A 56642-nucleotide genomic window follows, 5' to 3' on the forward strand; every position below is an offset into this window, starting at 1 on the left:
GAGACGATCAACAGGATCTGCAGGAACAGGATCATTTCTTCCTCGCTGTCAGGCAGCCGACGCCATAGAGTACCTGTTCGACTGCCGAACGTGTGCAACCAGTGGGATTAGACGTTTATCCAGATCAACTTAGGGTAGAGGCCCGCCGGCAGCCAGAGCGCACAACTTGGTGAACTCGTCCGCCTGGAGGCTCGCACCGCCGACGAGAGCGCCGTCGATGTCCTTCTGCTGGATCAGCTCGCCGATGTTCGAGGACTTCACCGAACCGCCGTAGAGCACGCGCACGACGGCCGCGGTCTCCTCGCCGTACTTCTCCGCGACGAACGAGCGGACCAGCGAGCACACCTCCTGCGCGTCGGCGGAGGACGCCGTGCGGCCCGTGCCGATGGCCCAGACCGGCTCGTACGCGAAGACGATCTTGGCGACCTGCTCGGCGGTGAAGCCCTTGAGGCCGTCCTCCAGCTGCTGGCGCACCAGCTCGAGGTGGCCCTTCGCCTCGCGGACGTCGAGCTTCTCGCCGAAGCAGAAGATCGGGGTGACCTCGTGCTTCAGCGCGGCCTTGACCTTCTTGTTGACGATCGCGTCCGTCTCGCCGTGGTACTCGCGGCGCTCGGAGTGCCCGACCACCACGTAGTGGCAGGAGAGCTTCTTCAGCATCGGGCCGGACACCTCACCGGTGTAGGCGCCCGAGTCGTGCTGCGAGATGTCCTGCGCGCCGTACTTGATCAGCAGCTTGTCGCCGTCGACCAGCGTCTGGATGCTGCGGATGTCGACGAACGGCGGGAGAACGGCCACCTCGACCTTGGCGAAGTACTTCTCCGGCAGGGAGAAGGCGATCTTCTGCACGAGACCGATCGCCTCGAGGTGGTTGAGGTTCATCTTCCAGTTGCCCGCGATGAGCGGGAGCCGGGCTGCCATCAGCGATCACCCTCGTTCTCGGCGAGCACGCTGATGCCGGGGAGTTCCTTGCCTTCCAGGAACTCGAGCGACGCGCCGCCACCGGTGGAGATGTGCGAGAAGCCGTCCTCGGGCAGCCCCAGCGCACGCACCGCGGCGGCCGAGTCACCGCCGCCGACGACGGTGAACGCGTCGGAGGAGACCAGGGCCTCCGCGACGGCACGGGTGCCGCCGGCGTAGGTCTCGATCTCGAAGACGCCCATCGGGCCGTTCCAGAACACGGTCTTGGCGTCGGCCAGCTTCGACGCGAACAGCTCGCGGCTCTCGGGGCCGATGTCGAGGCCCATCTTGTCCGCGGGGATCGCGGAGGTCGCGACGACCTCGTGCTCGGTGTCGCCGAACTCGGCCGTGACCAGCACGTCGACCGGCAGCACGAGCTCGACGCCGCGCTTCTCGGCCTCCGCGAGGAAGCCGCGCACCTGGTCGAGCTGGTCGGACTGCAGCAGCGACGTGCCGACCTCGTGGCCCTGGGCCTTGAGGAACGTGTACGCCATGCCGCCGCCGACGAGCAGCTTGTCGACCTTGCCGAGCAGGTTCGCGATGACGCCGAGCTTGTCGGACACCTTCGCGCCGCCGAGCACCACGACGTACGGGCGCTCCAGGTCGTCGGTGAGCTTCTTGAGGACCTCGAGCTCGGTCTCGACGAGACCGCCGACGTACGCGGGCAGCTTCTGCGCCACGTCGTAGACGGAGGCCTGCTTGCGGTGCACGACGCCGAAGCCGTCGGACACGAACGCGTCCGCGAACGCGGCCAGCTCGTCGGCCAGCTCGGCGCGTTCCGCGTCGACCTTGGAGGTCTCGCGGGCGTCGAAGCGGACGTTCTCGAGCATCACGACGCCGCCGTCGGTCAGCGCGCCGACCGCGGACGTGGCGGACGGGCCGACGAGGTCCTTCGCGAGCGCGACCTCGGCGCCGAGCAGCTCACCGAGGCGAGCGGCGGCGGGCGCGAGGGAGAACTTCGGGTCCGGCTCGCCCTTGGGGCGGCCGAGGTGAGCGGTGACGATCACGCGGGCACCCGCGTCGGCGAGGGCCTTGATCGTCGGCACCGACGCGCGCACGCGGCCGTCGTCGGTGATCTTGTCGCCATCGAGGGGGACGTTCAGGTCGGCGCGCACCAGGACGCGCCGACCCGCGACACCCTCGGCGAGCAGGTCGCTGAGAGTCTTCACTGACTGTCCGCCCCTGCTCAGATCTTGGAGGCGACGAGCTTGACCAGGTCCGCGAGGCGGTTGGAGTAGCCCCACTCGTTGTCGTACCAGCCGACGACCTTGACCTGGTTGCCGATCACCTTGGTCAGCGGCGCGTCGTAGATGCACGAGTGCGGGTCGGTGACGATGTCGGCGGACACGATCGGGTCGGTCGAGTACTTGAGGATGCCGGCCAGCGGGCCCTCGGCGGCGGCCTTGTACGCGGCGTTGATCTCGTCGACGGTGGCCTCGCGCTTGAGCGTGACGGTCAGGTCGGTGGCCGAACCCGTGGGGATCGGCACGCGCAGCGCGTAGCCGTCGAGCTTGCCCTTGAGCTCCGGCAGCACGAGGCCGATGGCCTTCGCGGCGCCCGTGGAGGTCGGCACGATGTTCAGCGCGGCGGCGCGGGCGCGGCGCAGGTCCTTGTGCGGCGCGTCCTGGAGGTTCTGGTCCTGCGTGTACGCGTGGATCGTGGTCATGAGGCCCTGCTCGATGCCGAAGCTGTCGTGCAGCACCTTGGCCAGCGGCGCGAGGCAGTTCGTGGTGCAGGACGCGTTCGAGATGACCGTCTGCGAACCGTCGTACTTCTCCTCGTTCGCGCCCAGGACGACCGTCAGGTCCTCGCCCTTGGCCGGCGCGGAGATGATGACCTTCTTGGCGCCGCCCTCGTCGACGTGCTTGCGCGCGGTCGAGGCGTCGGTGAAGAAGCCGGTGGACTCGACGACGACGTCGACGCCGAGGTCCTTCCACGGCAGGGCGCCGGGGTCGCGCTCGGCGAGGGCCTTGATGACCTTGCCGTCAACGGAGATGCCCTCGTCGGTGACCTGCACGTCGGCGTCCAGACGACCGAGGATGCTGTCGTACTTCAGCAGGTGGGCCATCGTGGCGACGTCACCGAGGTCGTTGAACGCGACGATCTCGATGTCGTGGCCGCCGGCCCTCACGGCGCGGAAGAAGTTGCGCCCGATGCGACCGAAACCGTTGACACCTACACGAACCGTCACGACTGACTCCTTGCGTTCAGCTTGGCAGGAACGAGCCCACCCTATCCGGAGAACTGCGTCGCTGGTCACAGGGATAGTGAGTATCTCTTGATCGAGCCAGAGAAACGGCCCCTGATTAGGCCGTTCGGCGGCGCGGGGCGCGGAGCATCCAGAGGTACGCGCTCAGCTCCTCCGCGGCCTCCGCCGCACTGCGGTACGCCTCCGGGCTGTCCTCGGTCGCGCCTCTGCCGACGACGGATGTGATGCGCGCGAGCCACTCGTCCACCACCTGGCGGTCCCCCGGCGGCACGAGCGGCGAACCGTTCCCCTGGTCTGTCTGCCCCGTCATGGCGGAATCGTCCCCACGCCCGGGAGGACCGTTCAATAGTCCGAAACAGCGGGTGTTACGGGTCGTTACACAGCGGTACGGTCACACTCCATGACGGCCATAGCCGCCTGCGCGACATGTGGGAACCCGCTCACCGAAGCCGTCACGGGCCGGCGTTACTGCTCCAACGCGTGCCGCCAGCGCGCCTACCGCGAGCGCACCTCGACGCGCGACGGCTCGCCGCACGACACGGCGTTGCCGAGGCCGCTCGACACCTTCGTCGGCCGCCGCGAGGAGCTCGCGTCCCTGGCGCGGCACGGAACGGACCGCCTCGTCTCGCTGGTCGGCCCCGCGGGAGCCGGCAAGACCAGGCTGGCCGTGCAGCACGTCGGCAGGCGCGCCGACCAGGTGTGGTGGACGGCGCTGGCGCCCGTGTCCGACGCCGTCCAGGCGATCTACCACGCGGTCGGCGCGCGCCCGTTGCCGAACCGCTCGGTGCGCGACGCGGTGATCGCCGAGATCGAGCGGCACCGGCGCCCGTTGCTCGTGCTCGACAACTGCGAGCACGTGCTGGCCGACGTCGCCGACGTGGTGTCGGAGCTGCTGGCCTGCTGCCCGCAGCTGCGCGTCCTGGTGACGTCGCGCGAGCACCTCCGCCTCGCCGGGGAACAGGTTTTCGCGGTCGGTGAGCTGGACCTGCCACCGGTGGACGCCGACGTCACCGAGGCCCTGCGGCACGACGCGGTGGTGCTGTTCCGCGATCGCGCCGTGGCGGTGGACCGCACGTTCGAGGTCGACTCCTCGAACGTCGCGGACATCGTCGCGGTGTGCCGTTCGCTCGACGGCATGCCGTTGGCCATCGAGCTGGCCGCGCGCCGCATCACCGTCCTCTCCCCCGCAGACATCCTCGCCCGGCTGGGTGACCGGCTGGCGTTGCTGACCGGGGGCCCCCGCGCCGCCGACGACCGCCACCGCACGCTGCGCGCCGCGATCGGCTGGAGCTACGACCTGCTCTCGCCCGCGGAGCAGGCCGCCTGCCGCCGCCTCGCCGTGCTGGGCGTGCCGTTCGACCTGGGCGTCGCGAGCGCGGTGTGCGGCCTGGACGACGCCCTGGAGCTGCTGGCCGGCCTCGAGCAGAAGTCGCTGCTGGTGGCCGACCGGGCCGGTGGCCACGTCTCGTTCCGCCAGCTCGAATCGGTGCGTCTTTACTGCCACGAACGTGCTGTCGAAAGCGGCGACGTCTCTCTCGTGGCCGACCGTGTGGTCGAGTGGGTGTGTTCGGTCGTGGAGCCGGAGATCTCCCGCTTCTTCCCGTCGCCACCGGTGGTGCTGCGTCTGGAACGCAACGTCGGCCTGATCGAACTGGCCGTGTCCCGCACCGCGGAGACGGGCGACTGGCCCCGTCACGCGCTCGCCATCGTCGCCACGGCGTACACGTCCACTCCGCGCGGCCCTCGCGGCGCTCCCACCGAACTGCTGCACAGCGCCCTGGCCCGGCCCGTGCCCGCGTCCTACCGCAGCGTCCTGACCGCACTGGCGGCGATGCACCACCGCATCCGCGGCGGCTGGGAGATGACCCGCCGGTTCGCGCAGGAGTCGTTGTCCATCGAACGGGCCGACGCCGGCCGCCCGGGCACGCTGGCCCGCGCGCTGGAGGTCCTCGCCTCCGCCGAGGCGCACACCGGCGACCCGGGGCAGGCCTGGCGGCTCTTCGACGAGGCCGTGGAACTCATGCGCGACGCCGACGACAAGCTGGCACGCGGCGTCCTGCTCAACTCCTACGGCTGGACGCTGCTGCAGCACGGCGAACCCGACCTGGCCGCGCCGCTGGTCCGCGAGTCGCTCACCCTGATGCGCCTGGCCGGACTGCCCCACATGCTCAACTCGACGCTGCACACGTCCGGCGCGATCGCGTTGGCCCGCAAGGACCACGCGGAAGCCGTGGCCCTGTTCCGGGAGAGCCTGGAGGTGGGCTCCGAGCACCCCGCGGACCAGTTCTACGACCTGGAGGGCCTGGCACTGGGCCTCGTCGGCGTGGGTTCCGACGACGAACGCGCGTTGTCGCTGCTCACCGCCGCCTCGGTGGTCAGGGCCCGCTTCGGCTTCCGCGCGGAGCCCTACTGGCAGGCGCTGCTCGACGAGGCCCGTGCCGTGTGCCGCGATCGCATCGCGGCGGGCCGGCTGCGTGCCGCGGAGTCGACGGGCGAGCGGATGTCGCTGGCCCAGGCCGTGTCCTACGCCCTGACGGCCCAGCCCGACGCGGGCGACGAGGACGGCCTGATCTCGGCGCGCGAGCGGCACGTCGCGACACTGGTGGCCGAGGGCCTGACCAACCGCCAGATCGGGCAGCGGCTGGGGATCTCACCCCACACCGTCGCCCGGCACGTGACGCACGCCAGGTCGAAGCTGGGACTGCGGTCGCGGGCCCAGCTGGCGGTCTGGGCGGGCCGCCACACGCCGTGACCCAGACACGGCAGGGTGTCCCGATCGGGTTATCCTCACCGCTTTGACGCGGACGTCTTCCGCGGAACCACGCAGCTAGGGAGTCACCTGTGGCGGTCACCTCCGCCGAGCGTCCCGCCGGGGTGCTCGAAGCCCCTCGCCCCCAGCACGCTCTGCGCGGGGACATCCAGGGCCTGCGGGCACTCGCCGTCGGCGTGGTCCTGCTCTACCACCTGCGGCCGTCGTGGCTGCCCGGTGGCTTCGTCGGCGTCGACGTCTTCTTCGTCATCTCGGGTTTCCTGATCATCGGCACGCTGACCAACGAGCTGCGCCGCAGCGGCACGGTGAGCCTGCGCGACTTCTACGCGCGGCGCATCCGCCGCCTCCTCCCCGCCGCCACCGCCACGTTGCTCGCCGTCGTGGCCGCCGTCGTCCTGCTGCTGCCGGAGTCGCGGTGGCCGGGCTTCATGCGCGAGGTCGTCGGCTCGGCGTTGAACGCGCAGAACTGGCTGCTCGCGGTGCTGTCCAACGACTACGGGCACGCCACCGCCGGCGCCTCCCCGGTCCAGCACTACTGGTCGCTGGCCGTCGAGGAGCAGTTCTACCTGGTGATCCCGCTGCTGCTGATCGGCAGCGCCGCCCTGGCCGGCAAGCTCAACGGCCGCACGGTCCCCTACGCCGTCGGCGCCGTCGCGTTGGTGACGGTCGCGTCGTTCGCGTTCTCCGTCTACTACACCCCCGTCGACCACGGCGCCGCCTACTTCGTGACGCCGACCCGCATGTGGGAGCTCGGCATCGGCGGCCTCACCGCGATGGTGCTGCACCGCGTGACGCTGACCCGCGCGGTGCGCGAGGTCCTCGGCTGGCTGGGTTTCGCGGCCGTGCTGGCCTCCTGCGTCCTCTACACGACGGACATGGAGTTCCCCGGCTGGGTCGCGGCCCTGCCGGTGCTCGGCACCGCGGCGATGCTGGCCTGCGCGGGCACGGTGCTGGCGCGGCTGCTGAGCATCCGTCCCGTCCGCTACGTCGGTGACATCTCCTACAGCCTCTACCTGTGGCACTGGCCCGTCATCGTGGTGATCCTCGAGCTCAGCGGACGCGACCGGCTCTCGAAGAAGGAGATGCTGGTGGCCCTGGTCATCAGCCTCGTGCTGGCCTCGCTGTCCAAGCACTTCGTCGAGGACCCGTTCCGCCGCAACAGGTTCGGCCGCAAGCGCGGCACCTACCTGTTCGGCGCGGTCCTCGTGGTCGTGTCCGTGGTCGCCGCCTCGATCCCCTGGTACACCGCCGAGAAGCACCTGACCGAGCTCGCGTCCCGCACGGCGCTCGACGCCGACCACCCCGGCGCGATGGCGCTCGACCCGCGCTCACCGCGCACGGCGCCCACCGGCGTGCCGCTGCTGCCGGACCCGGCCGTGGCGAACGAGGACGGCCCGTACAGCAGCGCGGACGGCGCCGACTGCAACATCTACGGGCTCGACTACGCGTCGACCGCCTGTTCGTGGGGCGACCAGACCGCGCCCAAGACCGTCGTGCTGCTCGGCGACTCGCACGCGGCGCAGTACAGCACCCCGCTGATCGACTTCGCCAAGGGCGAGGGCAGGGGCCGGTGGAAGGTGAAGGCCATGACCCGCAACGGCTGCCCGTTCAACGCGGTGCCGCCGTCGGAGGCCGGGACGCCGATCACCTTCTGCTCCGACCAGAACCGCGCCGTGCTCGACCGGGTGAAGGCGAGCAAGCCGGACCTCGTGGTGCTGTCCGGCATGAGCCGCGAGTCCTACGTCAGCGACCTCAAGTGGACGTGGAACTCGCGCGACGAGATGGTGCGCGGCTACCGGGAGATGCTGAAGGCGTTCTCCGACGCCGGCATCCCGGTCGCGGTGGTCAAGGACCTGCCGCGGCCGAACAGCCAGGTGCCGCGCTGCCTGGAGCGCAACTCCGGTGACCCGGAGGCCTGCGGCACCCCGCGCGCCGAGGCGTTCCAGGGCGAGGGCGACCCGCTCGTGGCGGCGTCGGAGGGCGTCTCCGGCGTCAAGGTCGTCGACCTGACGCCGTGGTACTGCAAGGCGGACGTCTGTCCCGCGGTGGTCGGCAACGTCGTCGTGTACCGGAACAACCACGTGACGAACACGTACTCGCGGACGCTCGCGACCCCGTTGCTCACCGAGCTGGGGATGATCTAGTCGTAGACACGTCGGCCCCTCACCCCGTGCTCCCGGGTGAGGGGCCGACCTGTGTCGTACGGGGTGCTCAGACCTCGGCTTCGAGCATGTCCGCCGTGACCGCGGACTCGGTGTCCGGCAGGCCCAGGTCCTTGGCCCGCTTGTCCGCCATGGCCAGCAGACGCCTTATGCGGCCCGCCACCGCGTCCTTCGTCATCTGCGGGTCCGACAGCTGCCCGAGCTCCTCCAGCGACGCCTGCCGGTGCGCCAGCCTGAGCTGGCCCGCCGCGGCGAGGTGGTCCGGCGCCTCGGGACCGAGGATCTCCAGCGCCCGCGCGACCCGTGCCGCCGCGGCGACCGCGGCCCGCGCGGACCGGCGCAGGTTCGCGTCGTCGAAGTTGGCGAGCCGGTTCGCGGTGGCGCGGACCTCGCGCCGCATCCGCCGCTCTTCCCACGCCATCACGCTGTCGTGCGCGCCGAGCTTGGTCAGCATGGCGCCGATCGCGTCGCCGTCCCTTATCACCACGCGCTCGGCACCGCGGACCTCGCGCGACTTGGAGGCGATGCCCATGCGACGGGCGGCGCCGACCAGTGCCAGCGCGGCCTCCGGGCCAGGACAGGTGATCTCCAGCGACGAGCTGCGGCCCGGTTCGGTGAGCGAGCCGTGCGCGAGGAAGGCCCCGCGCCACGCCGCCTCGGCGTCGCACACGCCACCGGACACGACCGGGGCGGGCAGACCGCGGACCGGACGGCCGCGCGGGTCCAGCAGACCGGTCTGCCGGGCGAGACCCTCGCCGTCCTTGACCACGCGGACGACGTACCGGGTGCCCTTGCGCAGGCCGTTGGACTGGATCGTGAACACCTCGGCGTGGTGGCCGTAGAGGGCCTGGATCTCCTTGAGGAGCCTGCGGGCCGCGGAACCGAGGTCGAGCTCGGCCTCGACGACGACCCTGCCCGACACGATGTGCAGTCCGCCGGCGAACCTGAGCAGGGAGGACACCTCCGCGCGGCGGCAACAGGTCTTGGATACCGCGAGCCTGCTCAGCTCGTCCTTGACCGCCGACGTCATCGCCACGGGCCTGTCCCTCCCACTCCGGTCTCCTCGACCACCTGCCTCAGGCAACCGGCAAGCGCCTCCGGATCATGCCGTTCCGCGGCGTCCGGTGCGGCGATCTTCGCCAGATGCGTCCGCGCGCCCAGTGCCGAGGCGGCGCGCGTCAGCCGGTCCGGGGTGGGGACCGAGTCGACGTCCGCGATCACCGCGTCCACCTTCAGCTCGGGTGCGTGTTCGCAGACTACGTCCAAATGGCGCTCCGGAGAGAAACCGGCGGTTTCCCCCGGTTGGGGGACAAGATTGAGCACAAGGGCCTTCTTGGCACGCGTGCGCACCAGCGCGTCGTGCAGTTCGGGCACCAGCAGATGTGGCAAGACGCTGGTGAACCACGATCCGGGGCCGAGTAACACAAGATCGGCGTCAAGTACAGCCTGTACCGCTTCCGGACAGCCCACAGGTCGCCCGTTCGGGGCGGTCAGGCGGATGCGCTGCACGAGCCCCGGCGTGGTCGCGATGGCGACCTGGCCGCGGATGCGCCGCACGTCCCGCACGTCCTCGTCGAGCCCCATGACGTCGGCCTCGATGTCGAGCGGCTCGTTCGACATGGGCAGCACCCTGCCCGTGACGCCGAGGAGCCTGCTCGTGAGGTCGAGCACCGCGACCGGGTCGCCGAGCTGCTCGAGCAGCCCGGCGATCACCAGGTTCCCGACCGCGTGGCCGGCGAGGGCGCCCGTGCCGCCGAAGCGGTGCTTGAACAGGGACGTCCAGAGCCTGCTCGACTCGTCCTCCCCCGCCAGCGCCGCCATCGCCTTGCGCAGGTCGCCCGGCGGCAGCAGGTGTGACAGCTCACGCCGCAAGCGCCCCGACGAGCCCCCGTCGTCCGCGACGGTCACCACGGCCGTCACGTCGTCGGTGACCCGCTTCAGCGCGCTCAGCGTCGCGTGCAGCCCGTGCCCACCGCCCAAAGCAACAGCTTTCAACTTCGTCACTCGCGTCCCAGATCCCTGTGCACGACCTTGACGGCCATGCCGTCCTCGCTCGCCAGCCTCGTGGCCAGCTCTTCGCTCAGGGCCACACTGCGGTGCTTGCCACCCGTGCAGCCGATCGCGAGCGTCAGGTAGCGCTTGCCCTCACGCCGGTACCCGGCGCCGATCAACCGCAGCAGCTCGTGGTACCGGTCAAGGAACTCGTCAGCGCCCTCCTGGGACAGCACGTAGTTGCGCACCTCACCATCGAGACCGGTCTGCTCGCGCAGTTCGGGGATCCAGAACGGGTTCGGCAGGAACCGCACGTCCATGACGAGGTCGGCGTCCATCGGCAGCCCGTACTTGTACCCGAAGCTCAGCACGGTGACCCGCGTCCTGGACGCGGCCTCGGTGCCGAAGGTGTCCTCGATCTTGGCCCGCAGCTGGTGCACGCTGAGGGCGCTGGTGTCGAGCACCAGGTCCGCCTCCTGCTTCAACGGCGTGAGCAGGATCCGCTCGGCCTCGATGCCGTCCTGCAGCCGCCCGTCCCCCTGCATGGGGTGACCGCGCCGCACCGCCTCGAACCGGCGGATCAGCACGGCGTCGGTGGCCTCGAGGAAGAGCACGCGCGGCTTGTACCCGCGGGCGTCGAGGTCCTTGATGATGGCGGACAGGTCCTCCGTGAACGCGCGGCTCCGCACGTCCATGACGACAGCGACCCTGGTGATGGCCCCGCGCGCCTGCGCGCCGAGCTCGACCATGGTGGCGATGAGTTCCGGGGGCAGGTTGTCGACGACGAACCAGCCGAGGTCCTCCAGGCACTTGGCCGCGGTGCTGCGGCCCGCACCGGACAGCCCGGTCACCACGGCGACTTCGATGCCGGACTTCTCCGCGTTCACAACTACGACTCCGTTACCTGTTCATGAGCGCAACGACGCTCTCGTGTGGCCAGCTTCGGTGTTCCGGGCGCATCGGGCGCGCCGCGGTGTGAGTCTCCACCGGAACGGCCCTCCCGCGCGGCAGGTTCGGCACTTGGAGCAGCCGTGCCGTGGCCGCGATCACGATCCTCGCCCCGTTCCGGGGCCGATCGCACGGCAGGTGGGGGCTGAGTGGCGGGTGCGGCGCGTGGGGTCTGCGGGGCGGGGAGGACGGGTGGGGCGGCTGAGGTGGCCGGACCACGCGGCGCGAGGCGCGGCCGGGGTGGCTGAACCGCGGCTGTGGGAGCTGAGGTGCGCGCCGGCTGCCGGGGGTGACCAGCGCAGGTAGGCGGACGGTAGTCCGCGACCGCACGCGGCAGCCGAGCCCGAACCGGGCCCCAACCCGCGCGGCCGCCGCCACCGCGGCCCGTCACGTGACCACCGGCACGCATCAAGCGCGGCATCGCGCTTCCGCCACGTCCGGACGACCCACACGCCACCACCGCACCACGCTCACACCACGGCCGGACGGCTCAGCCCGCCCACTCGCGCCGCCCTTCCGGCACCGCACCACGCTCACACCGCGCCCAGGCGACCCGACCGGTCCACCCACTCGGCGACCAACGCCAGCCTCCCGGCACCGCACGTCACTGCTTGACATCCGACGACGGCGCTGCCGGCGCCGCCGAAGCCGCCGACGCCAGGCTGGCCACCACCGCCTCGGCCGTGCGGCGGCCCACGCCGGGGACGCCGCTGATCTCGTCCACTGTGGCCTGGCGCAGCTTGCGGACCGAGCCGAAGTGCTTGAGCAGGGCGGCTTTGCGGGTCTCGCCGAGGCCGGGGACGCCGTCCAGCTCGGAGGCGATCATGCGCTTCGAGCGCTTCTGGCGGTGGTAGGCGATGGCGAAGCGGTGGGCCTCGTCGCGGACCCGTTGCAGCAGGTACAGCGCGTCGCTGGTGCGGGGCAGGATCACCGGGTCGGGCTCGCCGGGGACCCAGACCTCCTCCAGGCGCTTGGCCAGGCCCACCACCGCCACGTCGGTGATGCCCAGCTCCGCCAGGACGTCCGCCGCCGCGGCCGCCTGGGGACCGGCGCCGTCGACCACCAGGAGGTTGGGCGGGTAGGCGAACTTGCGGGGTTTGCCGGTGTCCGGGTCGATGCCCGGGTTGGGGCCGCCGGAGGCCGTCTCGCGCAGCATCGCCTGGAAGCGGCGGCGGACCACCTCGGCGATGGACGCCACGTCGCCTTCCGTGGCGGCTTCGCGGATGGCGAAGCGGCGGTACTCGGACTTGCGGGCCAGACCGTCCTCGAAGACCACCAGCGACGCCACCACGTCGGTGCCCTGGACGTGGCTGATGTCGATGCACTCGATGCGCAACGGCGCGGTGTCCAGCGCCAGCGCCTCCTGCAGCTCGCCGAGCGCGGCGGAGCGGGCGGTCAGGTCGCCCGCGCGGCGCAGCTTGTGCTGGGCGAAGGCCTCGGAGGCGTTGCGCGCCACGGTTTCCATCAGGGCGCGCTTGTCGCCTCGCTGGGGGACGCGCAGGGCGACGCGGGAGCCTCGCTGTTCGGACAGCAGGTCCTCCAGCGCGGAGGCGTCGTCCGGGAGGACTGGGACCAGCACCTCGCGCGGGGTGCTCTCGGTCTCGTCGCCGTAGAACTGCATGATGAACTGGTCGACGAGACCCGCGTCGTCGACGGCCTCCACCTTGTCCAGCACCCAGCCTCGCTGGCCGCGCACCCGGCCGCCGCGCACGTGGAAGACCTGGACCGAGACCTCCAGCTCGTCCTGCGCGAACGCCATCACGTCCGCGTCCGTGCCGTCGCCGAGCACCACGGCCTGCTTCTCCATCGCGCGCCGCAACGCGCCCAGGTCGTCGCGCAGGCGCGCCGCCCGTTCGAACTCCAGCTCCTCGGCGGCGGCGTTCATCTCGCGTTCGAGACGGCGGATCATGTGGTCCGTCTTGCCCGCCAGGAAGTCGCAGAAGTCGAGCACGATGTCGCGGTGCTCGTCGGCGGAGACCTTGCCGACGCACGGCGCCGAGCACTTGTCGATGTAGCCGAGCAGGCACGGGCGCCCGATCTGGTTGTGGCGCTTGAAAACGCCCGCCGAGCACGTGCGCGACGGGAACACCCGCAGCAGCAGGTCCAGCGTCTCGCGGATCGCCCACGCGTGCGCGAACGGGCCGAAGTACCGCACGCCCTTCTTGCGCGGGCCGCGGTACACGTGCAGCCGCGGGTACTCCTCGTGCAGCGTCACGGCCAGCACCGGGTACGACTTGTCGTCGCGGTACCGGACGTTGAAGCGCGGGTCGAACTCCTTGATCCAGTTGTACTCGAGCTGCAGCGCCTCGACCTCGGTGGTGACGACGGTCCACTCGACGGAGGCCGCCGTCGTCACCATCTGGCGAGTGCGCGGGTGCAGACCGGCCAGGTCCGCGAAGTAGGAGTTCAGCCTGCTGCGCAGGTTCTTCGCCTTGCCGACGTACACGACCCGGCCACCGGCGTCGCGGAACTTGTAGACGCCGGGAGCTTCGGGGATCGAGCCCGCCGCGGGGCGGTACGTCGAGGGATCTGCCACGCCGCCAAGACTATCGACGGGGTCTGACAAAAGCGGAAAGGGTCAGGTCAGGACCACCTGGTCGCCGTCGACCTTGACCGCGACGGCACGCAGGCCGGACGTCGCGGGGCCCTTCTTCACCGACCCGTCCGCCGGCGAGAACTGGCTCCCGTGCGAGGGGCAGGTGATGGTGCCGCCGGAGGGTTCCGCGACGATCGAGCCCTGGTGGGGGCACGTCGCGTCGAAGGCCTTCACCTCGGTGGCGGACACGCGCGCCACGACGATCTTCTTGCCGCCGGGCCCGTCGACGACGGCGCCGCCGCCCTCTGGCACGTCCGCCAGCGCGACGAGCGCGGTGCCGGTGGAGCCGGAGGACCCGGACGTCGGCGTGGAGCCGCCCTGGGCGGGAGGGGTGGAGCCAGTGCCCGCCGAGCCGGAGCTGCACGCCGTCACGAGTCCGCTGGGCACCGCGAGGGCGACCACGATTCCGCACAGCGCCGTCCGCCTGCCGACCGGGCTTTCGGTGTTCACGACCGTTCCTCCGTGGTGGTGGGTGTTCGGGGTCACACCACAGCATTACGCGATGAGGACGGCGAAAGTTCAGCCGGGCACGCGATGCACAGCAAACGCACAGCTGTCAGGCGAGGACCAGATCGTCACCCGAAAGGGAGATGGCGACCTCGCTCAGCCCGGAAGTCGCAGGTCCTTTGCGGACTGCGCCCGTCGAGGGGTCGAAAGTGCTGCCGTGCAACGGGCAGGTGATCACCCCACCGGCCGGCGGGTTCACGAACGAGCCCACGTGCGGGCACGAAGGGTTGAAGGCGCGGAATTCACCTGATCGAGGCTGAACGACCAGCAGCTGGGCGTTGCCGGGCATGTCCACCAGCACACCGCTGCCGACCGGCACCGAGGACGCCGGGGTCACGCGGTCTCCCGGACGAGCGGCCCCGACCCCGCCCGTCTTGCGGGGCGCAGGCTCGCCACAGGCGCTCACAGCAGCAGCGACGAGCCCGCACAACAACACTGAACGACGATCCACGAGCACCGATTATCGGCGCTGGTCCTCCGCTGCCGCCGTCCGGGCCAGCGCGAGCACGGCGGTGAACGGCGGGAACCAGTGCCGCGAGTGCGACGGCGGGTTCGCCCACCGCAACGAGCCGTACCTGGTCATCGTCGGCGGAAGGGCGATCCGGTGGGGCGAGCGCACGAACTGGACCTCCGGTGGCGCCTTGAGGTGCGTCGGCAGCAACGCCACCAGCTCGGCCAGGAAGATCCAGTGTTCGCGGGGGCCGGGGATCACGGTGACGGGCCCGGCGAGCATGCGCGACTTGAGGTCGGCCAGGACGCGCGACCCGATCCGCGCCGGCATGGCCAGCGCGGTGGTGGCGGGGCCGAGCGGCAGGAACACTCCCTGCTCGGTCACAGAGACCTGCCAGCCGAGCAACCGGTAGCCCGCGACGGCCTCCCCGATCACCCGTTCGTGTCCCCTGTTCTGTGGGAGACCGGCACTGCCCGTGCCGGTCTCCGCGGTCGTGAGGCTCATCGGCGGTGGTCCTCCCCGTTGGTGGGTCAGGCACTGGTCAGGCCACGGGGGTCGTCCCGCCCCTGACGATGTGCAGGGTGCGTCGCAGATCACGCCAACACCACTCGGCGGTTGCATGGGTCTCATGCAGCGGACGCATGAAGCTCATCCACCGCACGGGGGACCAGGCACTGCGACACGCGAATTCATTACGCCTTATGCATGAGATGGATGGACTGACGATCACGGCTCCGTACACTGGGAGAACGCTCAGTGACGGGGGCGAGGCCGATGGATACCGCGAGACCCAAATCCAGACGCGCTTGCCCGTGTGGGGCGTTCATCGCCGCCGACAACACCGATCGGCTCTGTCACCGTTGCCGCCGCAACGCTCGTTCCGGCGTGCACGGCCCTCCTGAGGTCCCGAACGACTTCTGGGACCACCCCGCGATCGTGGCCGCGTGCACAGACCGCGACATGGGTGCCCTGATCTCCGCGTACCGGCACCACCCCCAGCACCTGAGCCGAGTCACCCAAGACCGCATGGCGGCGTGGCTCGGCATCAGCCAGGCGCAGCTCTCGCGTTACGAGTCGGGCGAGAACCAGATCGACCGGCTCGACCGGCTGCGCCACTTCTCGCAAGTGCTAGGCGTGCCGGGCGAACGACTGTGGTTCGACCGAGTCGTCATCCCAGCTCAGGTGGGTGCCCAGGAAACGGGCCCGCCAGACGTGCTCGCCGCCCCCTGGGAGGCGACGAGCATTGCCCGTTCGGTCGAGGAGACGGCGAGGAGCGACTTGGCGATCAGCAGACGAGCGGCGCTCACAGGAGCCGCCGCGGTGACGGTGGGATCCGCACTGGTCGAGCCGCTGCAGCGGTGGTTACACCCCCTGCAGAACCTGTCGAAGTGGTCGTCGCACTCGGCGATCAGCGCAGAGGAGCTCGAGGCACTGCAACACGTGGCCGACGGCCTGCGGGGCTGGGGCGGCCGGGGCGGATACGGACTGGCGCGCAAGGCGGTGCTGGGCCAGCTGGACGAGCTGGCTGAGCGCCTCCAACGCGCCCCGGCGGGCCCGACGACGGAACGCGCGTTCTTCATAGGCGCCGAACTGTCCAAGGTCGCGGCGAGCATGTCGTTCGACGCGGGCCTGCACAACGCGGCCCAGCGCTACTACGTGCTGGCCATCCGAATGGCCAAGGCCGGCCACAACGACGGCTTCGCGGCCCTCTGCCTGGCCGCGATGGCGAGACAGATGTTCGACCTGGGCCGCCCGGAGGACGGCCTGGAACTGGTCCAGCTGGGCCAGTACGGCACCCGCAGAACCGGCACGCCAACGTTGAAGGCCCTCCTGCTGACCAGGGAAGCCTGGGCCTACGCCCACATGGGCAAGACCAGGGAGTTCCACCAGGCGGTGGGCATGGCCCAGGACAGCTTCGCCCAGCGCAAGGCCGACAACGAACCCCGCTACCTGCACAACTTCGACGAGGCGGAGCTGGAGGGCGTGATAGGCGCCCGCTGCCGGGACCTGGCCATGCACGACCCGGCCCAAGCCGTGTACGCCGAACAACACATCCGGCGAGCACTGCAACTGCGAGACCCGTCGAAACTGCGCAACCGCGCCTTCGACGTGATCGGACTGGCGCGCACCAAGATGGTGGCGGGAGACCCGGAGGCGGCGTGCGGCTTGATCAACGAGGTCCTGCCGACAGCGGCGAAACTCTCCTCGGGCCGAGTCCTGCGCAAACTGGAGGACTTCGCCAAGGAAGCGGCACGGCACCGCCACATCCCCGCCGTGCAGGACACCCGCGACGCGATCAGAGCGATCCGGACCGCCTGATGCGAGTGGGCGTCACCGGACACAGCAACCTGGTCCCCGACTGCATCCCGGCAGTCCGAGCAGCCCTGACGGAGGTCCTGGACCAACTGGGCCGCCCACTGGTGGGCGTCACATGCCTGGCCCCAGGCGCAGACCAGGTCTTCGCCAGAGCAGTACTGGCCCTGGGCGGCGAGGTGGAGGTGGTCCTCCCGGCCCTGGATTACCGAGAACGCCTGAAGCCACACCAACTCGCCGAGTACGACGAATTACGAGCAGCAGCAACAGTGGTCAGCGTCCTCCCGCACATGTCGAGCGGCCGCCTGGCCTACGTGGCAGCGAACGAACGCATGCTCGCCTCGGTAGAACTGCTGGTCGCGGTGTGGGACGGCGTCCCGGCACAAGGCAGGGGCGGCACGGCGGACGTGGTGGAGCAGGCAAGGGCAAGCGGCGTACCGATCGAAGTCGTCTGGCCTCCAGAGGCAAGACGGAAGTCATAACAGCAAAGCCGAAGGCGAGCCAGCTCTTCGCAAAGCCGCCTGGTGGGTGGTCCCGTCACGAGCAGTGCCGATGCGTTGTGCCCGTGACGGGACCACCCCACACCGAACGCGCCCGAACAACCCATCAGCAAGCCGCCCGACACAAACAGGCGTGCCATCAACCCACCAAGGCGCCGGCCGGTCCTTGATCAGTGGGCGGGGTCTGGGGCGGAGCCACAGCAGCAGTGAACCCAAGCCCACTACTCCGAGCGAGGGAAGTTCGTCGGCAACCGGACCAACTCGGCCCACCGGTCTAGCCCCCCACACCCTCGTTGATCACGATTTCCGGACATGGCAGCCGATCCGTTCGCACGCCTGGCCGACCGCCAGCAATCTCTGCGAACAGCCCTACGAGCCCTCCAAGCCGCAGGCCCAGGCAGCCCGGACTTCCCAGACCTCCTGTCAACCACCGACAAAGAAGTAGAAGCAGTACTACAAGCCAGAAGAGACGTGGAAGCAGCCAGACTGACCGCCCCGAACAGAGCGATAGCAGCAGCAACAACCACAGCAGCGCTGATAGTCGCGGTGGGCTGGTTCGACGGCTGGTCCCTCCTCTCCCTCCTCCTGGCAGTGGCCACGGCAGCAGCGGTCCTGGTAGACCCCACAGGCAGAAAACCCTGGGAACCAAGAGCAAGAACGACAGCGATAGCAGCGGCTCTGGCAGCCACCCTCCTGACTCCGGCAACACACGGCTGGGCGAGTTTGCTCACCGCGACAGGAATAGCCTGGTGGGCCTGGAGGACGCTCAGATGAACATCGACCCGCTCAAGGCCCTCGAAGACAAGCTCGACCGCCTCAACAAGGACTTCAAGTCCGTGACCGCCCGCATGGACGACGTGCAATCCGAAGCGGCGCAACAACAACTGAGCACCACGAACCAGCTGAGGGACGCCTCCAGGAAGCTGAGCAAGACCAACGACCGCGTCAGCGAGCTGGCGGAGAGCGTCCACCGCCTGGAACGCCTCCTGGTGGCCCTCAACCGCAAGGTGCGGGCGGGCAACACCGAGAAGGCCGACTTCGACAGCTGGCCGGAGATCACCGACCAGCAGATCGCCAGGATCGCCGCCGGCCAGGAGGCGTACGCCCGCAGGACCTCCACCCCTCAGGAAGCCAAGCTCACCCGCAAGGCCATCGCCGAGTACGACAGGAAGGCGCTCGAGGCCATCGAGGCCGCGGAAGCACTGACGCACCTCCCGCCGAACGCGGAAGCGTTGTGGCGCAAGAACTACAAGCAGTGGCACGCCATCACCACGCAGGTCCGCCCCGACCTGCCGGACGACGACACGCATGCCAGGGACACCGCTGCCAAGTCAGCGGGGAACACGGCCATCGCCGAGGTGAGAGCCGCCATCCGCACCCGTGTCGAGGACGCGGTGGCGAGGGATCTCCTGTTCCCGGCGTGGTTCGAGAACGTCCTCGGACCGGCCGCGCCACCCGGCAGGGCGGACGACTGGCTTTACACGGCAACGGATGTGGTGTTGTACCGGTTGCTGCACCGCGTCACCAGCCCAGCGGACGCGCTGGGTCCGGCGCCCCTGGAAGAGGGGCACCGCAAGACCCTGCACGACCGCTTGACCAGCGAATGCGCGGACTACCGCAAGTCGTAGGCCTCAGGCAGGGCGCCTCTGCCCGAGACCTCAGCTCACGCCAGCTCCAGGCTGAACCGCTGCTGTTCGGCGTCCACCGCGAGCACCTTCACCCGCACCGACGAACCGACCTCGGCCTGGCGGCCGTGCAGGAGCCCGTGTGCACCGGCGGGGTGCTCGACGAACGAACCGAAGGGAACGGTCGAGACGACCTTCCCCGAGAAAACATCACCAATGTTGGGAAGCATTGCGCATCACCTCCTCTCCCAGGCGCGTTGTCCCGATGAAGAACACGCGCGGGGCTGGAGGGGCCCTGATCAAATCAGGGCCGGGCAACCGTTCCGCTCACGGCACGAGGCCGACCCGGCAGTCATACCGCGAACTCTAACCATCACCGGCCGCCGTCCGCAATGGAATCTAGACTCGCCCCATGCTGGAGACGTCCGCACGGCTGCTGAAGCTGCTGTCCCTGTTGCAGGTGCGGCGCGACTGGACGGGCCCGGAGCTCGCGGACAGGCTCAGCGTCGACGTGCGCACGATCCGCCGCGACGTCGACAAGCTGCGCAGCCTCGGCTACCCCGTCACGTCGCTGCCCGGCGCGACCGGCGGCTACCAGCTCGGCGCCGGCGCGGAGCTGCCGCCGTTGCTGCTCGACGACGACGAGGCGGTGGCCGTCGCGGTCGGGCTCAGGACGGCGGCGAACGGCACGGTCGCGGGCATCGAGGAGACGTCGGTCCGCGCGCTCACCAAGCTCGAGCGGATCCTGCCGACCAGGCTGCGCAGGCGCGTCCAGGCCCTCCAGGCGCACACCACTCCCCTGAACGCGGCCGGTCCGACCGTCGACCCGGAGACGCTCACGATCATCGCCGCGGCGTGCCGCGACCACCAGCAGCTCCGGTTCACCTACGCCCCGACGCAGGGCGAACCCGCGAAGCGCCTGGTCGAACCCCAGGGGCTCGTGCACACCGGCAGGCGGTGGTACCTCGTCGCGTGGGACGTGTCCAAAGAGGACTGGCGAACGTTCCGCGTGGACCGCGTCACCACCGAGCCGGCGCTCGCCGCGCGTTTCACACCCCGCGAACCGCCGGCGGAGAGCCTGGGAGAGTTCGTGTCCAGGCAGGTCGCGTCGAGCGTCTACACCTACCGGGCGGTGTTGACGGTCCACGCCCCGTTGCAGACCGTCGCGGAGCGCACGTCGCCGATGTCGGTGTCGCTCGAACCGATCGACGACGACTCCTGCCTGATGCGCACCGGCGCAGAGGCACTCGACCGGATCGTGTTCTACCTGCTGTACCTGGACCTCGACTTCGAGGTGCACGAGCCGGAAGAGCTCAGGAACCACGTCGGAAAGCTGATCGGCCGGCTCCGGAAGTCGATTGGGGTGCGAGGATGACAGTGGACTTCGAGACCGCCGCGGACCCGTTCAGGCGGGAGCTGCTCGCGCACTGCTACCGGATGCTCGGTTCGCTGCACGACGCCGAGGACCTGGTGCAGGAGACGTATTTGCGCGCCTGGAAGTCGTACGGCAAGTTCGAGGGCCGTTCGTCCATGCGCACGTGGCTGTACCGGATCGCCACGAACGTCTGCCTCACCGCGCTCGACAGCCGCACCAGGCGGCCGCTGCCGTTCGGCCTCGGCACCCAGAGCGCGACGGAGAGGGACCCGCTGACCGAGGACCACGAGGTCCCGTGGCTGGAGCCGTTCCCGACCGACCCGGCGGTCATCGTCACCGAACGCGAGTCGACGCGGCTGGCGTTCGTCGCGGCACTGCAGCACCTGCCGCCGAGGCAGCGCGCGGTGCTGATCCTGCGCGACGTCCTCAAGCTCAGCGCCGCCGAGACCGCCGACGAGCTGGAGATGACGGTCGCGGCGGTCAACAGCGCCCTGCAACGGGCTCACGCGCAGGTCGGCGGCCTCACCGAGGAGCAGGTGGTCGAACCGGCGGACGCCAAGGCGCTGCTCGACCGGTGGGTGAAGGCGTTCGAGGCCAAGGACATCCCGGCGATCATCGGCATGTTCGCCGAGGACGTCGTCTGGGAGATGCCGCCGTTCCCGCAGTGGTACCACGGGCCGGAGATGGTCGCGTGGCACCTCGCGAACCAGTGCCCGGCCGTCCCCCACGGCGCGCGCATGATCGCCGTCGAAGCCAACGGCCAGCCCGCCTACGGCCTGTACCTGCGCGACGACGACGGCGCGTTCCGGCCGTTCAACCTCCAGGTGCTGGAGATCGCGAACGACCGGATCATCCGCGTCTCGTCGTTCTTCGACCTCAGTCTGTTCCCGCGCTTCGGGCTGCCTTCGACCGCATGAACTCGGAACGGTCCAACGCGCGGTTCACGATCCGCAGGTCGCCGACCCAGCCGTGCAACGACTTCTCGACGACCTTGTCGTACGCGTAGGCACCGACGAGCCACGGGTCACCGGCCGTCGAGATGCCGCGCGCGGGCGTGGAGGGGTTGCGCAGCAACGGGGATCCGTCGACGTACATCGTGGTGTGCACACCGTCGTTGACCACCGCGATGTGCCACCACGTCTCGTAGTCCATCTCGTGGCCCCAGTTCGTGGAGATGCCCGGCAGGTTGCGCGGGAACACCGCCCACTGCAGCTGCCCGCCTCCCGCGACGTTCAGCGTGGCGATCGGCTCGCCCGGGTCGTCCCCGGTCTTGCCGGCCGCCGAACCGGGCGCGAGCTTGGTCAGCAGGCCGCACCACGGGTGGTCGAAGTCCTTCGGCAGCTTGAGGAACACCTCGATCGTGTACCCGCGCTCGAACGTCTCGCGGTTCAGCGGCGCCGCGTCCACGGTGGACAGGTAGCCGTCCTTGCCGAAGTACAGCGACCGGTGCGACGGCGCGAACCGGTGGTGGTCGTCCGCGGCGGTGAGTGTTCCGGTCTGCCGGAGGTGGTTGCCGTTGCCCGACAGGTCCTCCAGCCCCTCACCGAGCCGCCAGTACGCGACCGTGCCGCGCACCAGCACGTCGCTCACCGGCCGCGGTCCCGGCAGCACCGGCGGGTCGAACCGCGCGAACCGCTGCTCGAAGCCGATCGGCACGCTGAACCGGTCGGCGGGGCCGGTCAGCTCGATCTCCTTGCGCTCCAACGGGTTGAGGGCCTTCTTGCCGAGCAGCCACGGCGACAGCGTCCGCACGTCGACGACACCGCGGTCCAGGTCGAAGTGGTAGAGGCGGATCATCGCGCCGCCGCCGTAGTAGCGGTCCTGGTAGTTCGTGATGTGCACGTGCACGTCGTTGCCGGCGGCGTTGCGCATCGTCGCACGGGCCGGCGGCCAGAAGTGCCCGTTCAACGTCAAGAAGATCTGGTCGTTGTCCCTGATCAGCTCGTCCCACAGCTTGCGGCCGTAGTCGGACATCTCCGCGACACCGTCGCCGCCGTCGCGGACGAGCTCGTGCGTGGTGAGGATGACCGGCAGCTTCGGATGCTTCTTCAGCACCGAACGCGCCCACTCGAACCCCTGGGGCGACATGCGCCAGTCCAGCGCCAGGACCAGCCAGTCCTTCCCCGCCGCCCGGAACACGTGGAACGAGTTGTAGCCGTCCGCGCTCGCACCGCGGAACGTCGGGGAGCTCCGGAAGCGCTGCGGCCCGAACCTGTCGAGGTACGGCGTCCGCCCGCGCTGGTCGTCGAGGCGCGAGTCCGGCACGTCGTGGTTGCCCGCGAGCACGCTGTACCCGATCCGGCGCCGGTCGAGCACCTCGAAACGCGCGCTGATGTCGTCGATCTCGCTCTTCAGGGCGTTCTCGACGAGGTCGCCGAGATGGCTGACGAAGACGATGTTCTCGGAACGCCGGTGGTCGACGAGGTACTGCAAGGTGGCCTTCAACGGCGCCGAGTCGCCGCGGTCGAGGTCGAACATGTACTGCGTGTCCGGGATCACCGCGAGCGTGAACCGACGTGCCTCGGGGTCCGGTCCACCGCCTCCGACAACGTTGTCCGCGGCTGCGGAACCGGGTGTGACCAGGGCGGCAGCGGCGGCGGTCGCACCGGTGCCGAGCAGGAAGGAGCGGCGGGAGGCGGTCATGGCGCGGAGCGTAGGCAGGCTCGGCGAACGCCGGGAGAACGGCGGGCGAAGCCTCGGGCCCCGACAGAATCTGTAGCCTTGCTAACCATGTCGTGGGGGTTGCTGGCGGTCGCGGGATTCGTCGTCGCGTGCGGAGGGTTGCTGCAGGGCCTGATCGGCTTCGGCCTGGCCCTCGTCGCCGTGCCCCTGCTCGCGCTGCTGGACCCGGCGCTCGTCCCGGTGCCCGTGCTGGTGATCGCCAGCGCCCACGCGATGATGTCGCTGGCCAGGGAGTTCGGTCACGTCGACTGGCGGGGCGTCGGCTGGGCGATGCTCGGGCGGCTGCCGGGCACGCTCATCGGCATCTGGATCGTCCACTCGCTCGACCCGAAGAGCTTCGGCGTCGTCGTCGGCGCAGTGGTCCTCGTCTGCGTGGTGCTCTCGCTGGTCTCGTGGCGGCCGCGGCCCACCCCGCCCTCGCTGGTCACGGCCGGGGTCGCGAGCGGGTCGTTCGGCACGGCCACGTCGATCGGCGGGCCGATGATCGCGCTGGTCTACCAGAACGAGGCAGGGCCTCAGGTCAGGGCGACGCTGGCGGCCTTCTTCACGCTCGGGTCGATCACCTCGATCATCGGCCTCGGCGCCACCGGCACCGTGACGGCGCACCAGCTGTGGAGCGGGGTGCTGCTGATCCCGTTCCTGATCGCCGGGTTCCTGCTCTCCACGCCGCTGCGCAAGCGGTTCGACGCCAAGGGGATCCGCACACCGATGCTGGTCGTAGCGGGCGCGAGCGCCGTGGTGCTGATCGTGCGGAGCGCACTCCTGTAGAAGAAGTGCGCTCCACGACCGTTAGGCGAACGGCTGCACGTTCGGCTGGAACACGGCACCGTCGGCGGGCGCGACGAGGTCGACCAGGTACCGCGCCACGGCGGCGTCGGTCGCGGCCGAGCGGCCCAGGATGCAGTGGCCGAACGAGTCGACGCTGATCAGGCGCGCGTTGCCGAGCTGCTTGGCCATGCGCTGCGCGAACAGGTGCCGCGTCGCCGGGTCGTAGTAGTTGCCCACGACCACGACGGGGTTCGGCGTCTTGCGGTTCCACGGGCCGATCCAGCGGTCCGGGTTGCGCGTCGGCCACGTCGGGCACGCCAGCAGGTCCGAGGTGGCCTGGTAGCGGCCGAACGTCGGCGACTCCTTCTCCCACTTCGCCGCGGTGCTCGCCCAGTTGCGGTTCGCGCGCGCGAACGGCTTGTCGGTGCAGTTCACCGCGTAGTACGAGTCGTCAGCGGTGTACGGGGTGTCCGGCAGCGGGTCGACGTCCATGCGGCCACCGCCGTTGTTCAGCGGCGCCGGAAGGTCCACAACGGACTGCGCGGCGAACGTGGCGGGTGCGGGGTTCAGCGCGTTGTGGATCGACTGCAGCCACGCCACCAGGGCGGCGAACCGCGGCACCGAGTACAGGTCTCCCGCCACCCGGCCGATCACGTCGGCCAGCGCGACCTGAGCACCACCCGGCACCGTGACGGGCCCGCGTGCCAGGGCCGTCTTCATGTCCTCGAACTTCTTCCGCGCGTCACCGGCGAACGCGCACTTCTCGACGCCGGCGCTGTCACAGCGACGAAGCATCGCGTCCAAAGCGATCTCGAAGCCCTGCGCGCGCTGCCGGTCGTACTCGGGACCGTTGGTCAGGCGGAGCTGCGGGTCGACGTTGCCGTCGATCACGATCGCCCGCGACTTGGACGGGAAGATGTTCACGTACGTCGAGCCGATCAGCGTGCCGTACGAGAAGCCGACGAAGTTGAGCTGCTCGTCGCCCACCGACTCGCGCATGACGTCGAGGTCGCGTGCGACGGCCTCGGTCGACATGAAGTTCAGCAGCGGACCGGCGTTGATCTTGCAGTAGTCGGTGTAGGCCTTGGCGGAGCGGATCGTGGTGCCGATCTCCTCCTGGGTGATCGGCAGCGCGGACCAGCCCGCGTTGACCGCGTCCGACTCCTCCTGCGTGCGGAAGCAGCGCAACGGCGCGCTGCGGGCCACGCCGCGCGGGTCGAAGCCGATGACGTCGAACCGGTCCAGCACCGAGGGCGGGAAGTAGTTCTTCGCGACGGCGCCGCGGATCAGGCCGGAGCCGCCGGGGCCACCGGGGTTGAGGAAGATCGAGCCGATCTTGCGGGACGGGTCGTTCGCCGGCCGCTTCATCATCGCGATGCCGGTCTTCTCGCCGCGCGGGCGCGAGTGGTCGACGGGCACCTCCTGGACGGCACAGGTCAGGCGCGCCCGCTCCTCGGGCGTCACCGCGGCGGGAAGCGCGGCGAGAACGTCTGCCGCGCACTGCCCCCAGGCAGCGGGTCTGGCCGTGGAGGCCTCGGCCTGGGCGGACGCGCCGCCCAGGCCGGAAACAACGGTGCCGAGCGCGAGAACACCCGCGAGCAAGACACGCACAGGTGCAGAGGATGACGTCACGCGTGCACCTCACCACCCTGCGTGGGTCGTTTGTACCCGTCGTTCGGAGGGTTCCGGGGGCGGCCACAGAACCGCCCCCGGCTCCTGCGGACTAGAACGGCTGCGTGTTCGGCTGGTAGACCGTGCCGTTGACGGGTGCGGTCAGGTCGACGAGGTACCTCGTCACCGCCGCGTCGGCGCCGGCCGAGTCGCCGAGGATGCAGTGACCGAACGCGTCCACGCTGATGAGCCGCGCGTTGCCGAGCTGCTTGGCCATGCGCTGCGCGAACAGGTACTGCGTCGCCGGGTCGTAGTAGTTGCCCACCACGACGACCGGGTTCTTGGTGTGGCGGTTCCACGGGCCGATCCAGCGGTCCGGGTTGCGGGTCGGCCACGTCGGGCAGGTGAGCAGGTCGGACGCGGCCTGGTAGCGGCCGAACGTCGGCGACTCCTTCTCCCACTTCGCCGCCGTGCTCGCCCAGTTGCGGTTCGTGCGCGCGAACGGCTTGTCGGTGCAGTTCACGGCGTAGTACGAGTCGTCGGCCGTGTACGGGGTGTCCGGCAGCGCACGCACGTCGGCGCGTCCACCGAGGTTGTTCAGCATCGGAACGTCCACAACGGACTGAACGCCGAGCGACGCGGCTGACGGGTTCTGTGCGAGGTGGATGGACTGCAGCCACGCCGTCAGCGCCTTGAACGTCGACGGGCTGTACAGGTTGCTCGACGTGCGGCCGACGACGTCGGTCAGCGTCACCTGGGCGCCACCGGGCAACGTGGTCGGGCCCTTGCGCAGGTTCTCGCGGATGGCGTCGAACTTCTTGCGTGCGCCACCGGCGAACGCACACTTCTCGACACCCACGCTGTCACAGCGACGAAGCATCGCGTCGAGGGCGATCTCGAAGCCACGGGCGCGCTCGCGGTCGTACTGCGCGCCGTTGGTCAGGCGCAGCTGCGGGTCGACGTTGCCGTCCAGCACCAGAGCACGCGACTTGGACGGGAAGATGTTCGCGTAGGTCGCGCCGAGCAGCGTGCCGTACGAGAAACCGACGTAGGTCAGCTGACGGTCCCCGACGGCCTCGCGCATCACGTCGAGGTCGCGCGCGACGGCCTCGGTCGACATGTGGTTGAGCAGCGGTCCGGCGTTGATGCCGCAGTAGTCGGTGTAGACCTTGGACTGGCGGATCGAGCTCGCGATCTCGTCCTTCGTGATCGGCAGCGCGAACCAGCCCTCGTTGACCGACTCGGCCTCCTCCTGCGTGCGGAAGCAGCGCAACGGGGCGCTGCGGCCGACACCGCGCGGGTCGAAGCCGATGAGGTCGAACTTCTCGAGGATCTCCGGGGTGAAGAAGCTTCCGCCGTAGGCGCTGTAGATCAGGCCGGCGCCACCGGGACCACCGGGGTTGATGAACAGCGAGCCGATCTTCTTGGCCGGGTCGCTCGCGGGGCGCTTCATCATGATCACGCCGGTCTTGTCCCCGCGCGGCCGCGAGTGGTCGACGGGCACGGTCTGAACGGCGCAGCTCACGCGGGTGCGCTCGGCGGCGGGGATCTCGGCGAGCACGTCCTCCGCGCACGGTGCCCAGGCGGCGGGTCTGACGGCGGTGGTGGCTTCGGGCTGGGCGGAGGCGGTGCCCGGCCCGGAGACGATCGTGCCGACCGCGAGAGCGCTTACCAGCGCCACGCGGACGGCACGCGCAGTTGCAGGTGTCATCGGAGCAGCCCACCACTGACGGTGGGCTGCCAGTACCCGCCTATCGGAGGGTGTTCGCCCGATTACACCGCTTGGGCCAACGAAACGGCGAACCGTCCCTCGCTGTCGGTCCACCAGCGGTGCAACGAGAACCCGCCCTCCTCCAGCTCCCGCTTCACGCCTTCCTCGCGGAACTTGGCCGACACCTCGGTGCGCAGCTCCTCGCCCTCGCCGAAGTCGACGGTCAGCCCGAGCTCCGCGAGCGTCACCCGCACGGTCCTCGTCGCCCGCAGGCGCATCTCGATCCACTCCCGCTCGGCGTTCCACAACGCCACGTGCTCGAACGCCTCGACGTCGAAGTCGCCACCGACCTCGCGGTTGAGCACGTTCAGCACGTTGCGGTTGAACTCCGCCGTCACGCCCTGCGCGTCGTCGTACGCGCGCACCAGTGTCTCCGGATCCTTCACGAGGTCGGTGCCGAGCAGCAGCCACTCCCCCGGCTCCAGGACGTCGCGGACGGTGCGCAGGAACTTCTCCCGCTCCTCCGGGATGAGGTTGCCGATCGTGCCGCCCAGGAACGCCACCAGGCGCGGTGACTCCCCCGGCAGCAACGACAGGTGCTGCGTGAAGTCACCGACCACGCCGTGCACCCGCAGGCCGGGGTAGTCCGCCATGATCGCGTGCGCGGCCTCGGTCAGCGCCGACACCGAGACGTCCTGCGGCACGAACTCCTGCAACGTGCCGTGCTCGCGCAACGCGCTCAGCAGCAGCCGAGTCTTCTCCGACGATCCCGAACCCAGCTCCACCAGCGAGTGCGCGCCGGTCGTCGAGGCGATCTCGGCCGCGCGGTCGGCGAGGACCTCGCGTTCGGCGCGGGTCGGGTAGTACTCGGGCAGCCGGGTGATGTCCTCGAACAACGCGCTGCCCACCGCGTCGTAGAACCACTTCGGCGAGACCCACTTCGGGTCCGCGGTCAGTCCGGCACGCACGTCGGCACGAAGCGCGTGTGCGGCGTCCTCGGGTGTGAGATGAACGTCCAGCACCGGCTCGGTCATATCGGTCGAACCTCCACAGTGGATGGAACGGCGGTGACCACGTGCCGGTCGGGGATCTCCCGCCAGTCCGGGTCGTCGTCGAGCGGTTCGGACGCGATGGTCACGCCCTCCCCCTTCTGCAGCACCCACAGGGCGTGTGTCCACGTCGTCCCCACGAGTGCTTTTCCGTTGGTCAGCAGGAGGTTCAGGCGAGACTTCGGAGCCGCGTCCGCCACCTCCCGCACGAGATCGGCGAGCACCCGGCCCGGTTCGGCCCCGGTCTCCAGGCGACGCCGCAGGACCGCCCACAGCAACGCGGAGTCGGTGGGCGCGTCCATCGTCAGCAGGTCCGTCACGTCGAGCGTCTTGGCCAGGCCCGCCGCGGTGTGCGGCCAGCCGTCGATCCGCCCGTTGTGGCTGAAGAGCCAGGTGCCGTCGGTGAACGGCGCGCAGGCCGCGTCCACCACCGGCATCCCGACCGTCGCTGATCTGACCGCCGCCAGGAACGCCGTCGACTCGGTGGACGCCAGCTGACGCAGGGTCGCGTCGCTCCACAACGTCCCCGCGCGCCGGTACCGCACCGGGCCGGGGAACCAGCCGACGCCGTAGCCGTCGACGTTGACCGTTCCCCCCGCCCGCATGTCCCTCGGCGCGTACGACTGGTGCTCCAGCGAGTGCGGTGCGTCGTACAGCGGCCCTGCCAAAGGCATGGCGGGGCCCAGGTACGCCAGATGGCGGCACACCGCTCAGGCGTCCCTGGCGCAGCGGAAGCCGGCGAAGATCTGCCTCCTGATCGGGTAGTCCCAGTTGCGGAACGTCGACCGGACAGCGGACTTGTCGGTGCCGAACGAACCTCCGCGCAGCACCTTGTAGTCCGGCCCGAAGAAGACCTCCGAGTACTCCTCGTAAGGGAAGACCTCGAAGCCCGGGTAGGGCCCGAAGTCGCTGGAGGTCCACTCCCAGACGTCGCCGATCAGCTGGTGCACCCCGGCGGGCGACGCCCCCTCCGGGTAGGCGCCGACCGGGGCCGGGCGCAGGTGGCGCTGGCCGAGGTTCGCGTGCTGCCCGGCCGGTTCCTCGTCGCCCCACGGGTAGCGGCGGGTCTTGCCGGTCGCCGTGTCGAACCGGGCCGCCTTCTCCCACTCGGCCTCGGTGGGCAGGCGCTTCTTCGCCCACCTCGCGTACGCCTGGGCCTCGTGGAAGCACACGTGCACAACGGGTTCGTCCGCCACGATCGGCTCGGTCACGCCGAACGCCGTGCGCACGAACGAGTTCTCCTCGCGCTGCCAGAACCTCGGCGCCACGAGCTTCGCCGCCGTCCGGTGCTCCCAGCCCTCGTCCGTCCACAGACGACGGTCGTCGTACCCGCCGGCCAGGATGAACTGGGCGTACTCGCCGTTCGTGACCGGCGTGGTGTCGATGTGGAACGAGTCGACGTGGACGGCGTGCGCGGGGCGCTCGTTGTCCAACGCCCACGGTTCGTCCGAGGTGCCCATCTCGAACGGCCCGCCCGGGATGAACACCTCCGTCGCCGGAACCAGGCTTCCCCGCGGCGGCGCCGGTGCGTGCAGGACGGGTTCGCCGGTGCGCAGCTGGTGCGTGGCGAGCATCGTCTCGTCGTGCTGCTGCTCGTGCTGCACGATCATGCCGAACGCGAAGCCGTTCTCGACGAGCCGGCGGCCCTGCAACGGCACCTTCTCCAGCACGTCGAAGACCTTGCCCCGCACGTCGCTGACGTACTGGCGGGCTTCGCGGGGGTTGAGCAGCGGCAGCTCCGGCCGCACGCTCCTCGCGAACTTGAACGCGTCGTAGTACTCGTCGATGTCGCTGCGGACCGGTTCGCGGCCGCCGACGTCGCGCACGAGCCACAGCTCTTCCTGGTTGCCGATGTGCGCCAGGTCCCAGACCAGTGGCGACATCAGCTTCGAGTGCTGCCGGACGAGGTCGTGCTCGTCGACGGCGTCTGTCAGGGCGGTGGAACGCGCGCGCGAGCGCAACAGTTCCTCCGCCACCTGCTCGCGGAGGTCGTCTCCGTCTTTCTGGCGAGTCACAGCTTCCCCTCAAGCTCCCGGCTGATGGTGCCGATCTGGTCTTCGGAGAGACCGGTGCGGTGCAACGCCTCGATGCCGAGGGCGACGACGTCCTTCGCCGCCCTGGCGATGCGTTCGTCCGCCATCCCGTACCGCGCGGCGACGAGCCACCGCCCGGCGGCCCGTTCCGTCGCCGCCAGCACACCGTCCACGACGGACGGATCGCTGAACAGCGCGACGAGCAGCGCACTCGGCGCGACCCACCCGCCCGGGGCGGGCGTGTCCAGGTACCTGATCTCGATGTACCCGCGCGGTCGCACCGGCGGGAACATCAGGCTCAGGTGGTAGTCGAGGTCGTCGCTGGTGGGGCTGCGGTCGAGCGCCCCGTCGACCCAGTCGGCGAACGTCAGCCTGCGCGGCGGGATCCAGCTCGGACCGGGACCGCGGACGGCGATGACCGGGGTGTCGACGACCCTTCTCGCGTAGGCGGCGGCAGGATCGGCGCACACGGCACTCGGTCTGGTGCGCACGGGATCCGTGCCGTAAAGGGTCCGCATGCGCGCCGACGCCCAGCCGGCGTGCATGCCGCCGGTGCTCGGCGAGTTCGCGAACAACGCGTTGAGCACCGGCCCCAGCTGGTGCACGGCGGCCCAGCGGTCCCGCAGGTGCTTCTCCTCGCCGAAGTCGAGGCAGACCTGCAGCCCGGCGGTGTTGCACATCATCGAGATGCCGTCGGCGCCCAGTTCGCCGAACGCGTGCTCCATCGCGGCGTACCGCGGCACCCGCAGCATGCGCGTGGGACTCCGGTGCTGGTCAGCACCCTTGTCGCCGAGCGCGAGGCCGTGGTCCGCGAGCATCGCGGTGAGGTGGGAGACGTCCTGGGCGACCGTCTGGAAGAGGTCGGGGAGGCTGGTGCAGGGAGGAGTGGAGATCTCGACCTGCCCGCCTGGTTCGACGGTCAGCGGGGTGCCGCTGGGAAGCGGCCTCTGGGGGCTGTCCGGAACGAGAGTCGGTGGTGCGTGGTCGCCGAGCGCGGCGGCGAGCCGATGTCGATCGAGGACCTGGGCGGGGTCTTCCGCGTGGTGGACTGTCCATTCCAGCTCCACGCCGAAGAGCCTCGGAGGCCCGTGCTTGAAACAGACTGAGGCGACGTACGCCTCGGCTTCCGTGCGGTCGGCGAACCTCACCGGCGCACGATTGTCATGCAACGCTGTCACGCCGCCACACTCCCCGTGATCGTCTGGCCAACTCGACGCTACACGCGGGATCTGACGCTCGCAGCTCTCAAATCCTTACGAAACCGGTGGTGTGCCTGCACACACACGTACGCGCAGGCACACCACTTCACGTCAGCTGGCGACGTTTGCGCGGTTTCCGCCCTCGTACACGATGTCGATGCGCAGGACGCGGTCGTTGCCGGCCGACCCGTCCTTGTCGGTCGTGGTCGTGAGCCAGATGTCGCCCTCCCGGTCCACCTCGACCGTGCGCAGGCGGTTGTAGGTGCCCTGGAAGTAGATCTGCTGGTCGACGAGCTCGCCGTTCGCGTCGATGCGCATCCGGTAGATCCGCTGGCCGACGGTCGTCGCGACGAACACGTGGTCGTTGATGATCGTCAGACCGGACGGCGACGCCTGCGAGGTCGGCCACGTCTTCTTCGGCGTGACGGTCCCGGCGCAGGTGCCGATGGTGCCCTCGCACGGCTCCCAGCCGTGGTTGCCGCCCTTGGTGATCAGGTTGACCTCGTCCTGCCGCGAGTTGCCGAACTCCGACGCCCACAGCCGCCCCCGCGAGTCGAAGTCGAGGCCCTGGACGTTGCGGTGCCCGTAGCTCCAGATCGCCCTGCCGGGGAACGGGTTGTCGGCGGGAACGGAGCCGTCGGGGTTGACGCGCAGGATCTTGCCGGCGTTGGTGTTGAGGTTCTGCGCGTTGTTGCCGTTCTGCGCGTCACCGGTCGAGATGAACAGGTACCGGCCGTCCGGGCTGAACCGCAGGCGTCCGCCGTTGTGGTAGCGGTTCTTCGGCACACCGTCGAGCAACGTGGTCCAGCCGGTCAGCCGCGACCCGTCGAACTGCGCCCTGACCAGCCGGTTCCCGCCGCTGTAGGTGTGGTAGAGGTAGACGAACCGGTCCGTGGCGAAGTTCGGCGAGACCTCGATGCCGAGCGCGCCGCCCTCACCGTTGGTGCCCATCGCGCCCGGCACCTCGCCGATGACGGTTCTGGTGCCGCCCTCGGTGATGCGCAGGACGGTGAACGTCTCGCGCTCGGTCACCAACGCCGACCCGTCGGGCAGGAACGCGAGCCCCCACGCCACGTCGACACCGGCCGCGATCTGCGTGACCGAGCCGGGGTTCGGCACACCCGCGCCACCGCCCGCGCCGGGCCTCACGCTGATCTCGTTCGAGAACGGCGACAGGTTGCCCGCCGCGTCCTTCGCCCTGACCTTCGCCTGGTAGGTCTGTCCGCTGGTCAGTCCGGCGACCGCGGCGGACGTGGCCGAGCCGTCCGCGGTCTGCTTCAGCGCGCCGTCGAAGTGGATCTCGTACCCGGTCACCGCGACGTTGTCGGTGGAACCGGTCCAGGCGAGCGACACGCTGGTGGTAGTGGCCGCCGTCGCCCGGAGGTCGCCCGGCGCGGTGGGCGCCTGACCGTCCGGCGGCGCGGGCTTCGTGCGACCCGGCACGTTGTTCGAGGCCTGCGAGACGTTGCCCGCGCGGTCCTTCGCGAACACGGTCCAGTCGTACTCGGTGTCAGCCCGCAGCCCGGTCGCGGTTCCCTCCAGCACGGTGCCGACGCTCGTGACGAGCTGGCCGTGCTGGTAGATGTCGTAGCCGGTGACGCCGACGTTGTCCGCCGCCGCCTCCCACCTGAGCGTCACGGAGTTGTGCGTAGAACTTGCAAACTGCACATTGCGCGGCGGAGTCGGAGGCTCGTCGTCCGGCGGCCCGGTGAGGGTGACGGTGAGTTTGTCGGCGTTGGGCCCACCGTTCGCGGTGGTCGCCGCAGCCCGGATCCGGTTGGCGCCGGCGTGCAGGGTCGTTTTCAGGGTCCGCGTCTGCCACGTCGTCCACGCGCCCGTGCCGGGGAACCGCACCGTCTGCGCGTCGGCGCCGTCCACGGTCACCGACAGGGGCCGGTCGGCCGTCGTCCCGTTGGCGTACCGGAACGCGAGCTCGTGCTCCCCACCGGAGTCGGCGTTGACCGTGTACTCGACGTACGAGCCCACGACGTTGTCGTAGTTGACGAACCCGGTGCCGGAGAACCCCGCGTGGTTCGACTCGACGACGCCTTGGGAGATCGCCGCCTGTTCCGCTTCGCGATCTGCTGCCGCCGCTTGTGCTGGTGCCGACATCGCTGCGGTCATCGCGCAGACGACAGCCATCGCGCGCAACGCCCTGACTCTGCTCGGTGCCACTGTTGTGCCTCCCACAGGACGGGTTCCGAGGACTCGCAGCGGCGGCGGATTATTGGTTTAGAAACTTTCTTAACTGTCGCTCAGATCACACCACCGCACCGCGCCCGCGGTCAACCCTCACTCGGACTGTGGGAAAGCGCTTACCGGAACCCGTGGCCCGTCCCGGTTCTCAGCGAGGACGGCGATGAGGTCGACGACCGTCCGCCCCACGAGCAGATCGACGAGGTGCACCCCGGCCGACGCACGCCGCCGCCACCCCAGACGCTCCGCGAGCGCCGACAGCGTGGTGGTGTCCTGGGTCTCCATGGCGGAGAGGGTATTGCCGGAATCGCGCCGGTCGGCGCAGGCCTGCCCGGTGATCCACTCGAACGGGCGGCGGTTCGGCACCGCCGGAAAGGATCACACCCGCGAAGGGTCCAATCCGTACGTACGGATTGGATTTCCCGCTCCTCCCCTGCGACCATCTACAGGTGCCCAGGGTGAGCCAGGACCACCTCGACGCCCGCCGCCGTCAGATCCTCGACGGCGCGCGTGCCTGTTTCGCGCGACACGGCTACGAAGGCGCCACAGTACGCCGTCTCGAGGAGGCGACGGGACTGTCCCGCGGTGCGATCTTCCACCACTTCCGCGACAAGGAGTCGCTCTTCCTCGCGCTGGCCGAGGACGACGCGTTGCGGATGGCCGACGTGGTGGCCGAGCAGGGTCTCGTCCAGGTGATGCGCGACCTGCTCGACGAGCCGGAGAAGCGCACCGAGGAGCACGCGGCGGACTGGCTCGGCACTCGGCTGGAGGTCTCGCGCAGGCTTCGCACGGATCCCGACTTCCGGGCGCGGTGGGCCGAGCGCAGCGAACAGCTCACAGCGGCCACCCGGCAGCGGCTCATCCGGCAGCGGGAGGCCGGCAACCTGCGGGACGACGTCGACGTCACGGTGCTGACCAGCTTCCTCGAACTGGTTCTCGAAGGTCTCGTCTCGCACCTCGCGATGGGGCTGCCGGCGGACGACATGGAGCCGGTGCTCGACCTGGTCGAGGAAACCGTGCGCCGTCACCGCAGGAGCTCTTGAACGTTCGCGGCGCGGACTCCACTGTGTAGGCATGAAGACCGCCGTCCAGTTCTTCGCGCTGCGCACTCTCGTCCGCGGCTACGCGCTGCTCGGTGACCCGTACGCGGGTGTCATGGCCTCGCCGCCCGACCGCGACCCGTATCCCCTGTGCGAGAAGGTGCGCGCCAAGGGCGACATGGTCCGCAGCCGCATGGGCGCGTACGTCACGCCGAGCCGTGCGATCTGCGACTCGGTGCTGCGGGACAACAGGTTCATCACCGCCACGTTCGACGAGGCGTCGATGGTGTCGATCACGCTGGTCAAGGACGGCGAGAAGATCGTCAACCCGGTGCAGGACTCGTTCCTCATGAAGAACCCGCCGGACCACACGCGGCTGCGCAAGCTCGTGCAGCCGTTCTTCACGCCACGGGCGCTCAAGGACCGCACGGCATCCATCCAGAAGATCGTGAGCGACCACCTCGACCGCCTTGGCGGCCGGTTCGACGTCGTCACCGAGTTCGCCTCGCAGGTGCCCATCCAGGTCATCGCGGACCTGCTGGGCGTCCCGGACGGTCACAGGGACACGTTCGCGCGGTGGGGCAGCGCCCTGGCCGAGACGCTCGACGGCGTCTGGTCGCACAGGCAGCTCAAGAACCTGCACGCCACGATCGTCGAGTACAACGACTTCATCGACGTGCTGATGGACGAACGGCGTCGCGACCCGCAGGACGACATCGTCAGCCACCTCGTGACGCAGCACGACGACCTCAGTCGCGAGGATCTCGTTGCCACGACCGGTTTGTTGCTGTTCGCCGGGTTCGAGACGACGGTCAACCTCATCAGCAACGGCGTGCTGAAGGCGTTCGAGAACCCGCACACCGTGGCGCCGCTCGCGCAGAGTCCCGAGTACGCCGAGGGGTTCGTGGAGGAGGTGCTCAGGCTCGATCCGCCCGTGCAGTACACGATCCGCTGGCCGAAGGAACGTCTCGAACTCGCCGGCGTGACCCTCCCCAAAGGAATGCCGGTCATGCTCATGCTCGCCGCGGCGAACAGGGATCCGCGGGTGTTCTCCGACCCGCTGAAGTTCGACCCGACGCGGTCCAACGCGCGCGAGCACCTCGCGTTCAGCGCGGGAATCCACTACTGCATCGGCGCGGGGCTGAGCCGCATCGAGGGCGCGATCGCCCTGCACGAACTGTTCAAGCGGTTCCCGGACCTCGCGCCGGACGGACCCGTCTCGCGCAGGAAGTCGAAGCTCATCCGCGGCGCTTTGCGACTTCCGGTGCGCGCGAACGAAACCAAACGGTCACTCGCCGTGAAGCCGAGCTGACTCGAAGCGAAATTTGTTGCGGCACGTGCGCTACTTCACCCGGCTGGCGCAATGTTCGTGCCCCAATGACACATCTGCGTAGTGCATCCTTGGAAGTGAGAGGGAGACCCGCCGCACCGCCGCCGCGACGGGCCTCCCTCTCACCTTGTTCCGCAGCGCCTACTCGACGCCCGCCATCAGCTTCCGGATCGCCGGGGCCGCGACGGCGAGAGCACCACCGAGCACCACGGCCGCGCCGCCCAGCGTCAGGAAGTACGCCGAGGGGCTCGTCGTGTAGAACTTCACGAGCTGCGCGGCCACACCGGTACCGGCCGAGGTCGCGAGGAACCACAGGCTCATCGTCTGCGAGGCGAACGCCCTGGGCGCCAGCTTCGTCGTCGCCGACAGGCCGACCGGCGAGAGCATGAGCTCACCGGCGGTCATGATCAGGAACATCACCACGAGCCACAGCGGCGTCACCTTGCCGTCGGCCGCCGAGTTGCTCGCGAAGTACATGAGCACGAACGACAGGCCGACGAGCACCAGCGCGCCCGCGAACTTGCGCGGCGTCGACGGCGCGCGGTGACCGAGCTTGACCCAGAGCAGGGCGAACACCGGCGCCAGCGCGATGATCATGATCGGGTTGATCGACTGGAACCAGGCGACGGGGAACTCCCAGCCGAACACGTGGTTGTCGACGTGCGAGTCCGCGAACTCCGCGATGACCGACGCGCTCTGCTCGAAGATCAGCCAGAACATCGCCGCCGCGATGAACAGCGGGATGTAGGCGATGACGCGCGGCTTCTCCTCCGGCAGCGTCTTCTTGCTGCGCAGCATCACGGTGAAGTAGCCGATCGGCAGGACGATCGACATGATGCTGATCATCAGGATGACGCCCTCGACGTCACCCAGCAGGTACGCCACGACGCCCAGCGCGGCGATCGCGACCGCGACCAGGCCGATGAGGCCGTAGATGCGGCCCTTCTCGGAGTGCGGCAGCGGGTTCGGCGGAACGGCGGCGGACCCGCGCAGGTACTTGCGGCCCATGCGGTACTGGATCAGGCCGACCGCCATGCCGACCGCCGCGACGGCGAACCCGGCGTGGAAGCCGACGCCGTCCGCCAGGGCACCGGTGATCAGCGGGGAGACGAAGCCACCGATGTTGATCGCCATGTAGAAGACCGTGAATCCGGCGTCGCGACGCGTGTCGTCCTTGTCGTACAGGCCGCCGACGACCGTCGAGATGTTCGGCTTGAGCAGACCCGTGCCGATGACGATGAGGATCAGGCCGAGGTACACGCCCGTGATGCCGATGGGGATCGCCAGTGCGATGTGACCGCACATGATCAGCACGCCGCCGTAGAACGTCGACCGCTGGCCGCCCCACACGCGGTCGGCGAGCCAGCCGCCCGCCACGCCGGACATGTAGACGGCTGTGCCGTAGATGGCGACGACCGACAGGGCGAGCGCCTTGTCGACGCCGAGACCGCCTTCGGACACGGCTGTCCACAGGTACAGGCCGAGGATGGCCTTCATCCCGTAGAACGAGAACCGTTCCCAGAGTTCGGTGAAGAACAGCGTGGACAGGCCACGGGGATGCCCGAAGAATCCCTTGTCCTGGCCGGAGATGCTGGCGCTAGGGGCGCTCACGGTCATCGTCCTCTCGTGTCGACGATGTCACGGCGGATTCGGTGAAGATTACGCCGAACGTTCGTACGGCTAGCAAATCAGGGTTGCGCCGCAGTGGCCCAACTCTCACCTCGGGGTGCGCTCCTGAGCAGGATTTGATGCACTGCTGGGATGGAGTTGATCCAGGCGCACGGCGTGGCGATGACGGAGTTCGACCGGAGGGTGCGGGAGATCGCGCCCGACCAGTGGTCGCTCGGCACCCCCTGCCGGGAGTGGTCGGTCAGAGACCTCGTCGGTCACCTGGTCTACGAACAGCTCTGGGCCCCCGAACTGCTGGCCGGCTGCACGGTGAAGCAGGTCGGCGACAGGTTCGACCACGACAACCTGGGCGACGACCCGCTCGTGTCCTGGGTCGTGGCGGCCGCGGCGGCGCGCGAGGCGTGGCTGGAGCCGGACGCGCTGTCGAAGACGGTGAGCGTGTCGTCCGGCGAGCTGGACGCCGAGGAGTACTGCTGGCAGATGACAGCGGACCTCGCCGTCCACGCGTGGGACCTGGCGCGCTCGATCGGCGCCGACGAACGGCTCGACCCGGATCTCGCGTCGTCCGTTCTGCGGTACGTCGAGAGGAACGTCGAGGACTGGAGTGGTTCGTCGATGTTCGATTCGCCCGTTCCGGTCGCCGCGGACGCGGACGACCAAACGCGACTGATAGGACTGCTGGGACGTAAGCCCTAGCCTCTTGACGCCCAATAGTTGCCTTGCGCACAGTAGTGCTCCCGCCGCTTTCAGTCAGGAAAGTTCCCTGTCGAAAGAGGAGACAATGCGCAAGCTCGCCCCAGGGCTTCTCGCGGTGTCCGCGCTCGTGGCCGGTGTTCTGGCGTCCCCCGCCGCCCAGGCCGCCGGTCCGAGCGCCTCCCAGCTGCTGGTGAAGCTGTCGTCGTGCCAGCAGATCTCCAGCGGCAAGTACCGCAGCGACGACGAGACGTCCGCCAGCATCCCGGTCTGTGGCAAGAACGGCGCGGTCTGGTACAAGGCCGACATGGACATCGACTGCGATGGCCAGCGGACCGCGAACTGCAGCGAGAGCACCGACCCGTGGTTCCAGCCGGACACGGCCTTCCACGACTCGAAGGGCAAGCCGCTCGTCGCGGACAAGCTCCCGTACGTCGTCGTGCCCTCGCCCAGTGGCACGTGGGACTACCGCGACTTCGGCATCCAGGGCGGCGGTGTCGTCGCCGTCATCTACAACAACAGGGTCGAGTACGCCGTGGTCGGCGACACGGGCCCGACGAACATCATCGGTGAGGCGTCCTACGCCACGGCCGTGAACCTGGGCATCAACCCGAACCCGGAGAACGGCGGGAGCGACGGCCCGGTGCACTACCTCTACTTCAAGAGCTCGAAGGTCTCGCCGATCGAGGACCACGGGAAGGCCACCTCGCTCGGGGAGTCACTGGCCCAGAAGTTCCTGAACGAGAACTGACCGGCCCTGAAGCGCCCCGCTCCACATCCCCCTCGCCTCCTGCGGGGCGGGGCGCTCCTCCCCCGATCACGGCCCCCGGATCCCCCCGGACCGGTGGCCGCTCCGCCTTTCTACAGGCAGATCGTTGTCCGGTGTCGGAGCGCTTTCACCGGACAACAACCGCCTGACAACGTTTGGGTATCCGAAGGCGCGGAACGGGCCGTCAGACGACCTTCTGCTCCAGGGTGACGCACCGGATGCCGACCGCGTCGAGGTGCTCGGAGACCCGCACGAACCCGGCGCTCTCGTAGAACCTCAGGTTGCCGTCGCTCTCGGCCCCGGTGAACAGCCAGACGACGTCCACGCCCTCCGGCGCCTTCGCACTGATCACGTGCAGCAGCTTCCGGCCGACCCCGCCGCCCTGCACGTCCGGCGCGACGCAGAGCCGCGCGACCTCCATCCGCTCGCCGTCGACGCGGCTGCGCACCGCCCCCACGAGCCTGGTGCCGTCGAACGCCCCGAGCGCGGGCGTGCCGTCGCTCAGATGGTCGCGGATCTGTTCGAGCGTCTCGACGAGCGGCGGCAGGTCCCACGCCCCGTACCGGCGCGCCTCCTGGAGGTACGCGGCGCGCTGGACCGTCATGACCTCGCCCGCGTGCCGGGGACCGATCGGTCCGATGTGGACGTTCACGGGCCGGTGACCCCCGGCGTCCAGCTCTCCGGGATCCCGCTCTCGGTCAGGACGAGCTGGTGGTCTCCGAACCCCTCCGGCGCGTCCGGCTCCCACGGCCACTGCCCCTGCGGGGTGGGCACGATGATCTGCAGGGCCGCGAAGTCCGACCCGTCGTAGAGCAGGTAGGCGCTGCCGAAGAACTCGGGGTAGAAACCCTTGTACACCCGCTCGAACGTGACCGGCACGCCCTCGAAGAAGTCGTGGTAGAGCTTGCCCGGCAGGAACCGCTCGCCGCCGCTGGCCCGCTTCACGTAGATGTTGACCAGGTTCTCCCCCATGCCCTGGGGCAGCCCGATCACGACGGCCTCCGCGACGCCGAACCGCCGCCACGCCCCCACCGAGAACACGTATCCCGGGCCCTCGTCGTCCGGGTTCACGACGATGTTGGTGTGACCGTGCCGGTCGGCCGCGGACAGCAGGCGGGCTCGCAGTTCGATGTCTTCGTCGGAAAGCACGGCACCAAGCCTACGGCACGCTTTTGGTGCCTTATGCCTGCTTGGAGCCGTTCCAAGGCTCCCACCTTCAGGCACATTCGGTGCTGAACGATGGAGTCGGAGCGTCCTGGCTCCTAGCGTTCCCGCATGCCCAAGAGATCGTCCAGCGTGGTGGGCCGCGAGTTCGGCAACGGCGTCAGGAAGGTGGTCGAGCGGACCGGCCTGACCCAGCGCGGACTCGCCGAACTGCTCGGCTGGCAGGAGGCCAAGCTCTGCGACATGCTCGCCGGCAAGGGCGGGGTGAACGAGGCCGAGGTCCGCGAACTCCTCGCGTACTGCCGCACACCGCTCGCGGAACGGGACGAGCTGCTCGCGCTGTTCCGCGAGATGGGGAACGTCTACCTCCAGGTGCCCGACGACGGCGTGCCGGACCAGGTCCGCACTCTGATCAACCAGGAGAAGGACGCCGACGAGATCACCGAGTGGTCGATGATCCTGGTGCCCGGTCTGCTCCAGATCCCCGAGTACGTCGAGGCGGTCACCGCCAAAGCGCAGACGGTTCCGCCGGAGAAACGCCCGGCGGCGGTGGCGGCGAGGTCCGCCAGGGCAGCGATCCTCGAATACACCCGGACCTTCACCTTCTTCGTGCACGAGCAAGCGCTGTTGCTGCCCGTCGGCGGCGAGGAGGTGTGGCGGGAGCAGCTCGCCCACCTGCTGCGGTTGTCGGTGCGGGGGTACATCACCATCCGGGTCGTTCCGAGGTCGATCGGCATGCATGCCGGCGCATCGGGCGACTTCCGGCTGATGCAGTTCCCGAAGTACCCGCCGGTCGTCTACGTCGAGAGCGTCAAGTGCTGCCTGTTCTTCGATGACAAGGACACGGTCCAGGTCTACGAGAACATCCTGAAGGACCTCGCTGCCGTCGCCCTGGATGAGGAACAATCGAGGGCGGTGATCAACAGCATCTTGGAGGGCCTCCAATGACGGTCTGGCGCAAGAGCAGCTACAGCGGCGACGGCAACAACTGCGTCGAGATCGGACGTGGCGTCGGCATTCGGGACAGCAAAAGTCCTGAAATTCATCTTCCCGTGTCCGCAGATGCCTGGTCGGCGTTCATGAAGCTGACCGTCGATCAAGTCCGGACCTGAGCCCGGAAATTCGCATTCACTTGGGTGAAGGAGGCGTCACCGACGCCTCCTTCACCCTTTTGGGCTTCTTTTCCGGCGCGAACGGATGAACATCACGAGCGACCCGCTTTCGAGTGGACATCGAGACACACCCATCCGCTGTCCACTTCGTCACGGGCGTGCGACAAGAGCGCGACTCAGGTTGTCATGGATCCAAACGATCGATAGAATCGCTGGTCCTTGCCTCACAGCGCACGACAGGGGGAGCATCGTGAAACTCAGGCTCATCGGCGGATCCGGTTGCGGGAACGGCCCTTGTCCCGCGGTTTACGAGACCGAGAACGACACGATCGTCGTCCAGGGATTCAGCGTGGACACCAATCAGGCCGGACTGGAGGTACCGCCGGGAGAAGGCGCGGTGGAAATACCTCGCTACATCCTCGAGCGCGCATTCAACCGATGACGACGCGGGAGCCGACGCCATGATTCTGAACATGGACCAGTTCGGCGAGCTCTTCCTCGATTTCACGAGATCCGCGACTCGGATCGAGACGCTGCCGGTCTACTCGGTCGAGGAAGAACGCGAGCAGATCGAGCACTACCTCGCGGGCGAGCCGCTGCCCCCGGACCGCAACGAGCAGTGGGCGGCCAACATAAGGAAGTGCGTGGCCGACGGCAAGTACATGGGCCGAGTGCACATCATCGACCACGTGCTGACCCCGTACCTGCGATTCGAGATCGACTGGTACTACGCCGTCAACGGCCCCGCGGGCGAAGACATCCGGTTCATCTACCGGGAGGACGTTCCGGACGTCACCTACACGGACACCTGGCTGTTCGACGACACGGTGGTGGTAGATCTCAGTTACACCGAAGAAGGCGAGCTGCTCTACATCAACCGGAACGACCACCCGAAGCGCGTGGAGCAGGCAAGAAGGGCGTGGCGGGAATTTCACGCCAAGTCGTTTCCGCTGGCTCGGCTTCTTGCCGACATGAGAGGAAGCGAACTCGCCGTACCCGCCGAAAGCGAGAAACGACCGTGGACGAGGACCCAGTTCGCACGGACTTGTTGATCGACGCCGCCGAGATCGACCACCTGGTGCGACAGGGGTACCTCCTTCACCGCAGGCTGATGTCGCCGGCCTCGGTGGCGAGGCTTCGCGAGTGCGTGCGCGACCTCGCCGCCGCGGAGGAAGGGAGGCCGGAGGCCGAATGGATCGCTCACGACAGCATCTACCTCCGCGGACTGCTCGACAAGAACGCGGAGTTCCACGAACTGCTCCGCCTGGAACCGGTTCTCCGGCTCGCGCGAACGCTTCTCGGACCCCAGGTCTGGATCGACCTCGAAGCCCGCATGCACTATCCGGGCACAGCGGGCATCGCCGTGCCGTGGCACAACCACATCCCGGTCGTTCCCGATCCCCTGCCCGTCTTCTTCTGCTATCCCCATCAACTGCATTGCCTCATCTATCTGGACGGGGTGTCTTCGGACGAGGGTGCGCTGGTGGTGCTGCCGGGCTCGCACACGCGAACGGACCTGCTGATTCCACTGGGCGATCACAGCGATCGCGCCGGTCAGGTCGAGCTGTTCTTCGAGCCGGGAGACGCGGTCACCATTCACGGCAGCCTCTGGCACCGGACGGCACCATCCACCGCCGACGCGAAACACAGGACCCTGCTGCTGCTGGGATACGTCCCGTCGTGGATCAGAAAGGATGCCGGCGGGCAAGGCGTTCCCGCCCGTGAGCCCCTCACAGCCGCGCTCGCGCGAACCGGCGACGCGGAGCTCAGAGAACTGCTCGGCGAATTCCACTGGTGATGACGATGCAGGAACGCCCCGAAGACGATCTCGAATCAACAGGCAACCACTCACAGGTGCACCGCAATTCCGGTGAGATCGTCCAGGTGCGGGACGTCGTCGGCGGAATCCACTTCCACTACGGAACCGGCGGCCGCGGCAACCGTCCTCTTCAGCTGCCACGGGGTGTCCGTGGATTCGTGAACCGGATCTCCGAACTCACCGCCCTCGACGAGCTCCTCGTCGACGACGAGAACCTCGTGGTGTACGTGATCTCCGGAACCGCGGGTGTGGGAAAGACGTCGCTTGCCCTGCACTGGGCCCACCGGGCGCGGGACCAGTTCCCCGACGGTCAGCTCTACATCGACCTCCGCGGCTACGACCCCGGCCTGCCCGTGTCCCCGGACCAGGCCTTGGAGCGGTTCCTGCTCGCGCTCGGTGTTCCGGCGGCCGCGGTCCCCGCCGACGTCGAGGCGAAGTCGAGCCTGTACCGGTCGGCACTGGCCGATCAGAGGATGCTCATCATCCTCGACAACGCGGCGAACACCGCGCAGGTCCGCCCGCTGATCCCCGGCTCAGGGCAGAGCCTCGCCATCGTCACCAGCCGCAGTCACCTGCAGGGGCTGGCGATCCGGCACGGAGCACGTCGCAGAACGCTGGACACCCTCACCGGGGCTGAAGCGGTCGCGCTGCTGACGACCACGACCCGGGAATACCGGAGCGGTGACGATCCCGCGGACGTCGCCGAACTGGCCCGCCTGTGCGCGTACCTCCCCTTGGCGCTGCGGCTCGCGGCGGAACGGGCCGCGAGCCGTCCGGCCATGCCGCTGAGCAGACTCATCGCAGACCTCCGCGACGAGTCGGAACTGTGGAACACGCTCTCGACCGGCGACATCGACGAAGCCGAAGCCGTGCACACCGTGTTCGCCTGGTCATATCGAGCACTTCCCGAGGAGACGGCCTCGGTCTTCTGCTTGCTCGGGCTGCATCCGGGCGCCGATTTCAGCGAGGCGGCCGCCGAGGCGCTGGCAGGCGGAAGCCCGCGCCAGGTGCGCACCGCACTGGACCAGCTCACGGGCGCCTGCCTGCTGGAGACGACCGGGTTCGCGCGGTACCGCTTCCACGACCTCCTCCGGGCGTACGCGGTGGATTGTGCGCAGTCCAAGGTCTCCCAGGAAGAGCAACTCGCCGCTGTCGAACGTGTCTGCGACTGGTATCTGCGCAGGGCGTACCACTGCATGCTCGCTCTCGCGCACGACACGACGTTGCTCTTCGACCTGCCAGAGGCCGAGGACGGATCCTCCCGGTTCTCCGGCCACGACGAGGCGGCTCGGTGGTACGCCGAGGAGAAGCCCACCCTCGAGGCCGCGGTCCGGGCGGCCGCCGGCACGGGCCGGCAGCGCACGGCCTGGCGGCTGGCCGCCGTCCTGGAACGGATCTACGCCACGTACAACCACTTCAACGACTGGCGATCGACTTCGCGGATCGGCCTGGACTGCGCACGGGAGCTGGGCCTGCCCGCGGAGGAAGCCGCGATGCACGACAGCCTCGGCAGGTTGTGCCGCATGACGATGCGGCTCGACGAAGCCGTCGCGCACCACGCCGCCGCGGTGGCCACCTACCGCGAGCTCGGCGATCTGGCCAACGTCGTGAAGGGGTTGAACGGCCTCGGCTGGGTGCACCTGTTCCGGCATCGCCTGGGCGAAGCCCACGTCACGTTCTCCGAGGCTTTGGCGGTGGCCGGTGAACTGGCCGACCGCGAGTGGCTCGCGACTGTGCTGTACAGCATCGGGTACACCTGCGCACAGCTCAGGAGCCTGGATGAGGCAGACGCGCATCTGACGAGGTCTCTGACCATCTTCCGCGATCTCGGCAGCCGCCTCTACGAGTCCATGGCGCTCACCGCGGTCAGCTACGCGGCCCGCGAGCGCGGCGACGCGAGCACGTCGCTGGCTGTCGCGACCGAAGCCGTCTCCATCAGCCGCGAGATGTCCAACCGCCTCTGGGAGGCAACGGCTCTGCTGTACCTCGGCAAAGCCCAGCGAGCTGCCGGAGAGCCCGGTGCGGCTCTGGTCTCCTACCAGGCCGCCGCGGTCATCTGCAGGCAGAACGGTGATCGCAGCCGGGAGGCGATGGCCGTCGAAGGCGCGGGACTGGCCTACAGCGATCTCGGGCGAGGTGAAGACGCCGTCGACTTCTACCGGCAGGCCGCCGCCACTCACCGGCAGCTGGGCGACCGCTGGAAGCTGGCCAAGAACCTCGTGAACCTGACTCGCGAGTTGTCCGGGCTCCAGGCGGAGGACGAAGCCCGGCGCTGCGGACGGGAGGCGTTCGAGATCCTCTCCGAATTCGACGATGCGAAATCAGTGGCGCTGCGCACCGGACTCGCTCAGTGAAGCTCGCCGTCACTCCTGCACCCGTCGAGCAGCAGCCCGATGGTCACACGGGCGTCGTAGTCGGGATCGACCCGCTCGGCGCCCGCGCAGATGTCACCGATCGCGCGCAGCAGCTGGTGAGCGGAGATGTCCCTCGTGATCTCGCCGGCCGCGCGGGCCGCGGCGATCAGATCGGCGAGCACCGGTACCAGGCCGACGAGCATCGCGTGCAGGGTGGCGAAGCCGTCGGGGTCGTTGCGGGTCGCGGCGGCGAGGCCGTGCTTGGTCACCAGGAAGTCCGCGAACAGGTCCACCCACGCCCGCAGCGCCGCGAACGGTGACTCCGCCGTCGCGAGCAGCGCGGGCCCGGCCGCGGCGCACGCTTCGATCTGGTGCCGGTAGACGGCGATGACGAGGTCCGCGCGCGTCGGGAAGTGCCGGTAGATCGTTCCCATGCCCACGCCCGCCGCGGCGGCGATCTTGCGCACCGGCGCGTCCACGCCGTCGGTGACGAACACCGACGCGGCGGCGTCGAGCAGCGCTTTCTCGTTGCGCCGGGCGTCCGCGCGCTTCCCCGACTCACCCACCGGCACACCTCTCCCACGGCCGCACTTGCCAAGCGGAACATTGCTCCGTATATTCGGAACTACGCTCCGGTTCGGAGTCTACAACGTTCTCGCGCTTGTGAAGAAGGAACCTCCCATGCCCTTGACCAGCACTGCCGTGCCCGCGTTCAGCACACCGATCATCAGCGTCAAGCCGGTCGTGCTGCCCGCGCCGGACCGTGGCGACGACCTCCAGGTGCGCGTGTCGGCACCCGTGTCCGGTACCGGCCTCCCGATCGTCGTCTTCGCGCACGGCTTCAGCCAGTCGATGTCGTCCTACGACCCGTTGGTCGACTTCTGGGCGAGCAACGGCTTCGTCGTCGTCCAGCCGACGTTCCTCGACTCGATCACCCTCGGCATCACGCCCGACGACCCGCGCTACCCGGAGATCGCCAGGTTCCGCGTGGAGGACGTGCAGCGCGTGATCGACGACCTCGACGCCGTGCTCGGCGCGGTTCCCGGGCTGGCCGGCCGCGTCGACCGCGACCGCCTCGCCGTCGCCGGCCACTCGTGGGGCGCGCAGACCGTCGGCATGCTGCTCGGCGCGCGTGTCCTGGACGCCGACGGCAAGCCGGGCCCCGACCTGAGCGACTCCCGCGTGAAGGCCGGCGTGCTCTTCGCGGCGACCGGGTTCGGCGGTGACGACCTGACGCCGTTCGCGAAGGAGAACTTCGGCTCGTTCATGTACCCCGACTTCGAGGGGCTGGCCACGCCGTTCCTCACCGTCGCGGGCGATCACGACCAGTCGATGCTCAGCACCCGTGGTCCCGACTGGTTCACCGACGTCTACCACCACGCCCCCGGCGCGCGCGGCCTGCTCACCTTGTTCGGCGGCGAGCACTCGCTCGGCGGCATCCACGGCTACAACGCCACGGACACCACGGACGAGAGCCCGGAGCGGGTCGCGCTGATCCGCCGGGCGTCGTGGGCGTACCTGCGCGACGCCCTCGGCATCGACGACCTGGCGTGGAAGCAGGTGCAGGCCGAGCTGGCGGAGGCCTCCGGCCCGATCGGCCGCATCGACACCAAGTAGCCCGCACGAAAAAACGCCGGTCACCCGTTGTGACCGGCGTTTTCAGGTCTGAGGCTCAGCCGACCTCGGCCATGACCTCGTCCGACACGTCGAAGTTCGCGAAGACGTTCTGCACGTCGTCGCAGTCCTCCAGCGCGTCGATGAGCTTGAAGATCTTCTTGGCGCCCTCGGCCTCGAGCTGCACGGAGACGGACGGCATGAAGCTCGACTCGGCGGACTCGTAGTCGATGCCCGCGTCCTGGAGGGCCTTGCGGACCGGGATCAGGTCGCCGGCCTCGGAGACGACCTCGAAGGCCTCGCCCAGGTCGTTGACCTCCTCGGCACCGGCCTCGAGCACCGCCAGCATGACGTCGTCCTCGCTGGTGTCCGCCTTCGGCACGATCACGACGCCCTTGCGGCTGAACATGTACGACACCGAGCCGGGGTCGGCCATCGAGCCGCCGTTGCGCGTCATCGCCGTGCGGACCTCGGTGGCGGCGCGGTTGCGGTTGTCCGTGAGGCACTCGATGAGCACCGCGACACCGTTGGGGCCGTAGCCCTCGTACATGATCGTCTGCCAGTCGGCGCCGCCGGCCTCTTCACCACCACCGCGCTTGCGGGCACGTTCGATGTTGTCCAGCGGCACCGAGTTCTTCCGGGCCTTCTGGATGGCGTCGAACAGCGTCGGGTTGCCGTCGGGGTCCCCACCACCGGTGCGGGCCGCCACCTCGATGTTCTTGATCAGCCGCGCGAAGAGCTTGCCGCGCTTGGCGTCGATGGCGGCCTTCTTGTGCTTGGTGGTCGCCCACTTGGAGTGGCCGCTCATTTCTCCTCCGAACCAGTCAAACCACGAACCATGTCCACGAACAGGCGGTGGACGCGCTCGTCCCCCGTGAGCTCCGGATGAAACGCCGTGGCCAGCACCTTGCCCTGCCTGACCGCGACGATCCTACCGGCGGCATCGCCTGCCTCAGCCGTAACGGGCACCGTAGCGAGAACCTCTACGTCCCCGCTCACCGCCTCCACCCACGGTGCACGGATGAACACGGCGTGCACGCTCTCCCCTGCCAGGTCGAGGTCGGTCTCGAACGAGTCGACCTGCCGCCCGAACGCGTTGCGCCGGACCGTGACGTCCAGTCCGCCGAGCTGGTGCTGGTCCTCGCGCCCGTCGAGCACCGTGTTGGCCAGCAGGATCATGCCCGCGCACGACCCGTACGCGGGGAAGCCGTCCTTGATCTTGGCCTTCAGCGGCTCCAGCAGCCCGAAGTTGTCGAGCAGCTTGCTCATGGTCGTCGACTCGCCTCCGGGGATGACGATCCCGTCCAGCTCGTCCAGCTCCTCGGCCCTGCGCACGGGCCGGGCGGTCACGTCGCACTGGGCGAGCGACACGAGATGTTCCTGGACATCACCCTGCAGGGCGAGCACACCGATGACGGGAGGGGCAGCGACAACCATGCTCACCAGCATATTCGAGCGCGACCGGTCCCCCGGTCAGCGGGCCAGCCGGTCGAGCCGGTCGCGCGGCAGGGCCGTCTCGGCGGGGCGGAGGGGATCGTGTTCGTCCCGTACTTCCCGCCGGCCTCCGGTCAGCTCGCCACCCGCGACGAGCTGACCGGTCCCGCGGAGCGCCTCGGCACGACGCCCGCTCTGGTCGCGCCGGCCTGGTTGCCGCGCCGGTCTCCGGCGGTGGTCGTCATCCCGGGCACGAAGAACCCGGACCACCTCCGCGCCAACGTCACCGCGGCCGAGATCGCGGAAGACCTGACCGACGGCCGTCCCGTCAGTCGGCGCGGACGAGCTGCTCCCGCGCCGGCCCGGCGGGCTGACGCGACTTCACGAAGCGCCACCCGAGGAACAGCACCAGGGCGAGCACCGGGATCGACCAGAACGCGATCTTCTCGGCGGTCCCGGCGAACGCCATCTGCCCGATCACCAGCGCGAGGAACGCGAGCGTCCCGTACGAGGTGTAGGGCGCACCGGGCATCCGGTAGGAAGGCCGCTCGATCTCGCCGGCCAGTGCCTTCTTCCGCAACCGCAGCTGGCAGAAGATCAGCGTCGCCCAGGTCGACACCACTCCCAGTGAGGCGACGGCGATCGCGATGTCGAATGCTTCCTTGGGCACGATGTAGTTGAGAACCACACCGAACAGGTAAGCCGCACCCGTGAACAGAATGCCGCCATAAGGCACGTGCCGCGAGTTCATCTTGCCGGTGAACGCGGGCGCCTCGCCCTTCTGCGCCAGTGAGCGCAGAATGCGGCCGGTCGAGTAAAGACCGGAGTTGCACGACGACAATGCGGCCGTGAGAACCACGGCGTTCATGATGTCGCCGACGGCCGGAATGCCCAGCGCGGAGAACACGGTGACGAACGGCGACTCGGTACCGCTGAAGTGGTCCCAGGGCAGCAGCATCGTCAGCAGCAGCACCGAGCCGACGTAGAAGATCGCGATCCGGTACACGACGCCGTTGATGGCGCGCGGCATGATCTTCTCGGGGTCCTTGGTCTCGCCCGCCGCGATGCCGACGAGCTCGATCGCCGAGTAGGCGAAGACCACGGCCTGCAGCGTCATCAGCGCCACGCCGAACCCGGCGGGGAACAGCCCGCCGTGTCCCAGCGTGTTGGAGACGGACGCGGTCGTGCCGCCGATGTCCGCGTTGCCGATCACCAGGCCGATGCCGGTCACGAGGAACACGACGATGGCCGTGACCTTGATGACCGAGAACCAGAACTCCAGCTCACCGAACAGCTTGACGGACAACATGTTGATGGCGACCAGCACGAACAGCGCCACCAGCGCGGTGATCCACTGCGGCAGGTCCGGGAACCACTTGTGCATGTAGATCGCGACAGCGGTGATCTCGGCGATGCCGGTCATCGCCCAGTTGACCCAGTACATCCAGCCGGACGTGAACCCGGCCCACGGACCGATGAACTCGCGGGCGTACTCGACGAAGCTGCCGGACACCGGGCGGTGGAGCACGAGCTCACCCAGCGCGCGCATGACGAAGAACGCCGCGAGACCGCACAACGCGTAGGACAGGATCAGCGACGGCCCCGCCGTGGCGAGGCGTCCGCCCGCACCCAGGAAGAGGCCGACGCCGATCGCGCCACCGATGGCGATCATCTGCACCTGGCGCTTGCTCAGCGCCTTGGTGTAGCCGTCCGCATCAGTTTCCACAGAACTCACGAAGAGGTTCCTTCCGAAAACGGAAAATTCTCGCGTCGGAACCTCCCGCGCCCCGACGCGCCGATGCATCGGGACCCTAGTGAGTGGCGGTCATCACCAAGAAATCAGTTGGGGAAGACTTAACGTAAGCGACGTCACAGAGAGCCGCATTCAGGTCCTCCCAAATGTCCTCGACGTGCTCCAGTCCCACGGAAATGCGCAGCAGATTGTCCGGAACGCCAGAAGCACGCAGTTCTTCGCCGGGAACCAGGCGGTGGGTCAATGCCGAGGGGTGCTCGATCAGCGTGTCGACCGATCCCAGTGACACCGCCGGTGTGACGAGCCGGAGCCGGCGCACCACCTCGACCGGGCAGCCGTGGACGCCGAACGCGATCATCGCGCCGGTCCCCCGCATCTGCCGCGACGCGGACGGGTAGCGCACGAACTCGACGGCGTCGTGCTCGGCGAGCCGGGACGCCAGCACGGCGGCCGACCGGGACGCCGCCTCGACCCGCAGCGGCAGCGTGGCGAGGCCGCGGTGCAGCAGGTAGCCGCCGAGTGGGTGCAGCACGGCGCCCGTGATGATCCGGACCTGCCGCAGCGCCGCCGCCCGTTCCTCCGAACACGCCACGACGCCGCCGAGCACGTCACCGTGGCCGCCGAGGTACTTGGTGCCGGAGTGCAGGACGTACGACGCGCCGTGCAGCGCCGGGTTCTGCAGGACCGGCGTCGCGAAGGTGTTGTCGACCATCACCGGGACGCCCCCTGCCTGGCGCACGACGTGCTCGATGTCGACCAGGTCGAGGTTGGGGTTGGCCGGCGTCTCGACGACGACCAGCCCGGTGTCCGGCCGGATCGCGGAGGCCACCAGGCCCGCCTCGACGTAGGTCGTCGTGACGCCCAGGATGCCGGACGACAGCAGGTGGTCGGTGCCGCCGTACAACGGCCGCACGGCCACGACGTGCGGCTTTCCTGCCATCACGCAGGCGGCCTGGACCACGGCGGTCACCGCGGCCATGCCGCTTCCGAACGCCACGGACGTCTCGGTGTGCTCGAGGGCCGCGAGCGCCTGTTCGAACCGCGCCACCGTCGGGTTGTGCAGGCGCGCGTAGACGGGCGAGGCCGCCCGCGCGGCGCCGGTGGCCCACTCCCCCAGTGCTTCCCCGCCGAGCGCCTGGTCGGGCACGGGGTAGGTGGTGGACAGGTCGATGGGAGGCGCGTGCACGCCGAGGTCCGCGAGGTCGTCGCGGCCGCCGTGCACTGCGATGGTCTCGATGCGCGTCATGGCCCGAATGGTGGAGACTTCCTCGGCGGAGTGGACGAGGAACCGCAGCCGATTCGGCGGGAGGGAGAAGAGCCGTGCTGGATTCGATCGACGAGGCCATCGTGCGGGAGCTGCGGAAGGACGCGCGGCTGCAGAACAAGGGCCTGGCCGAACGCGTGAACGTCGCGCAGTCCACGGCGGTCGTGCGGCACCGGGCGTTGCGGGAGCGCGGGGTGATCACCGGCTACCACGCCGAGGTGGACCCCGCCGCGATCGGGCAGCACGTCCAGGCGATGCTCGCGGTGAAGATCCGCCCGCACACCAAGGAGATCGTCGACCCGTTCATGGCCTACGTGCTCTCGCTGCCCGAGACGCTCGCCCTCTCCCACGTGACGGGCCCGGAGGACTTCCTCGTGCACGTCGGGGTGTCGGACGTCGGTCATCTGCAACGGCTCGTGCTCGACAGGTTCACGAGCCGCCGCGAGGTGACGGAGGTGCACACGAACCTGCTCTTCTCGCACGTCCGCAAGCACTGACTCATACCAGGCACTGACTCACGCCACGCCGAAGAACCTCAGTCCCGCCGTGGTGGCCGCGGCCAGCACGATGACGGCCACGACCGGCAGCTTCCGCCACGCCGCGAGCCCGCCGACCACGACCCCGGCCGCGAGGGCCCAGCCGCCGAACTGCCTGCCGTTCGTCAGCGCCGAGACCGCGACCAGCGCCAGCAGCAGCACGGTCGCGCTCGCGGAGATGACCTCGCGGACCCCGTCGGGCAGCGTGACGCGGTCGCGCAGCAGCGGGCCGGCGATCCGGATCAGGAACGTTCCCGCGCCGAGGATCAGGACTGCGGTGACGGGCACGGTTCCTCCTTCTCGGTCCTGAACACGACGAGGCCGGCGAGCGCGAGCAGCACCGGCAGTCCCGCGGGCAGGAACGGCGTGGCCGCGAGCGCGATCACGGCGCCGAGCAGGGCCGCGTTGCGCGTGGCCGCGTCCTTCAGGGCGGGCAGGGTGAGCGCGAGCATCGCCGCCGGGAACGCCGCGTCCAGCCCGAACGTCATCGGGTCGCCGATCGCCTGTCCCGCGAGCGCGCCGACGAGCACGCCCGTGTTCCAGCTGAAGAACAGCGCCACGCCGCACGCCCAGTAGGCCGCCCGCGCCCGTGCGGGGTCCTTCTGCGCCATCGCGAAGGCCGTGGACTCGTCGATCAGCAGGTGGCTGCCGACGATCCGCGCGAGCCAGCCGTTGCCCAGCACGTCCCCGACCGCGAGGCCGAACGGCAGGTGCCGCGCGTTGAGCACGAGCCCGGCCAGCACCGCGGCGGCGGGGCTGCCCCCGGCGGCGACGATGCCGACGGCCATGAACTGCGAGCCGCCCGCGAAGATCACCAGCGACATCAGCACCGGCATCCACCACGGCAGGCCGGAGCCGACCGAGATCGCGCCGAAGGAGGCGCCGGTCACCGCGGCGCCGAGTGCCACCGCGGTCACGTCACGCAGCAGCACGGCATCAAGGGTTCGCCATATCGAACGCATCACCCGATACGATGAACACCGGAACGGGTGTTCGTCAAGCCGAACGGATGGACTTCTGTGTCGAACGCACCACTCGGCCTCATCGCGGCCAACCTCCGGCGCGAGCGCGACCGCACCGGTCTGTCGCTGTCCGAGCTCGCCAAGAAGGCCGGTATCGCGAAGTCGACGCTCTCCCAGCTGGAGTCCGGCACCGGAAACCCCAGCGTGGAGACCCTGTGGGCGCTCGGCGTCGCCCTGGGCGTCCCGTTCAGCAGCCTCGTCGAGCCCGCCGTGCCGCGCGTGCGGGTGATCCGCGCGGGCGAGGGCCCGGTGATCCACTCCGACCGCGCGCACTACGCCGCGACACTGCTCGCCGCGTGCCGTCCGGGCACGAAGCACGACATCTACTGGGTGTCCCTCGAACCCGGCGGCGCCCGCGAGTCCGAGCCGCACGTGCCGGGCAGCGTCGAGCACATGGTCGTGGCGTCGGGGCGGTGCCTGGCGGGCCTCACCGACGAGCCGGTCGAGCTCGGGCCCGGCGACTACATCGTCTACCCCGGCGACCTGCCGCACATCTGCAAGGCACTGGAGCCGGGGACGACCGTGGTGATGGTCATGGAGCACACCGCGTGAGCAAGGCGCGCGCCTGCTCGCGGGCGTGCTCGATGGCGCCGGGGAAGATGCCCAGGCCATAGGCGACGAGCGCTCCCTCGTGCAGCAGCACCAGAGAGCGGCCCAGCTCGTCGGCCCTGTCCGCGTCGACCTGCCCGGCGAGGCCGGTGAACAGCGCCAGCATCCACTCCTTCTGCCCGACGATGATCGGGTGCGCCGGGTGGGACGGGTCGCTGATCTCCGCGTGCGCGTTGACCATGGCGCACCCCTTGGAGTTGTGGTCCGGCACCCAGGCCAGAGTCGCGTCGAAGACGGCCAGGACGCGTGCGGACGGGTCCGGTGGCGCGGCGTCCAGGAACTCTCCGGCGAAGGCCCGCCAGCGCTCGTCGCGGTCCGCCAGGTACTCCACGACGACCTGCTCCTTGGAGCCGAAGCGGTCGTAGAGGGTCTTCTTCGTCACGCCCGCCTCGGCCGCGATCAGGTCGACGCCGACGGCGTGGATCCCGCGCTCGTAGAACAGGCCGGCCGCGGCCCGCAGGACGCGCCGGGCGGCGGGCGTCATCACGACGCGGTTCGGAGAGCTCACCCCTCGAACTATACCGATCTGTATATTCCTGGCCGAGCTGGGTATACCGATCTGTATAGCGAGGTGAGACGTGAACTTCCTGTTGTCAGCTGCCTTCGTCCTCTGCTGGAGCTCCGGTTTCATCGGAGCCAAGCTCGGTGCGGGAAGTGCTCCCGCGCTCACGATCCTGATGTGGCGGTTCCTCCCGCTCGCCGTCGTCCTGGTCGTCGTCGCCGTCCTGAGCAGGTCGTGGCGGGGTCTGACGGCTCGGGACGTGGGCAGGCAGGCGGCCATCGGGGTGCTGTCGCAGAGCGGCTACCTGCTGACCGTCTACTACGCGATCCAGCTCGGGGTCTCCACCGGCACCACGGCCCTGATCGACGGCGTCCAGCCGCTCGTCGCCGCCGCGCTCGCCGGGCCGTTGCTGCGCCAGCACGTCTCGCGCCGGCAGTGGCTCGGCCTGTGCCTGGGCGTCGGCGGTGTGGCCTTGGTGACCGGGGCCGACGCGGCGGCGGCGAGCGGGGTGGCGTGGTGGGCCTACCTGATCCCGTTCCTGGGCATGTTGTCGCTGGTGGCGGCGACGTTCCTCGAAGGCCGCTCCCGCGTCCGGGTGGAGCCCGCGACGGCGATGACCACGCACTGCCTCACCAGCGCCGTCGTCTTCACCGCCCTCGCCGCGGGCACCGGGGTCGCCGCGCCGCCCGCCGACCTCGCGTTCTGGGGTGCGATCGCCTGGCTCGTCGTCTTCTCGACCTTCGGCGGCTACGGGCTCTACTGGGTGATCCTGCAGCGTTCGGGGGTCACCGAGGTGAACACGCTGATGTTCCTCATGGCGCCGGTGACGGCCGTGTGGGGAGCCCTGGTGTTCGGGGAGCCGTTCGGCGTCCAGACCGCCATCGGACTCGGCGTCGGGCTCGCGGCGGTGGTGATCGTCCGCCGGGGTGTTTCTTCCCACTCAACCGTATAGCAGACAGGGGGCCTTGCCACAAGGCCCCCGTTGTGCTTCAGACTCATCGTCCTAAGCCGACACCAGGGCGCTGTGGGGAGCACGTGGGTTACGAAGAAGAACTGCAGTCCGAGCGTGAATACGTGGCCGGTCTCTACGCACGGCTCGACAGCGAACGCGCGCGCGTGAAGGCCGCGTACCAGTCGGCGTTGGGTGGCACCGGCGAGACCGCGATGGACCGTGACAACGAGGTGCGCGCCCGGCACCGCGAGATGAAGCGCCTGAACGTGGCCGACTACGGCCTGTGCTTCGGCAGGCTGGACAGCCTCGACGGCGATCGCTCCTACATCGGCAGGATCGGCCTGTTCGACGAGGACGACGAGTTCGAACCGGTGCTGCTCGACTGGCGGGCGCCGGCCGCGCGGCCGTTCTACACCGCGACCGGCGCGAACCCGGAGGGCCAGCTGCGCCGCCGCCAGTTCCTGACCCGGCGCCGCACCGTGGCCGGGTTCACCGACGAGGTGTTCGGCAGGCTCGGCGAGGAGCAGGGCGACGTGGCCCTGCTGGAGGCGTTGAACGCGCCGCGCGGCGAGGGCATGCGCGACATCGTCGCGACCATCCAGGCCGAGCAGGACGCGATCATCCGGCTCGACCACCCCGGCGTGCTGGTGATCGAGGGCGGCCCCGGCACCGGCAAGACGGTCGTGGCGCTGCACCGCGTCGCGTACCTGATGTACACGCAACGCGAGCGCATGGAACGCCACGGCGTTCTCGTCGTGGGCCCGAACCCGGCGTTCCTCAACCACATCGGGCGCGTGCTGCCGTCGCTGGGCGAGTCCGACGTGGTGTTCTCGACCACCGGCACCCTCCTGCCGGGCCTGGCCGCGACCGCCGAGGACACACCGGACGTGGCGCGGCTCAAGGGGTCGCTGAAGATGCTGGAGGTGCTGAAGGCGGCGGTCGCCTCCCTGCAGCGCCTGCCGTCCGAGCCGGTCCCGGTCGCGATCAAGGACGTCGTCGTGCCGATCAGCGCCGACGTCGCCGAGTGGGCCCGGCAGGAGGCGCGTGACAGCGGCCTGCCGCACAACGAGGCCCGCGGGGTGTTCCGCGAGATCATCACCTACGTCCTGACCGAGCGGGCGATCGGCCGGATCGGCAAGGGCTGGATGTCGCGGTCGGACAAGCAGGCCTGGGAGGAGATGCGGGCCGGGCTGACCAAGGACCTCGCGGAGGACGACGCGTTCGTCGCGACGCTGGACGCGCTGTGGCCGGTGCTGTCGCCGTTCGAACTGCTGTCGACGCTGTACTCCTCGCCGGAGCTCCTGGCGCAGGTGGGCGCCGACCCGTCGTTGCACCGCTCCTCGGACGCGCCCTGGACGGTATCGGACGTGCCGCTGCTCGACGAGCTGCACG

At 69.4% G+C, this 56642-nt stretch carries 55 protein-coding genes (1 of these 55 running past the window's edge); 23 read left to right on the forward strand and 32 right to left on the reverse strand.

Annotation, left to right across the window (positions count from 1 at the left end; genetic code table 11):
- Positions 1-129 precede the first annotated feature (129 nt).
- The 4 genes from tpiA to VM306_RS14605 all read right to left on the reverse strand — a co-directional run bounded on the left by tpiA (position 130) and on the right by VM306_RS14605 (position 3476).
- Positions 130-918 carry a triose-phosphate isomerase gene (gene tpiA / locus VM306_RS14590; RefSeq protein ID WP_325515282.1) on the reverse strand — a complete coding sequence of 263 codons (789 nt, stop codon included), beginning with the start codon at positions 916-918 and terminating at the stop codon, positions 130-132.
- The gene (locus VM306_RS14595; protein WP_325515285.1) at positions 918-2126 is read right to left on the reverse strand and encodes a phosphoglycerate kinase; all 1209 of its coding nucleotides are present in this window, start codon (positions 2124-2126) and stop codon (positions 918-920) included. The genes tpiA and VM306_RS14595 overlap by 1 nt, the downstream gene beginning before the upstream one ends.
- Positions 2127-2143: 17 nt before the next feature.
- On the reverse strand, positions 2144-3148 hold the full coding sequence (gene gap / locus VM306_RS14600) for a type I glyceraldehyde-3-phosphate dehydrogenase (protein ID WP_325515287.1): 1005 nt from the start codon (positions 3146-3148) through the stop codon (positions 2144-2146).
- Positions 3149-3263: 115 nt separating this feature from the next.
- Positions 3264-3476 carry a hypothetical protein gene (locus VM306_RS14605; RefSeq protein WP_325515289.1) on the reverse strand — a complete coding sequence of 71 codons (213 nt, stop codon included), beginning with the start codon at positions 3474-3476 and terminating at the stop codon, positions 3264-3266.
- A gap of 90 nt (positions 3477-3566) precedes the next feature.
- Here VM306_RS14605 and VM306_RS14610 point away from each other — a divergent pair, with 90 nt between their 5' ends.
- Together VM306_RS14610 and VM306_RS14615 are read left to right on the forward strand one after the other, a co-directional pair.
- Entirely contained in the window at positions 3567-5918 is a 2352-nt protein-coding gene (locus tag VM306_RS14610) for an ATP-binding protein (protein WP_325515291.1), read from the forward strand.
- A gap of 89 nt (positions 5919-6007) precedes the next feature.
- Positions 6008-8080 carry an acyltransferase family protein gene (locus VM306_RS14615; RefSeq protein WP_325515293.1) on the forward strand — a complete coding sequence of 691 codons (2073 nt, stop codon included), beginning with the start codon at positions 6008-6010 and terminating at the stop codon, positions 8078-8080.
- Positions 8081-8147: 67 nt separating this feature from the next.
- On the opposite strand, the gene whiA is transcribed toward VM306_RS14615, so the two are convergent.
- The 7 genes from whiA to VM306_RS14650 all read right to left on the reverse strand — a co-directional run bounded on the left by whiA (position 8148) and on the right by VM306_RS14650 (position 15096).
- Positions 8148-9134 (reverse strand): DNA-binding protein WhiA, encoded by a 987-nt coding sequence (whiA, locus tag VM306_RS14620; protein ID WP_325515295.1) that lies wholly within the window; start codon positions 9132-9134, stop codon positions 8148-8150.
- Positions 9125-10093, reverse strand: a complete 969-nt coding sequence (locus VM306_RS14625; protein ID WP_325515435.1) for a uridine diphosphate-N-acetylglucosamine-binding protein YvcK — start codon at positions 10091-10093, stop codon at positions 9125-9127. Before VM306_RS14625 ends, whiA begins: the two co-directional genes overlap by 10 nt.
- 5 nt (positions 10094-10098) lie before the next feature.
- Positions 10099-10956, reverse strand: coding sequence for an RNase adapter RapZ (gene rapZ, locus VM306_RS14630; RefSeq protein WP_414672385.1), 858 nt, complete (start codon positions 10954-10956; stop codon positions 10099-10101).
- Positions 10957-11642: 686 nt separating this feature from the next.
- Positions 11643-13574 (reverse strand): excinuclease ABC subunit UvrC, encoded by a 1932-nt coding sequence (gene uvrC / locus VM306_RS14635; RefSeq protein ID WP_325515299.1) that lies wholly within the window; start codon positions 13572-13574, stop codon positions 11643-11645.
- A gap of 42 nt (positions 13575-13616) precedes the next feature.
- The gene (locus VM306_RS14640) at positions 13617-14084 is read right to left on the reverse strand and encodes a Rieske (2Fe-2S) protein (protein WP_325515301.1); all 468 of its coding nucleotides are present in this window, start codon (positions 14082-14084) and stop codon (positions 13617-13619) included.
- Between the two features lie 106 nt (positions 14085-14190).
- Positions 14191-14478, reverse strand: coding sequence for a Rieske (2Fe-2S) protein (locus VM306_RS14645; protein ID WP_325515303.1), 288 nt, complete (start codon positions 14476-14478; stop codon positions 14191-14193).
- 123 nt (positions 14479-14601) lie between these two features.
- Complete coding sequence (locus VM306_RS14650) at positions 14602-15096, reverse strand: hypothetical protein (RefSeq protein ID WP_325515305.1); 495 nt, start codon at positions 15094-15096, stop codon at positions 14602-14604.
- Positions 15097-15477: 381 nt separating this feature from the next.
- Between VM306_RS14650 and VM306_RS14655 the strand changes: the two genes are divergently transcribed.
- From VM306_RS14655 to VM306_RS14665, 3 genes are all read left to right on the forward strand, one after another.
- Positions 15478-16911, forward strand: a complete 1434-nt coding sequence (locus VM306_RS14655) for a helix-turn-helix transcriptional regulator (RefSeq protein ID WP_325515307.1) — start codon at positions 15478-15480, stop codon at positions 16909-16911.
- Entirely contained in the window at positions 16911-17387 is a 477-nt protein-coding gene (locus VM306_RS14660; protein WP_325515309.1) for a hypothetical protein, read from the forward strand. Before VM306_RS14655 ends, VM306_RS14660 begins: the two co-directional genes overlap by 1 nt.
- Positions 17388-18175: 788 nt before the next feature.
- Positions 18176-19033, forward strand: a complete 858-nt coding sequence (locus VM306_RS14665) for a hypothetical protein (RefSeq protein WP_325515311.1) — start codon at positions 18176-18178, stop codon at positions 19031-19033.
- Positions 19034-19068: 35 nt separating this feature from the next.
- On the opposite strand, the gene VM306_RS14670 is transcribed toward VM306_RS14665, so the two are convergent.
- Positions 19069-19260 carry a S1 RNA-binding domain-containing protein gene (locus VM306_RS14670; protein ID WP_325515313.1) on the reverse strand — a complete coding sequence of 64 codons (192 nt, stop codon included), beginning with the start codon at positions 19258-19260 and terminating at the stop codon, positions 19069-19071.
- A gap of 182 nt (positions 19261-19442) precedes the next feature.
- Here VM306_RS14670 and VM306_RS14675 point away from each other — a divergent pair, with 182 nt between their 5' ends.
- Positions 19443-20405: a YafY family protein gene (locus VM306_RS14675; RefSeq protein ID WP_325515315.1), complete on the forward strand. Its 963-nt coding sequence runs from the start codon at positions 19443-19445 to the stop codon at positions 20403-20405.
- Positions 20402-21322 carry a sigma-70 family RNA polymerase sigma factor gene (locus VM306_RS14680; RefSeq protein WP_325515317.1) on the forward strand — a complete coding sequence of 307 codons (921 nt, stop codon included), beginning with the start codon at positions 20402-20404 and terminating at the stop codon, positions 21320-21322. Before VM306_RS14675 ends, VM306_RS14680 begins: the two co-directional genes overlap by 4 nt.
- Here VM306_RS14680 and VM306_RS14685 read toward each other — a convergent pair.
- A complete protein-coding gene (locus VM306_RS14685) occupies positions 21282-23048 on the reverse strand; it encodes a LamG-like jellyroll fold domain-containing protein (RefSeq protein WP_325515319.1) in 1767 nt (588 codons plus the stop codon). The genes VM306_RS14680 and VM306_RS14685 overlap by 41 nt on opposite strands.
- Before the next feature lie 87 nt (positions 23049-23135).
- Here VM306_RS14685 and VM306_RS14690 point away from each other — a divergent pair, with 87 nt between their 5' ends.
- The gene (locus VM306_RS14690) at positions 23136-23855 is read left to right on the forward strand and encodes a sulfite exporter TauE/SafE family protein (protein WP_325515323.1); all 720 of its coding nucleotides are present in this window, start codon (positions 23136-23138) and stop codon (positions 23853-23855) included.
- A 21-nt stretch (positions 23856-23876) separates the two neighbouring features.
- Here the strand turns inward: VM306_RS14690 and VM306_RS14695 are convergent, their stop codons facing one another.
- The 8 genes from VM306_RS14695 to VM306_RS14730 all read right to left on the reverse strand — a co-directional run bounded on the left by VM306_RS14695 (position 23877) and on the right by VM306_RS14730 (position 34020).
- On the reverse strand, positions 23877-25466 hold the full coding sequence (locus tag VM306_RS14695; protein ID WP_325515325.1) for an alpha/beta hydrolase: 1590 nt from the start codon (positions 25464-25466) through the stop codon (positions 23877-23879).
- A 112-nt stretch (positions 25467-25578) separates the two neighbouring features.
- A complete protein-coding gene (locus VM306_RS14700) occupies positions 25579-27177 on the reverse strand; it encodes an alpha/beta hydrolase (protein ID WP_325515327.1) in 1599 nt (532 codons plus the stop codon).
- Positions 27178-27239: 62 nt separating this feature from the next.
- Complete coding sequence (gene egtD / locus VM306_RS14705; RefSeq protein ID WP_325515329.1) at positions 27240-28211, reverse strand: L-histidine N(alpha)-methyltransferase; 972 nt, start codon at positions 28209-28211, stop codon at positions 27240-27242.
- Positions 28208-28933, reverse strand: a complete 726-nt coding sequence (egtC, locus tag VM306_RS14710; protein ID WP_325515332.1) for an ergothioneine biosynthesis protein EgtC — start codon at positions 28931-28933, stop codon at positions 28208-28210. The genes egtD and egtC overlap by 4 nt, the downstream gene beginning before the upstream one ends.
- A 3-nt stretch (positions 28934-28936) precedes the next feature.
- Complete coding sequence (gene egtB / locus VM306_RS14715) at positions 28937-30241, reverse strand: ergothioneine biosynthesis protein EgtB (RefSeq protein WP_325515334.1); 1305 nt, start codon at positions 30239-30241, stop codon at positions 28937-28939.
- Complete coding sequence (locus tag VM306_RS14720) at positions 30238-31407, reverse strand: glutamate-cysteine ligase family protein (RefSeq protein WP_325515337.1); 1170 nt, start codon at positions 31405-31407, stop codon at positions 30238-30240. Before VM306_RS14720 ends, egtB begins: the two co-directional genes overlap by 4 nt.
- A 162-nt stretch (positions 31408-31569) precedes the next feature.
- Entirely contained in the window at positions 31570-33633 is a 2064-nt protein-coding gene (locus VM306_RS14725; protein ID WP_325515339.1) for a PQQ-dependent sugar dehydrogenase, read from the reverse strand.
- A gap of 117 nt (positions 33634-33750) precedes the next feature.
- Positions 33751-34020 carry a hypothetical protein gene (locus tag VM306_RS14730; RefSeq protein ID WP_325515341.1) on the reverse strand — a complete coding sequence of 90 codons (270 nt, stop codon included), beginning with the start codon at positions 34018-34020 and terminating at the stop codon, positions 33751-33753.
- An 83-nt stretch (positions 34021-34103) separates the two neighbouring features.
- Between VM306_RS14730 and VM306_RS14735 the strand changes: the two genes are divergently transcribed.
- Both VM306_RS14735 and VM306_RS14740 read left to right on the forward strand, forming a co-directional pair.
- Entirely contained in the window at positions 34104-34697 is a 594-nt protein-coding gene (locus tag VM306_RS14735) for a TetR/AcrR family transcriptional regulator (RefSeq protein ID WP_030470246.1), read from the forward strand.
- Positions 34698-34728: 31 nt separating this feature from the next.
- Positions 34729-36006: a cytochrome P450 gene (locus tag VM306_RS14740; RefSeq protein ID WP_325515345.1), complete on the forward strand. Its 1278-nt coding sequence runs from the start codon at positions 34729-34731 to the stop codon at positions 36004-36006.
- Between the two features lie 159 nt (positions 36007-36165).
- On the opposite strand, the gene VM306_RS14745 is transcribed toward VM306_RS14740, so the two are convergent.
- Complete coding sequence (locus VM306_RS14745) at positions 36166-37641, reverse strand: peptide MFS transporter (protein ID WP_414672384.1); 1476 nt, start codon at positions 37639-37641, stop codon at positions 36166-36168.
- Between the two features lie 144 nt (positions 37642-37785).
- Here VM306_RS14745 and VM306_RS14750 point away from each other — a divergent pair, with 144 nt between their 5' ends.
- A complete protein-coding gene (locus tag VM306_RS14750) occupies positions 37786-38349 on the forward strand; it encodes a TIGR03086 family metal-binding protein (RefSeq protein ID WP_325515349.1) in 564 nt (187 codons plus the stop codon).
- An 85-nt stretch (positions 38350-38434) separates the two neighbouring features.
- Complete coding sequence (locus tag VM306_RS14755) at positions 38435-39097, forward strand: glycoside hydrolase family 75 protein (RefSeq protein ID WP_325515351.1); 663 nt, start codon at positions 38435-38437, stop codon at positions 39095-39097.
- A 202-nt stretch (positions 39098-39299) separates the two neighbouring features.
- Here the strand turns inward: VM306_RS14755 and VM306_RS14760 are convergent, their stop codons facing one another.
- The gene (locus VM306_RS14760) at positions 39300-39767 is read right to left on the reverse strand and encodes a GNAT family N-acetyltransferase (RefSeq protein WP_325515353.1); all 468 of its coding nucleotides are present in this window, start codon (positions 39765-39767) and stop codon (positions 39300-39302) included.
- Positions 39764-40264 (reverse strand): DUF4262 domain-containing protein, encoded by a 501-nt coding sequence (locus VM306_RS14765; protein ID WP_325515355.1) that lies wholly within the window; start codon positions 40262-40264, stop codon positions 39764-39766. The genes VM306_RS14760 and VM306_RS14765 overlap by 4 nt, the downstream gene beginning before the upstream one ends.
- Positions 40265-40390: 126 nt before the next feature.
- Here VM306_RS14765 and VM306_RS14770 point away from each other — a divergent pair, with 126 nt between their 5' ends.
- The 6 genes from VM306_RS14770 (at position 40391) to VM306_RS14795 (ending at position 45564) form a co-directional block, all read left to right on the forward strand.
- Positions 40391-41227, forward strand: coding sequence for a helix-turn-helix transcriptional regulator (locus VM306_RS14770; RefSeq protein WP_325515357.1), 837 nt, complete (start codon positions 40391-40393; stop codon positions 41225-41227).
- Positions 41224-41391 carry a DUF397 domain-containing protein gene (locus VM306_RS14775; protein WP_325515359.1) on the forward strand — a complete coding sequence of 56 codons (168 nt, stop codon included), beginning with the start codon at positions 41224-41226 and terminating at the stop codon, positions 41389-41391. Before VM306_RS14770 ends, VM306_RS14775 begins: the two co-directional genes overlap by 4 nt.
- 250 nt (positions 41392-41641) lie before the next feature.
- Complete coding sequence (locus tag VM306_RS14780; protein ID WP_325515361.1) at positions 41642-41833, forward strand: hypothetical protein; 192 nt, start codon at positions 41642-41644, stop codon at positions 41831-41833.
- 31 nt (positions 41834-41864) lie between these two features.
- Positions 41865-42443 carry a DUF6879 family protein gene (locus VM306_RS14785; RefSeq protein WP_325515363.1) on the forward strand — a complete coding sequence of 193 codons (579 nt, stop codon included), beginning with the start codon at positions 41865-41867 and terminating at the stop codon, positions 42441-42443.
- Positions 42410-43189 carry a phytanoyl-CoA dioxygenase family protein gene (locus VM306_RS14790; RefSeq protein ID WP_325515365.1) on the forward strand — a complete coding sequence of 260 codons (780 nt, stop codon included), beginning with the start codon at positions 42410-42412 and terminating at the stop codon, positions 43187-43189. The genes VM306_RS14785 and VM306_RS14790 overlap by 34 nt, the downstream gene beginning before the upstream one ends.
- 56 nt (positions 43190-43245) lie before the next feature.
- Positions 43246-45564: an ATP-binding protein gene (locus VM306_RS14795; RefSeq protein WP_325515367.1), complete on the forward strand. Its 2319-nt coding sequence runs from the start codon at positions 43246-43248 to the stop codon at positions 45562-45564.
- On the opposite strand, the gene VM306_RS14800 is transcribed toward VM306_RS14795, so the two are convergent.
- On the reverse strand, positions 45558-46130 hold the full coding sequence (locus tag VM306_RS14800) for a helix-turn-helix domain-containing protein (RefSeq protein ID WP_325515369.1): 573 nt from the start codon (positions 46128-46130) through the stop codon (positions 45558-45560). The two genes, VM306_RS14795 and VM306_RS14800, sit on opposite strands and share 7 nt — an antisense overlap.
- 115 nt (positions 46131-46245) lie before the next feature.
- Here VM306_RS14800 and VM306_RS14805 point away from each other — a divergent pair, with 115 nt between their 5' ends.
- Positions 46246-47181, forward strand: a complete 936-nt coding sequence (locus tag VM306_RS14805) for an alpha/beta hydrolase family protein (RefSeq protein ID WP_325515371.1) — start codon at positions 46246-46248, stop codon at positions 47179-47181.
- 55 nt (positions 47182-47236) lie between these two features.
- Here the strand turns inward: VM306_RS14805 and VM306_RS14810 are convergent, their stop codons facing one another.
- From VM306_RS14810 to VM306_RS14825, 4 genes are all read right to left on the reverse strand, one after another.
- The gene (locus VM306_RS14810; protein ID WP_325515373.1) at positions 47237-47986 is read right to left on the reverse strand and encodes a YebC/PmpR family DNA-binding transcriptional regulator; all 750 of its coding nucleotides are present in this window, start codon (positions 47984-47986) and stop codon (positions 47237-47239) included.
- The gene (pdxT, locus tag VM306_RS14815) at positions 47983-48615 is read right to left on the reverse strand and encodes a pyridoxal 5'-phosphate synthase glutaminase subunit PdxT (RefSeq protein ID WP_325515375.1); all 633 of its coding nucleotides are present in this window, start codon (positions 48613-48615) and stop codon (positions 47983-47985) included. The genes VM306_RS14810 and pdxT overlap by 4 nt, the downstream gene beginning before the upstream one ends.
- A gap of 325 nt (positions 48616-48940) precedes the next feature.
- Positions 48941-50284 (reverse strand): amino acid permease, encoded by a 1344-nt coding sequence (locus VM306_RS14820; RefSeq protein ID WP_325515437.1) that lies wholly within the window; start codon positions 50282-50284, stop codon positions 48941-48943.
- Positions 50285-50423: 139 nt separating this feature from the next.
- Positions 50424-51611, reverse strand: a complete 1188-nt coding sequence (locus VM306_RS14825; RefSeq protein WP_325515377.1) for a trans-sulfuration enzyme family protein — start codon at positions 51609-51611, stop codon at positions 50424-50426.
- A gap of 74 nt (positions 51612-51685) precedes the next feature.
- On the opposite strand from VM306_RS14825, the gene VM306_RS14830 reads away from it, so the two are divergent.
- Positions 51686-52126 carry an Lrp/AsnC family transcriptional regulator gene (locus VM306_RS14830; RefSeq protein WP_325515379.1) on the forward strand — a complete coding sequence of 147 codons (441 nt, stop codon included), beginning with the start codon at positions 51686-51688 and terminating at the stop codon, positions 52124-52126.
- An 18-nt stretch (positions 52127-52144) separates the two neighbouring features.
- Here VM306_RS14830 and VM306_RS14835 read toward each other — a convergent pair whose 3' ends face one another.
- Positions 52145-52453 (reverse strand): AzlD domain-containing protein, encoded by a 309-nt coding sequence (locus tag VM306_RS14835; RefSeq protein ID WP_325515381.1) that lies wholly within the window; start codon positions 52451-52453, stop codon positions 52145-52147.
- A complete protein-coding gene (locus VM306_RS14840) occupies positions 52432-53127 on the reverse strand; it encodes an AzlC family ABC transporter permease (protein WP_325515383.1) in 696 nt (231 codons plus the stop codon). Before VM306_RS14840 ends, VM306_RS14835 begins: the two co-directional genes overlap by 22 nt.
- A 57-nt stretch (positions 53128-53184) precedes the next feature.
- On the opposite strand from VM306_RS14840, the gene VM306_RS14845 reads away from it, so the two are divergent.
- Positions 53185-53739 carry an XRE family transcriptional regulator gene (locus tag VM306_RS14845; protein ID WP_325515385.1) on the forward strand — a complete coding sequence of 185 codons (555 nt, stop codon included), beginning with the start codon at positions 53185-53187 and terminating at the stop codon, positions 53737-53739.
- On the opposite strand, the gene VM306_RS14850 is transcribed toward VM306_RS14845, so the two are convergent.
- Entirely contained in the window at positions 53720-54304 is a 585-nt protein-coding gene (locus tag VM306_RS14850) for a TetR/AcrR family transcriptional regulator (protein WP_325515387.1), read from the reverse strand. The two genes, VM306_RS14845 and VM306_RS14850, sit on opposite strands and share 20 nt — an antisense overlap.
- Positions 54305-54374: 70 nt before the next feature.
- Here VM306_RS14850 and VM306_RS14855 point away from each other — a divergent pair, with 70 nt between their 5' ends.
- Both VM306_RS14855 and helR read left to right on the forward strand, forming a co-directional pair.
- Positions 54375-55250, forward strand: a complete 876-nt coding sequence (locus VM306_RS14855; protein WP_325515389.1) for a DMT family transporter — start codon at positions 54375-54377, stop codon at positions 55248-55250.
- Between the two features lie 83 nt (positions 55251-55333).
- Positions 55334-56642, forward strand: partial view of an RNA polymerase recycling motor ATPase HelR gene (gene helR, locus VM306_RS14860; RefSeq protein WP_325515392.1) — the 5' portion only. Its footprint extends 860 nt past the window's final position; the window shows 1309 of its 2169 coding nt (coding positions 1-1309); its start codon is at positions 55334-55336; its stop codon lies beyond the right edge, outside the window.

Source organism: Lentzea sp., from assembly GCF_035525475.1.
Taxonomy (GTDB): Bacteria; Actinomycetota; Actinomycetes; order Mycobacteriales; family Pseudonocardiaceae; genus Lentzea.

What these genes read in the sequence shown, in the direction of transcription:
- pdxT (WP_325515375.1), bottom strand. Translation starts at nt 48,615, where the DNA reads ATGGTTGTCGCTGCCCCTCCCGTCATCGGTGTGCTCGCCCTGCAGGGT.
- VM306_RS14670 (WP_325515313.1), bottom strand. Translation starts at nt 19,260, where the DNA reads ATGCTTCCCAACATTGGTGATGTTTTCTCGGGGAAGGTCGTCTCGACC.
- VM306_RS14770 (WP_325515357.1), top strand. Translation starts at nt 40,391, where the DNA reads ATGCCCAAGAGATCGTCCAGCGTGGTGGGCCGCGAGTTCGGCAACGGC.
- VM306_RS14825 (WP_325515377.1), bottom strand. Translation starts at nt 51,611, where the DNA reads ATGACGCGCATCGAGACCATCGCAGTGCACGGCGGCCGCGACGACCTC.
- VM306_RS14840 (WP_325515383.1), bottom strand. Translation starts at nt 53,127, where the DNA reads ATGCGTTCGATATGGCGAACCCTTGATGCCGTGCTGCTGCGTGACGTG.
- VM306_RS14810 (WP_325515373.1), bottom strand. Translation starts at nt 47,986, where the DNA reads ATGAGCGGCCACTCCAAGTGGGCGACCACCAAGCACAAGAAGGCCGCC.
- VM306_RS14745 (WP_414672384.1), bottom strand. Translation starts at nt 37,641, where the DNA reads ATGACCGTGAGCGCCCCTAGCGCCAGCATCTCCGGCCAGGACAAGGGA.
- VM306_RS14605 (WP_325515289.1), bottom strand. Translation starts at nt 3,476, where the DNA reads ATGACGGGGCAGACAGACCAGGGGAACGGTTCGCCGCTCGTGCCGCCG.
- VM306_RS14700 (WP_325515327.1), bottom strand. Translation starts at nt 27,177, where the DNA reads ATGACACCTGCAACTGCGCGTGCCGTCCGCGTGGCGCTGGTAAGCGCT.
- VM306_RS14685 (WP_325515319.1), bottom strand. Translation starts at nt 23,048, where the DNA reads ATGACCGCCTCCCGCCGCTCCTTCCTGCTCGGCACCGGTGCGACCGCC.
- VM306_RS14650 (WP_325515305.1), bottom strand. Translation starts at nt 15,096, where the DNA reads ATGAGCCTCACGACCGCGGAGACCGGCACGGGCAGTGCCGGTCTCCCA.
- VM306_RS14675 (WP_325515315.1), top strand. Translation starts at nt 19,443, where the DNA reads ATGCTGGAGACGTCCGCACGGCTGCTGAAGCTGCTGTCCCTGTTGCAG.
- VM306_RS14680 (WP_325515317.1), top strand. Translation starts at nt 20,402, where the DNA reads ATGACAGTGGACTTCGAGACCGCCGCGGACCCGTTCAGGCGGGAGCTG.
- VM306_RS14740 (WP_325515345.1), top strand. Translation starts at nt 34,729, where the DNA reads ATGAAGACCGCCGTCCAGTTCTTCGCGCTGCGCACTCTCGTCCGCGGC.
- tpiA (WP_325515282.1), bottom strand. Translation starts at nt 918, where the DNA reads ATGGCAGCCCGGCTCCCGCTCATCGCGGGCAACTGGAAGATGAACCTC.
- VM306_RS14660 (WP_325515309.1), top strand. Translation starts at nt 16,911, where the DNA reads ATGCGAGTGGGCGTCACCGGACACAGCAACCTGGTCCCCGACTGCATC.
- VM306_RS14665 (WP_325515311.1), top strand. Translation starts at nt 18,176, where the DNA reads ATGAACATCGACCCGCTCAAGGCCCTCGAAGACAAGCTCGACCGCCTC.
- VM306_RS14820 (WP_325515437.1), bottom strand. Translation starts at nt 50,284, where the DNA reads ATGATCGCCATCGGTGGCGCGATCGGCGTCGGCCTCTTCCTGGGTGCG.
- VM306_RS14690 (WP_325515323.1), top strand. Translation starts at nt 23,136, where the DNA reads ATGTCGTGGGGGTTGCTGGCGGTCGCGGGATTCGTCGTCGCGTGCGGA.
- VM306_RS14785 (WP_325515363.1), top strand. Translation starts at nt 41,865, where the DNA reads ATGGACCAGTTCGGCGAGCTCTTCCTCGATTTCACGAGATCCGCGACT.
- VM306_RS14750 (WP_325515349.1), top strand. Translation starts at nt 37,786, where the DNA reads ATGGAGTTGATCCAGGCGCACGGCGTGGCGATGACGGAGTTCGACCGG.
- VM306_RS14805 (WP_325515371.1), top strand. Translation starts at nt 46,246, where the DNA reads ATGCCCTTGACCAGCACTGCCGTGCCCGCGTTCAGCACACCGATCATC.
- VM306_RS14610 (WP_325515291.1), top strand. Translation starts at nt 3,567, where the DNA reads ATGACGGCCATAGCCGCCTGCGCGACATGTGGGAACCCGCTCACCGAA.
- VM306_RS14775 (WP_325515359.1), top strand. Translation starts at nt 41,224, where the DNA reads ATGACGGTCTGGCGCAAGAGCAGCTACAGCGGCGACGGCAACAACTGC.
- VM306_RS14755 (WP_325515351.1), top strand. Translation starts at nt 38,435, where the DNA reads ATGCGCAAGCTCGCCCCAGGGCTTCTCGCGGTGTCCGCGCTCGTGGCC.
- egtD (WP_325515329.1), bottom strand. Translation starts at nt 28,211, where the DNA reads ATGACCGAGCCGGTGCTGGACGTTCATCTCACACCCGAGGACGCCGCA.